62 protein-coding genes (2 of these 62 cut by a window edge) are annotated in these 53854 nt (G+C 63.1%); 30 read left to right on the forward strand and 32 right to left on the reverse strand.

Annotated features, from left to right (window positions below):
- Both NCHOL11_RS11240 and NCHOL11_RS11245 read left to right on the forward strand, forming a co-directional pair.
- Positions 1–782, forward strand: partial view of a hypothetical protein gene (locus tag NCHOL11_RS11240; protein WP_255254775.1) — the 3' portion only. The gene continues 58 nt to the left of window position 1, outside the view; only the last 782 of its 840 coding nucleotides appear in the window; the start codon falls outside the window, past its left edge; it ends in the stop codon at positions 780–782.
- 97 nt (positions 783–879) lie between these two features.
- Positions 880–2184 (forward strand): homoserine dehydrogenase, encoded by a 1305-nt coding sequence (locus NCHOL11_RS11245; protein WP_097092378.1) that lies wholly within the window; start codon positions 880–882, stop codon positions 2182–2184.
- A gap of 12 nt (positions 2185–2196) precedes the next feature.
- Here the strand turns inward: NCHOL11_RS11245 and NCHOL11_RS11250 are convergent, their stop codons facing one another.
- Complete coding sequence (locus NCHOL11_RS11250) at positions 2197–2511, reverse strand: hypothetical protein (RefSeq protein ID WP_141397853.1); 315 nt, start codon at positions 2509–2511, stop codon at positions 2197–2199.
- A gap of 152 nt (positions 2512–2663) precedes the next feature.
- On the opposite strand from NCHOL11_RS11250, the gene glpX reads away from it, so the two are divergent.
- Positions 2664–3647: a class II fructose-bisphosphatase gene (gene glpX, locus NCHOL11_RS11255; protein ID WP_097092380.1), complete on the forward strand. Its 984-nt coding sequence runs from the start codon at positions 2664–2666 to the stop codon at positions 3645–3647.
- A 147-nt stretch (positions 3648–3794) separates the two neighbouring features.
- Here the strand turns inward: glpX and NCHOL11_RS11260 are convergent, their stop codons facing one another.
- The 5 genes from NCHOL11_RS11260 to NCHOL11_RS11280 form a co-directional block, all read right to left on the reverse strand.
- Entirely contained in the window at positions 3795–4172 is a 378-nt protein-coding gene (locus NCHOL11_RS11260; RefSeq protein WP_097092381.1) for a MerC domain-containing protein, read from the reverse strand.
- A 99-nt stretch (positions 4173–4271) separates the two neighbouring features.
- Entirely contained in the window at positions 4272–6053 is a 1782-nt protein-coding gene (locus NCHOL11_RS11265; RefSeq protein WP_097092382.1) for a sensor domain-containing diguanylate cyclase, read from the reverse strand.
- Positions 6054–6165: 112 nt separating this feature from the next.
- Entirely contained in the window at positions 6166–6534 is a 369-nt protein-coding gene (gene clpS / locus NCHOL11_RS11270) for an ATP-dependent Clp protease adapter ClpS (RefSeq protein ID WP_176502233.1), read from the reverse strand.
- 144 nt (positions 6535–6678) lie between these two features.
- Entirely contained in the window at positions 6679–7524 is an 846-nt protein-coding gene (locus NCHOL11_RS11275; protein WP_097092384.1) for a phasin family protein, read from the reverse strand.
- A 130-nt stretch (positions 7525–7654) separates the two neighbouring features.
- Positions 7655–9394: a PHA/PHB synthase family protein gene (locus NCHOL11_RS11280; RefSeq protein WP_097092385.1), complete on the reverse strand. Its 1740-nt coding sequence runs from the start codon at positions 9392–9394 to the stop codon at positions 7655–7657.
- A 142-nt stretch (positions 9395–9536) separates the two neighbouring features.
- On the opposite strand from NCHOL11_RS11280, the gene NCHOL11_RS11285 reads away from it, so the two are divergent.
- Genes NCHOL11_RS11285 through NCHOL11_RS11300 form a run of 4 tightly spaced genes read left to right on the forward strand, consistent with a single transcriptional unit; the run spans position 9537 to position 11993 of the window.
- The gene (locus NCHOL11_RS11285) at positions 9537–10745 is read left to right on the forward strand and encodes an LL-diaminopimelate aminotransferase (protein ID WP_097092386.1); all 1209 of its coding nucleotides are present in this window, start codon (positions 9537–9539) and stop codon (positions 10743–10745) included.
- Positions 10746–10783: 38 nt separating this feature from the next.
- On the forward strand, positions 10784–10987 hold the full coding sequence (locus tag NCHOL11_RS18395) for a hypothetical protein (RefSeq protein ID WP_097092387.1): 204 nt from the start codon (positions 10784–10786) through the stop codon (positions 10985–10987).
- The gene (locus tag NCHOL11_RS11295; RefSeq protein ID WP_097092388.1) at positions 10984–11460 is read left to right on the forward strand and encodes a DUF2721 domain-containing protein; all 477 of its coding nucleotides are present in this window, start codon (positions 10984–10986) and stop codon (positions 11458–11460) included. The genes NCHOL11_RS18395 and NCHOL11_RS11295 overlap by 4 nt, the downstream gene beginning before the upstream one ends.
- Positions 11457–11993, forward strand: a complete 537-nt coding sequence (locus tag NCHOL11_RS11300) for a (2Fe-2S)-binding protein (RefSeq protein WP_097092389.1) — start codon at positions 11457–11459, stop codon at positions 11991–11993. The genes NCHOL11_RS11295 and NCHOL11_RS11300 overlap by 4 nt, the downstream gene beginning before the upstream one ends.
- 4 nt (positions 11994–11997) lie before the next feature.
- On the opposite strand, the gene NCHOL11_RS11305 is transcribed toward NCHOL11_RS11300, so the two are convergent.
- From NCHOL11_RS11305 to NCHOL11_RS11315, 3 genes are all read right to left on the reverse strand, one after another.
- Positions 11998–12807 carry a DODA-type extradiol aromatic ring-opening family dioxygenase gene (locus NCHOL11_RS11305; protein ID WP_097092904.1) on the reverse strand — a complete coding sequence of 270 codons (810 nt, stop codon included), beginning with the start codon at positions 12805–12807 and terminating at the stop codon, positions 11998–12000.
- A gap of 69 nt (positions 12808–12876) precedes the next feature.
- A complete protein-coding gene (locus NCHOL11_RS11310; protein WP_097092390.1) occupies positions 12877–15447 on the reverse strand; it encodes an HWE histidine kinase domain-containing protein in 2571 nt (856 codons plus the stop codon).
- Entirely contained in the window at positions 15440–15922 is a 483-nt protein-coding gene (locus NCHOL11_RS11315) for a biliverdin-producing heme oxygenase (protein ID WP_097092391.1), read from the reverse strand. The genes NCHOL11_RS11310 and NCHOL11_RS11315 overlap by 8 nt, the downstream gene beginning before the upstream one ends.
- Before the next feature lie 297 nt (positions 15923–16219).
- Here NCHOL11_RS11315 and NCHOL11_RS11320 point away from each other — a divergent pair, with 297 nt between their 5' ends.
- The 3 genes from NCHOL11_RS11320 (at position 16220) to NCHOL11_RS11330 (ending at position 18522) form a co-directional block, all read left to right on the forward strand.
- Complete coding sequence (locus NCHOL11_RS11320; RefSeq protein ID WP_255254776.1) at positions 16220–17086, forward strand: RcnB family protein; 867 nt, start codon at positions 16220–16222, stop codon at positions 17084–17086.
- A gap of 97 nt (positions 17087–17183) precedes the next feature.
- Positions 17184–17861, forward strand: coding sequence for a 2OG-Fe(II) oxygenase (locus NCHOL11_RS11325; protein ID WP_097092392.1), 678 nt, complete (start codon positions 17184–17186; stop codon positions 17859–17861).
- Positions 17862–18048: 187 nt separating this feature from the next.
- Positions 18049–18522: an RcnB family protein gene (locus tag NCHOL11_RS11330; RefSeq protein WP_097092393.1), complete on the forward strand. Its 474-nt coding sequence runs from the start codon at positions 18049–18051 to the stop codon at positions 18520–18522.
- A gap of 256 nt (positions 18523–18778) precedes the next feature.
- Here the strand turns inward: NCHOL11_RS11330 and NCHOL11_RS11335 are convergent, their stop codons facing one another.
- Positions 18779–20356 (reverse strand): lysine--tRNA ligase, encoded by a 1578-nt coding sequence (locus NCHOL11_RS11335; RefSeq protein WP_097092906.1) that lies wholly within the window; start codon positions 20354–20356, stop codon positions 18779–18781.
- Between the two features lie 152 nt (positions 20357–20508).
- On the opposite strand from NCHOL11_RS11335, the gene NCHOL11_RS11340 reads away from it, so the two are divergent.
- From NCHOL11_RS11340 to NCHOL11_RS11350, 3 genes are read left to right on the forward strand one after another with little or no spacing between them, the layout of a single operon-like run.
- Positions 20509–20886, forward strand: coding sequence for a PilZ domain-containing protein (locus NCHOL11_RS11340; RefSeq protein ID WP_097092394.1), 378 nt, complete (start codon positions 20509–20511; stop codon positions 20884–20886).
- A gap of 52 nt (positions 20887–20938) precedes the next feature.
- The gene (locus NCHOL11_RS11345; protein WP_097092395.1) at positions 20939–23689 is read left to right on the forward strand and encodes an ATP-dependent DNA helicase; all 2751 of its coding nucleotides are present in this window, start codon (positions 20939–20941) and stop codon (positions 23687–23689) included.
- A complete protein-coding gene (locus NCHOL11_RS11350; RefSeq protein WP_097092396.1) occupies positions 23686–24228 on the forward strand; it encodes a SixA phosphatase family protein in 543 nt (180 codons plus the stop codon). Before NCHOL11_RS11345 ends, NCHOL11_RS11350 begins: the two co-directional genes overlap by 4 nt.
- 180 nt (positions 24229–24408) lie before the next feature.
- On the opposite strand, the gene NCHOL11_RS11355 is transcribed toward NCHOL11_RS11350, so the two are convergent.
- The 5 genes from NCHOL11_RS11355 to rpmF form a co-directional block, all read right to left on the reverse strand.
- Complete coding sequence (locus tag NCHOL11_RS11355) at positions 24409–24771, reverse strand: MerR family transcriptional regulator (protein WP_097092397.1); 363 nt, start codon at positions 24769–24771, stop codon at positions 24409–24411.
- A gap of 70 nt (positions 24772–24841) precedes the next feature.
- Positions 24842–25138, reverse strand: coding sequence for an integration host factor subunit alpha (gene ihfA, locus NCHOL11_RS11360; RefSeq protein ID WP_097092398.1), 297 nt, complete (start codon positions 25136–25138; stop codon positions 24842–24844).
- A gap of 126 nt (positions 25139–25264) precedes the next feature.
- On the reverse strand, positions 25265–26233 hold the full coding sequence (locus NCHOL11_RS11365; RefSeq protein ID WP_097092399.1) for a beta-ketoacyl-ACP synthase III: 969 nt from the start codon (positions 26231–26233) through the stop codon (positions 25265–25267).
- Positions 26230–27255 (reverse strand): phosphate acyltransferase PlsX, encoded by a 1026-nt coding sequence (gene plsX / locus NCHOL11_RS11370; RefSeq protein ID WP_236575140.1) that lies wholly within the window; start codon positions 27253–27255, stop codon positions 26230–26232. The genes NCHOL11_RS11365 and plsX overlap by 4 nt, the downstream gene beginning before the upstream one ends.
- A 65-nt stretch (positions 27256–27320) precedes the next feature.
- Complete coding sequence (gene rpmF, locus NCHOL11_RS11375; RefSeq protein WP_022682012.1) at positions 27321–27500, reverse strand: 50S ribosomal protein L32; 180 nt, start codon at positions 27498–27500, stop codon at positions 27321–27323.
- Between the two features lie 209 nt (positions 27501–27709).
- Here rpmF and NCHOL11_RS11380 point away from each other — a divergent pair, with 209 nt between their 5' ends.
- Entirely contained in the window at positions 27710–28141 is a 432-nt protein-coding gene (locus NCHOL11_RS11380; RefSeq protein ID WP_097092401.1) for an MAPEG family protein, read from the forward strand.
- Between the two features lie 4 nt (positions 28142–28145).
- On the opposite strand, the gene NCHOL11_RS11385 is transcribed toward NCHOL11_RS11380, so the two are convergent.
- From NCHOL11_RS11385 to NCHOL11_RS11400, 4 genes are read right to left on the reverse strand one after another with little or no spacing between them, the layout of a single operon-like run.
- Entirely contained in the window at positions 28146–28802 is a 657-nt protein-coding gene (locus NCHOL11_RS11385) for an MBL fold metallo-hydrolase (RefSeq protein ID WP_097092402.1), read from the reverse strand.
- Between the two features lie 38 nt (positions 28803–28840).
- The gene (locus tag NCHOL11_RS11390) at positions 28841–29266 is read right to left on the reverse strand and encodes an RrF2 family transcriptional regulator (protein WP_097092403.1); all 426 of its coding nucleotides are present in this window, start codon (positions 29264–29266) and stop codon (positions 28841–28843) included.
- A gap of 51 nt (positions 29267–29317) precedes the next feature.
- The gene (locus NCHOL11_RS11395; protein WP_097092907.1) at positions 29318–29674 is read right to left on the reverse strand and encodes an ArsC family reductase; all 357 of its coding nucleotides are present in this window, start codon (positions 29672–29674) and stop codon (positions 29318–29320) included.
- A gap of 5 nt (positions 29675–29679) precedes the next feature.
- A complete protein-coding gene (locus tag NCHOL11_RS11400) occupies positions 29680–30060 on the reverse strand; it encodes a RidA family protein (RefSeq protein WP_097092404.1) in 381 nt (126 codons plus the stop codon).
- A 134-nt stretch (positions 30061–30194) separates the two neighbouring features.
- Between NCHOL11_RS11400 and NCHOL11_RS11405 the strand changes: the two genes are divergently transcribed.
- Complete coding sequence (locus NCHOL11_RS11405; RefSeq protein ID WP_097092405.1) at positions 30195–30548, forward strand: hypothetical protein; 354 nt, start codon at positions 30195–30197, stop codon at positions 30546–30548.
- A gap of 359 nt (positions 30549–30907) precedes the next feature.
- Complete coding sequence (locus NCHOL11_RS11410; RefSeq protein ID WP_369680240.1) at positions 30908–31225, forward strand: thermonuclease family protein; 318 nt, start codon at positions 30908–30910, stop codon at positions 31223–31225.
- A gap of 9 nt (positions 31226–31234) precedes the next feature.
- Here NCHOL11_RS11410 and NCHOL11_RS11415 read toward each other — a convergent pair whose 3' ends face one another.
- The 3 genes from NCHOL11_RS11415 to NCHOL11_RS11425 form a co-directional block, all read right to left on the reverse strand.
- Positions 31235–31828: a glycine zipper 2TM domain-containing protein gene (locus NCHOL11_RS11415; protein ID WP_255254777.1), complete on the reverse strand. Its 594-nt coding sequence runs from the start codon at positions 31826–31828 to the stop codon at positions 31235–31237.
- A 205-nt stretch (positions 31829–32033) separates the two neighbouring features.
- Complete coding sequence (locus NCHOL11_RS18815; protein WP_097092406.1) at positions 32034–32240, reverse strand: YegP family protein; 207 nt, start codon at positions 32238–32240, stop codon at positions 32034–32036.
- A gap of 156 nt (positions 32241–32396) precedes the next feature.
- Entirely contained in the window at positions 32397–33452 is a 1056-nt protein-coding gene (locus tag NCHOL11_RS11425; protein WP_097092407.1) for a ribonucleotide-diphosphate reductase subunit beta, read from the reverse strand.
- 89 nt (positions 33453–33541) lie between these two features.
- On the opposite strand from NCHOL11_RS11425, the gene NCHOL11_RS11430 reads away from it, so the two are divergent.
- The gene (locus NCHOL11_RS11430; protein ID WP_097092910.1) at positions 33542–33796 is read left to right on the forward strand and encodes a DUF2171 domain-containing protein; all 255 of its coding nucleotides are present in this window, start codon (positions 33542–33544) and stop codon (positions 33794–33796) included.
- A gap of 67 nt (positions 33797–33863) precedes the next feature.
- On the opposite strand, the gene NCHOL11_RS11435 is transcribed toward NCHOL11_RS11430, so the two are convergent.
- Entirely contained in the window at positions 33864–35798 is a 1935-nt protein-coding gene (locus tag NCHOL11_RS11435) for a ribonucleoside-diphosphate reductase subunit alpha (RefSeq protein WP_097092408.1), read from the reverse strand.
- A 534-nt stretch (positions 35799–36332) separates the two neighbouring features.
- Between NCHOL11_RS11435 and NCHOL11_RS11440 the strand changes: the two genes are divergently transcribed.
- The 5 genes from NCHOL11_RS11440 (at position 36333) to NCHOL11_RS11460 (ending at position 41500) form a co-directional block, all read left to right on the forward strand.
- Complete coding sequence (locus NCHOL11_RS11440; RefSeq protein WP_097092409.1) at positions 36333–36995, forward strand: glutathione S-transferase family protein; 663 nt, start codon at positions 36333–36335, stop codon at positions 36993–36995.
- Between the two features lie 89 nt (positions 36996–37084).
- Positions 37085–37444 (forward strand): DUF4440 domain-containing protein, encoded by a 360-nt coding sequence (locus NCHOL11_RS11445; RefSeq protein WP_097092410.1) that lies wholly within the window; start codon positions 37085–37087, stop codon positions 37442–37444.
- Positions 37445–37537: 93 nt separating this feature from the next.
- Positions 37538–39058 (forward strand): fumarate hydratase, encoded by a 1521-nt coding sequence (locus NCHOL11_RS11450; protein WP_097092411.1) that lies wholly within the window; start codon positions 37538–37540, stop codon positions 39056–39058.
- 239 nt (positions 39059–39297) lie between these two features.
- Entirely contained in the window at positions 39298–40317 is a 1020-nt protein-coding gene (locus NCHOL11_RS11455) for a fatty acid desaturase family protein (RefSeq protein WP_097092412.1), read from the forward strand.
- A 262-nt stretch (positions 40318–40579) separates the two neighbouring features.
- Positions 40580–41500, forward strand: a complete 921-nt coding sequence (locus NCHOL11_RS11460; protein ID WP_097092413.1) for an EamA family transporter — start codon at positions 40580–40582, stop codon at positions 41498–41500.
- 91 nt (positions 41501–41591) lie between these two features.
- On the opposite strand, the gene NCHOL11_RS11465 is transcribed toward NCHOL11_RS11460, so the two are convergent.
- Positions 41592–42110: an outer membrane protein gene (locus NCHOL11_RS11465; protein ID WP_097092414.1), complete on the reverse strand. Its 519-nt coding sequence runs from the start codon at positions 42108–42110 to the stop codon at positions 41592–41594.
- Positions 42111–42522: 412 nt separating this feature from the next.
- Between NCHOL11_RS11465 and NCHOL11_RS11470 the strand changes: the two genes are divergently transcribed.
- The 7 genes from NCHOL11_RS11470 to NCHOL11_RS11500 all read left to right on the forward strand — a co-directional run bounded on the left by NCHOL11_RS11470 (position 42523) and on the right by NCHOL11_RS11500 (position 47364).
- Positions 42523–43251 (forward strand): cytochrome b/b6 domain-containing protein, encoded by a 729-nt coding sequence (locus NCHOL11_RS11470; protein ID WP_097092415.1) that lies wholly within the window; start codon positions 42523–42525, stop codon positions 43249–43251.
- A 2-nt stretch (positions 43252–43253) separates the two neighbouring features.
- Complete coding sequence (locus NCHOL11_RS11475) at positions 43254–44000, forward strand: molybdopterin-dependent oxidoreductase (protein ID WP_097092911.1); 747 nt, start codon at positions 43254–43256, stop codon at positions 43998–44000.
- A gap of 33 nt (positions 44001–44033) precedes the next feature.
- Positions 44034–45275: an SAM-dependent methyltransferase gene (locus tag NCHOL11_RS11480; protein ID WP_097092416.1), complete on the forward strand. Its 1242-nt coding sequence runs from the start codon at positions 44034–44036 to the stop codon at positions 45273–45275.
- A gap of 121 nt (positions 45276–45396) precedes the next feature.
- Positions 45397–45693 (forward strand): hypothetical protein, encoded by a 297-nt coding sequence (locus tag NCHOL11_RS11485; RefSeq protein ID WP_097092417.1) that lies wholly within the window; start codon positions 45397–45399, stop codon positions 45691–45693.
- Positions 45694–45781: 88 nt separating this feature from the next.
- Positions 45782–46204: a DUF350 domain-containing protein gene (locus NCHOL11_RS11490; protein ID WP_097092418.1), complete on the forward strand. Its 423-nt coding sequence runs from the start codon at positions 45782–45784 to the stop codon at positions 46202–46204.
- A gap of 2 nt (positions 46205–46206) precedes the next feature.
- A complete protein-coding gene (locus NCHOL11_RS11495) occupies positions 46207–47061 on the forward strand; it encodes a S1 family peptidase (RefSeq protein WP_097092419.1) in 855 nt (284 codons plus the stop codon).
- A gap of 30 nt (positions 47062–47091) precedes the next feature.
- Positions 47092–47364 carry a DUF3297 family protein gene (locus NCHOL11_RS11500; protein ID WP_097092420.1) on the forward strand — a complete coding sequence of 91 codons (273 nt, stop codon included), beginning with the start codon at positions 47092–47094 and terminating at the stop codon, positions 47362–47364.
- A 54-nt stretch (positions 47365–47418) separates the two neighbouring features.
- Here NCHOL11_RS11500 and NCHOL11_RS11505 read toward each other — a convergent pair whose 3' ends face one another.
- The 4 genes from NCHOL11_RS11505 to NCHOL11_RS11520 form a co-directional block, all read right to left on the reverse strand.
- A complete protein-coding gene (locus NCHOL11_RS11505; protein WP_097092421.1) occupies positions 47419–48144 on the reverse strand; it encodes a CHAP domain-containing protein in 726 nt (241 codons plus the stop codon).
- A gap of 78 nt (positions 48145–48222) precedes the next feature.
- The gene (locus tag NCHOL11_RS11510; RefSeq protein ID WP_097092422.1) at positions 48223–48756 is read right to left on the reverse strand and encodes a CHAP domain-containing protein; all 534 of its coding nucleotides are present in this window, start codon (positions 48754–48756) and stop codon (positions 48223–48225) included.
- A gap of 108 nt (positions 48757–48864) precedes the next feature.
- Positions 48865–49935: a DNA replication/repair protein RecF gene (gene recF / locus NCHOL11_RS11515; RefSeq protein ID WP_097092423.1), complete on the reverse strand. Its 1071-nt coding sequence runs from the start codon at positions 49933–49935 to the stop codon at positions 48865–48867.
- Positions 49936–50013: 78 nt separating this feature from the next.
- Positions 50014–50670 (reverse strand): hypothetical protein, encoded by a 657-nt coding sequence (locus NCHOL11_RS11520; RefSeq protein WP_369680241.1) that lies wholly within the window; start codon positions 50668–50670, stop codon positions 50014–50016.
- Here NCHOL11_RS11520 and NCHOL11_RS11525 point away from each other — a divergent pair.
- Complete coding sequence (locus NCHOL11_RS11525) at positions 50648–51181, forward strand: peroxiredoxin (RefSeq protein ID WP_097092912.1); 534 nt, start codon at positions 50648–50650, stop codon at positions 51179–51181. The two genes, NCHOL11_RS11520 and NCHOL11_RS11525, sit on opposite strands and share 23 nt — an antisense overlap.
- 135 nt (positions 51182–51316) lie before the next feature.
- Here the strand turns inward: NCHOL11_RS11525 and NCHOL11_RS11530 are convergent, their stop codons facing one another.
- The 4 genes from NCHOL11_RS11530 to NCHOL11_RS11545 all read right to left on the reverse strand — a co-directional run.
- Complete coding sequence (locus tag NCHOL11_RS11530) at positions 51317–52231, reverse strand: dienelactone hydrolase family protein (RefSeq protein WP_097092425.1); 915 nt, start codon at positions 52229–52231, stop codon at positions 51317–51319.
- A 63-nt stretch (positions 52232–52294) separates the two neighbouring features.
- Positions 52295–52681 carry a gamma-glutamylcyclotransferase family protein gene (locus NCHOL11_RS11535; RefSeq protein ID WP_097092426.1) on the reverse strand — a complete coding sequence of 129 codons (387 nt, stop codon included), beginning with the start codon at positions 52679–52681 and terminating at the stop codon, positions 52295–52297.
- A 305-nt stretch (positions 52682–52986) separates the two neighbouring features.
- Entirely contained in the window at positions 52987–53730 is a 744-nt protein-coding gene (locus NCHOL11_RS11540; RefSeq protein ID WP_097092427.1) for a DUF72 domain-containing protein, read from the reverse strand.
- A gap of 58 nt (positions 53731–53788) precedes the next feature.
- Positions 53789–53854 carry the end of a peptidylprolyl isomerase gene (locus tag NCHOL11_RS11545; RefSeq protein ID WP_097092913.1) on the reverse strand. The gene runs 606 nt beyond the window's last position, so only the last 66 of its 672 coding nucleotides appear in the window; its start codon lies off the right edge, out of view; the stop codon is at positions 53789–53791.

Genomic DNA, 53854 nt, shown 5'->3' on the forward strand with positions numbered 1-53854 from the left:
CGGCGGCTCAAACGAGCCAGCCGACCGAATCCACCACTATATCCTATGCTGATCTTGCGGACTTGGCCGACGCTGCGCCGCTGGTGGCGGTGGCACGCATCCGAAGCATAATTGCACTACCCGAAAAAGCCGCTCAAAATGTCCCTACCGGTCAAAAACGAGTCTATGTCGAAGCCGAAATTCAGTCACTGATTCGCGGTGAAGGGGGAATCAGCCCGCGCGTTCGTTACCTTTATGATGCCACCCTCACCGCGCGCGGAAAGCTCCCCAAGCTCAAAAAAGCACAGGTCATCCTCTTTGCCCGGCCCGCGGCCCGGCCGGGCGAAATTCAGCTTGTGGCACGCGACGCCCAGATATTTGCAACGCCTTCGGACATTCAGCAGGTGAAGGCTATCCTGTCTGAACTTGTCGCCACGAAGGCTCCGCCCGGGATTCTCGGCATCGGCGACGCATTCCATGTTGCCGGGACCGTCGCCGGTGAGGGCGAGACACAGATTTTCCTGCGGACGGCCACTGGAGACCCCGTGTCGCTCTCGATTCTCCGGCGCCCGGGGCAGGATCCCAGATGGGCAGTCGCGCTTGGCGAAATCGTCGATGAAGCAGCGCGTCCCCCTGCTTCCGGTAGCCTGCTCTGGTATCGACTTGCATGCAGCTTGCCAGCGACATTGCCAATGTCATCGGTCAAGGCTCTCGCGCCGATCGACGCAGAGCAGGCGCGCGCGGACTACGCTTTCGTCATCCAGTCGCTAGGCAGTTGCGGGCGCACCAGAACAGCCGGTTGATGGTCGTCCCACGCGCGCTACATGTCCTTTTGCTTGGACAGCAGCGCGTTGGCGGCTATCAGCGCGGCTTCATATCACCCTGAGGACAGCCATCATCATGACCAATCTGCACCGCCATGCCCCGCTGCGCGTCGCGCTTGTCGGCCTCGGCACGGTGGGCGGTGGCGTGATCCGGCTGTTGCAGACGAACGCGGACCTGATTGCCCGCCGCGCGGGTTGCCCGATCCAGATCGTCGCCATTTCCGCCCGTGACCGCAACAAGGATCGAGGGGTGGACCTCTCGCCCTATGAGTGGGTGGACGACATGACCACCCTTCCGGGCCGCGAAGATGTCGACGTCGTAGTCGAACTGATCGGCGGCGCCGACGGCCCCGCCCTTACCCTCGCCCGCCAGTGCCTGGCTGCCGGGAAGCCCTTCGTCACCGCGAACAAGGCCATGCTGGCCCATCATGGGCTGGATTTGGCGGCTTTGGCGGAAAAGGCCGGGATAGCGCTCAAATATGAAGCAGCGGTCGCCGGCGGCATCCCGGTCATCAAGGGCTTGCGCGAAGGAGCGGCCGCCAACGAGATCAGCCGCGTCTATGGCATTCTCAACGGCACCTGCAACTACATCCTGACCACGATGGAAAAGGAAGGCCGCAGCTTCGACGACGTACTGAAGGAAGCGCAGGAACTGGGTTATGCCGAAGCCGACCCGAGCTTCGATATCGATGGCGTCGACGCCGCGCACAAGCTGACCATCCTTGCCAGCCTCGCCTTTGGTACTGAATTGGACTTTGGCAATGTAGCGGTGACGGGCATCCGCCACGTCATCGCCGCCGACATCGCCGAAGCAGCGGCGTTGGGCTATCGTATCCGCCTGGTCGGCATGGCTGAAAATGGCCCCGGGGGTTTGTTCCAGCGGGTTCATCCCATGCTGGTGCCGCTCGACCATCCGCTCGCCCATGTCGACGGATCACTCAACGCCGTTGTCGCGGAAGGCAATTTCGTCGGCCGCCTCTTCTTCCAGGGCCGGGGCGCAGGGGACGGCCCGACGGCTTCGGCAGTGGTGGCGGACCTCATCGACGTGGCACGCGATGAATATGGCGATGCGCTCGCCATGCCCGTCGCTGCACTGGCGCAACAGCCCGCGGCAGATGCAGGCGCCCGCATCGGCCGCAGCTATCTGCGGTTCAAGGTACAGGATCGGCCGGGCGTGCTCGCCGAAATCGCGGCGACAACGCGCGATGCAGGCGTATCGATAGAGAGCATGATCCAGCGCGGCGCCAGCCACGACGACAGCGTACTCATGGCGATCGTCACGCATGCGGGCGAAGAACGGTGCGTCCGCAGCACGCTGGAACGGCTCAAAGGGTCTGACAGCGTGCTTCAAACGCCGATGGTCATGCACATACTCGACTGAAGAGCCTGCGCGTCAACGCGGCCCGAAGCTGCGCATGAGCGTATCGCGCAAAGGTTCACCCAAGCGGAACAGCCGCAACCGCGCTTGTTTTGGGCAGCCCATGTTGCCGATTATCCGGCAGGGGCGCGCGTCAAAGCGGTAGGCGCTCATCTTGTTATCGGGCCCTGGAGCCATGGCGTCGCCCTTGAGCCGCGCCGATGGGGATGATCCCGAAGCGCACAGTTGCGGAGACGCCAGGCACGGTGCTGAACCATGTACCCTATGCTGCGCCGTGATGATTGCAGGTTGAACAAAGCTGGCGGCAAGCAGCGCGGCGATCATCATCACGACCCTTTATCCTGATTAGCCCGCCCAACGCCGCAGACGACCTTCCGTTGCATTGGCGCCGCGAAAAGCGGGATCATGTCCGCTGGATGGGTCGACAAGCCAAGGAGGACCTCCTATCGCGCTGATCACAAAGAGACAGCAGAGGGATTATCATGGTGCAGGCTAGCTCAGTTCTCGATCGTGTCCTGGTGCTTGAGATGGTGCGTGTCACCGAAGCGGCCGCCATCGCCGCCTCGAAGCTGATTGGACGCGGCGACGAAAAGGCGGCTGACGCTGCCGCTGTCGAAGCGATGCGCATGGCATTCAACGACCTCTACATGGATGGCACCGTGGTCATCGGCGAGGGCGAGCGCGACGAAGCGCCGATGCTCTACATCGGCGAGAAGGTCGGCAACGCGATCGGCTCCGGCCCGAAGATCGACATCGCCCTCGACCCGCTGGAAGGAACCACAATCACGGCGAAGGCCGGGCCCAATGCCCTTGCGGTGCTTGCCATCTCGGAAGAAGGGGGCCTGCTGAACGCTCCTGATGTTTACATGGAAAAGCTGGCGGTAGGTCCCGGCTATCCCGACGGCATCATAGACCTCAACAAGTCGGTGAAGGAAAATGTCGAGGCCGTGGCGAAGGCCAAGGGCGTCGATGCCCACGAGATCATCGTCTGCGTTCTCGACCGGCCCCGCCACGAGAAACTGATCGGGGAGCTGCGCGCGATCGGGTGCGGCATCATGTTGATCCCGGACGGCGACGTGGCCGGTGTGATCGCGACCACCAACCCTGAAACCAACATCGACATCTACATGGGATCGGGCGGCGCGCCCGAGGGCGTGCTCGCCTGCGCCGCGCTTCGCTGCGTCGGCGGGCAGTTCAAGGGCAAGCTCCTGTTCCGGAACGATGACGAGCGCGCGCGGGCGTTCAAATGGGGCATCACCGATCTCGACAAGGTCTATGACCTGAAGGAACTGGCGAAAGGCGACTGTATTTTCGCAGCGACCGGTGTGACCGATGGGTCATTGCTGGCAGGTGTGAAGCGGTTGCCGGGCGGCAAGCTGACCACGGACAGCGTCGTCATGCGCGCGAGCACGGGCACCGTCCGCTGGGTGAAGGGCGAGCATCATGTGGATCGCAAGCATTTCTGAGCGGAATGCATGAGTGAATGGAAAAAGGGGGCAGATCGCCCCCTTTTTTTCTGCCCGTCGATCAGGTCCTACTCAACCATATCCGAGCAGACCTGAATTTACGCATTTTTCGGGCCTGCAAGTGAGGCCATCTGCATTGAAAATGTTCTAGCGTCCGGCGCGGTGATTAAGATCGTGGCCGAGGGCGAGCGTCACAACGCCCAGCAATGTATAGGCGCTTTCCTGCCAGCCATGGTCGAGCGTCATCGCGCCGGCCATGATGCCAAGGCCCAGCGATCCGATCGCGGCGGGCATCATGAAACCATGCTTCATAGCGCCATGACCGAGCGCGATCGCGCCCAGCATGATCGCGAGCACGAGGCCGACCTCGTGGAACAGCGGATTTTCGAAAATGCCCCCCGCAGAAGCGAGAAGACCGAGCAACACGGCGGTGCCGATGCAATGCGCAACGCACAGGCCCGATAGCGCGATCGCGACGCGGTCTAGGCGGCCATTCAAAAGGCTGGAGCGGATGCTGATCGGCATGGTGGCCACTACATAGGCCAGACCAGATGAAGTTACAACATATCATCTGTATAAATATGAGCTTGTTTCAAGGCATGGCGGACGCGGGAATGGGGAAAGTCAGGCGGCAAGCCGCAGGCAATTGCGTCCGCTGTTCTTGGCGCGGTAGAGCGCCTTGTCCGCAGCGTCGAGCAGCTCCGCCCGGTCCGCCCTGCCCTTCAGTTCCACAAGCCCGGCGCTGAAGGTGACGATGACGGATTCGCAGCCGACCGTACTGATCCGCCGCTTCGAAACCATGTCCCGTAGCCGTTCGCACACCATGCTTGCCCGCTGGATGTCGGCGCCGGTCAGAAGGATGGCGAACTCTTCGCCCCCCAGCCTGCCGATACTGTCGCCGCCGCGCAGGCCCGGCCGCAGCCGTTCCACGAAGCTGGAAAGCACCTGATCCCCAACACCATGGCCATATCGATCGTTGATCGACTTGAAATGATCGATGTCGATCAGCAGCAGGCAAGCCTGGGCGCCGCGCGCGACCCGCTGGATTTCCTGGTCCAGCTTTTCCAGGAAGGCCCAGCGGCTGTCCGCCCCGGTCAGCGTATCCACCGCCGCAACCCGTTGCAGCGCCCGCTGACGCGCCTTGTGCCGCGACATGTCCCGAATCGTGCTGACGACGCCCGTGGGCAGCCCCTGTTCGTCCAGCATGGCGCGGGTCACCATTTCGCACCAGTCGGCCCCGTCGGTGAAAGCAGCAGGGCGGAATTCGACCGTCTGCACATCCCCCGGCCGCGCCAGCGCGCGCTGATGCGCCCCGTTCACCTCCGCCCGGTCCTGAGGATCCACGACGATTTCCGCCGCGCGGCCGACCAGCAAGGCAGGCGCACAGCCGATCTGCTCGGCAGCCGAGGGTGACGCATATTGGATGATGCCATCGACGCTGATGTTCAACACCACATCGCCGCTATGTTCGGCAATGGCGCGGTAACGCGCCTCGCTCGCCTGCAACGTTTGGAAAAGGCGGCGGCGGCCGTTCAGTTCGGCGGCGAGCGGCATGGCAAGCAGGAAGCTCAGGGCTAGGAACAGCTGGAACAGTTGCGTGCGGTCACCAATGTCGCTGCTGATCAGGGCGATCGGTCCATGGCCCGTCATGGTCGCCCCTCCGCCAATCAGCGCGAGCAGCACGATGGAGGCCGCGGCACCCAAAGAACCGATGCGAAAGGCGATCGTGACCAGCGGCAGCACCAGCAGAAACAGAAGCGGGTAACGGGCGAAGAAGAAGACATGAACGGCGACGAGCGAGAAGAGCAGGAGAAGGCATAGCACCTCCAACTTCTTCCGGCCGGACGTTTCGCCAAGCCATTCGCTCACCTGCCCCTGCAGGAGCATCGTCAGGATCGGCGTGCAGACCAGGCCGCCCAGAATATGCCCGCTATACCATTGCAGCCAGGACGCCCCGAACGAGACCGGGGTAAGCACCGACGCAACCAGAGCCGCCCCTGTCGCGGCGACGATGTTGGCGGGAATACAAAGCGCGAAGATGAAGACCAGAAGGGAGCGCCTGGACCCGTCACTCAGATGAACGGGAATGAAGCGGCGGCACAGGATGGCGACGATCAGCGATTCGGCTATGTTGATGATCGCCATCGGAGCGGCCGCCCACGGCCCCATGCCGAACAAGGCCGTCGAAAGGATGCTGGCGATGCCGCATGCCGTGATCGCACGCGGCCAGTAACGTGTCTCCGACGTCTGCAGTTCGGCCATCAACAAGGCGTTCGCAGCCCAAATGAACGCGATGCCGCCTTCGAAGCGGGAGCAAAGCAGGGCCACCGACGCGATCGTGAAATAAGCAACACCGGCAATCAGCGGCGCCAGTCTGGGAGATGGGGAACGAAGAGCGGCAGACATGACGATGCCTGCCTAGCGATCCATCCTTAAAATATGATAACCATGCCAGGCGCTGCGGGCCCCCGTAGCGCCACAGGACATAAGGCCGATCAGCCCCTGCCGAAGCGGAAGCTCAGGCCTTTTCCAGCGTGCATTGCAGCGGATGCTGGTTCTGCCGGGCGAAATCCATCACCTGGTTCACCTTCGTTTCCGCCACTTCATAGCTGAAGATGCCGCACACGCCGACGCCACGCTGGTGCACGTGAAGCATGACGCGGGTCGCTTCCTCCATATCCATGCGGAAGAATTGCTGGAGGACGTGCACGACGAATTCCATCGGCGTGTAATCGTCGTTCAGCATCAACACCTTGTAGAGAGACGGCTTTTTGGTGCGCGCGCGGGTGCGCGTGGCGATGCCGACATTGGGACCGCCCGGGCCTTCGCCCTGGTCGTCCTGGTCCCGGCCGGCCATCTTCTCCCTATATGTGCTGATGCTGCTCATGACGGGTGAGAATATGGCGATTCCGGACGTCAAGGCAAGGGGCGCAGATGGCGAGTCATCGCGCTACCGGACGCGGTAACCACGAAAAAAGGCTCCCGCCACAGCGGCGGGAGCCTGTTCTTCCTTTTGAAGTTCGATCGCAGATCAGACCGCGAGCGACTTCACCTTGTCGGTGACGACCGTGACGCGTGCGGTAAGCGGCTGGGCCACTTCACCTGCCAGCTTGATCAGCGCTTCGCTGTTCTTGGCGGCTTCCTTGGTCAGCTCGTCGAAGCTGCTCGACAGAAGCTGGCTTTGCAGCTGGAAGAATTCGGTCGGCGTCTTGACGGTGGAGAAGCTCTTGAGCGAGGCAGTCGCCTTTTCGAAGCTCTTGCGGCTGTAGTCGACCGCTTCCTGACCCATGGTCTCAATGCCCTTGGCCGCGATCTTGCCCGATTCGACGAGCGCTTCGACATTGCCCTTGGCGATATCGCTCAGTTCCTCGATCGCCTTGGTCGACTTTTCGACGCCAGCCTTGGCCTTCACGTTGAAGTCGGCATAGGCCGTTTCGAACTTGGCCTTGGTCTCTTCAGCGAACTTCTTACCGGTTTCAATCACGTCGTTCATCATCTTGGTTCCTTCTGTGGCAGGCAGCGTCTTGGGCTCTACCGGCCCGGCCTCGGACGAAAGGCTCTTGATTGGTTCAACTTGTGCAGCGGTTTCTTCAACCAGCGGCGCAGGCGCATCAGGCACGGGTTCGATCCGCGGCGGCGCAGCCGGTTCGGGCGCAGCATCGGCCGCCGTGGTGGCAGCGATGATCGCGACCGGATCAGCCGAGGCGCTGCTCTTGACCGCAGCTTTCCTTGGCGTTGCCGGCTTGCTTGCCGGAGCGGCCTTAGGTTCGGAGCCGACCGCGCTTTCCGCGGCCTTCAATGCTTCGGCCGCCGAAAGCGTCGAAGCGGATTTCTTAACCACGGCCTTTTGCCGAGAGGGCTTTGGAGTCACTGCCATTCGAACATTCTCCGTTGCTGCAGTGCACAATACACAGGACGCAGCTTTGACGCAAGAATATTTTGTGCAGTGCAGCAAAAGTCCGGAGGAGCTGGGAGGCAATGTCTCCACTCCCAGCAAATGCAGGGGCTTAACGCTCTCTGACGTAGCGTCCGGGCGCATCCTCTATGGCTTTGAGCGCGCCGTCGCCAGGGATGCGGGCACCCGTGGCGGGCACCGTCGAATCGCCAAGCGACCGAATCCATTCGATCCAGTCGGGCCACCAGCTGCCCTTCGTTTCCTTCGCGCCCGCCACGAAATCGGCAAGGCTGCCCGGCAACTCGTCGCAGGTCCAATATTGATATTTCTGCGCAGCCGGAGGGTTCACCACGCCTGCGATATGGCCTGATCCCGCGAGCAGGAAGCGTATCGGCCCCGAAAAGTGCGATGTGATTTTCCACACGCTTTCAGGCGGCGCGATATGGTCTTCCCGCCCCGCCTGCACATAAACCGGTGTCTGCACCTTGCTGAGATCGACGGGCGTGCCATCGACGGTCAGCGCCCCGGGCTTGATCAACTGATTGTCGCGGTAAAGCTGGGTCAGGTAATTTTTGTGCCAGCGCGCCGGAAGATTGGTGGTGTCGCCGTTCCAGTAGAGCAGGTCGAACGGCGGATAATCCTGCCCCAGCAGGTAATTGTTGACCACATAATTCCAGATGAGGTCACGGCCGCGCAGCAGGTTGAAGGTGGCGGCCATGTAGCGCCCGTCCAGAAAGCCCCCGGCCGAAAGCTGGTCGATCAGCTGCATCTGCTCATCATCGACGAACAGGCCGAGGTCGCCCGCTTCGGTAAAGTCGACCTGCGCGGTGAAGAAGGTCGCGCTCGCCACCTTCTCCGCTTCACCGCGCGCGGCGAGCAGGGCAAGCGTCGCTGCGAGCGTGGTGCCCGCCACACAATAGCCGATCGCATGGACGCTCGGCACGCCCAGCAGTTCCCGCACCGTGTCGATCGCGTCGATCTGTCCATGGACGATATAATCATCCCACAGCAGATCCTTCATCGACGCATCCGCCGACTTCCAGGACAGCAGGAAAACGCTGATCCCCTGATCCGTCGCCCATTTGACGAAGCTTTTTTCCGGCGAAAGATCGAGGATGTAAAAGCGGTTGATCCAGGCCGGGAAGATGACGAGCGGCGTTTCAAGCACCTGTTCGGTGGTCGGCGCATAATGGATCAGCTGGTAAAGCGGCGTTTCCTTGATGACCTTGCCAGGGGTCGCCGCGATGTTCCGGCCAAGCTCGAAAACCGTGCCGTCGGTTTGCGTCAACTGCCCCTTTTCCAGGTCGGCCAGCATATGTTGCAGGCCCTTGACCAGATTTTCGCCGCCGCTCTGCAGGGTCTTTTCCATCACGGTCGGATTGGTCAGCAGGAAGTTGCTGGGCGCGACTGCATCCAGCATGCCGCTGGCGGCAAAGCGCAGCTTCGCCTTCTGCTTGGGATCGACCCCGTCCACCGCATCGGTGAGCTTTAACAGATAATCCGACAGCAAGAGATAGCTCTGCCGGATGAGGTCGTAGAAAGGGTGCTTGGTCCAGGCCGGATCGGCGAAGCGGCGATCCTTGCGCGCGGCGGGGCTCTCGGGTGGAGGCGCGTCGGGCTCATCGCGCAGCACGCCGCCCGAATCGAGGAACCGCTGCCAGAGCGCCAGCCCTTCATTGGCAAAGCCGGTCTGGATGCGAGCGACGGCGTCAGGGTCGAACGGGAGCGCTCGGCCCGTGGCCCCGGCGGCCTGCTCCAGCAAGAGCTGCTGTGCCCGGCCCACCACTTGCGTCCATTGCTGCATCTGCTCCAGCGTCGGAAGATGCGGCTCGTTGAGGTCCTGCGCTTTCATGGCCACTCTCCTCCTCCTGGCATCCTTGACATCCGCCGCTTTCGCTGGCGCGAGGCCGCCTTGCGGGCTATAGCCAAGGCGCGCCGCACCGAAAGTGCAGGCCGCACTATCCCTCATGGAGACCTTTCAGGAAAGCCCTATAATGTCCGAAGAATTCTACCGCATGAAGCGCCTGCCGCCCTATGTCATCGCTGAAGTCAATGCGATGCGGGCCGCCGCGCGAGCCGCGGGAGAGGACATTATCGACCTTGGCATGGGCAATCCCGACCTGCCGCCGCCCGACCATGTCATCGCCAAGCTGGTCGAAGTCGCGCAGAAGCCGAGCGCGCACGGCTATTCCCAGTCGATGGGCATTCCGGGGCTCCGCAGGGCGCAGGCCAATTATTACGGCCGCCGCTTCGGCGTCGAACTCGATCCCGAAACCGAGGTCGTGGTCACGATGGGGTCGAAGGAAGGGCTCGCCAGCCTCGCGACCGCGATCACCGCGCCCGGCGATGTCGTGCTGGCGCCCAATCCCAGCTACCCGATCCACATGTTCGGCTTCATCATCGCGGGCGCGACCATCCGGTCGGTGCCGACAACGCCGGACGAACATTATTGGAAGTCGCTGGAGCGGGCGATGGCCTTCACGGTGCCGCGCCCCTCGATCCTGGTCGTCGGCTATCCGAGCAATCCGACGGCCGAGACGGTCGACCTCGCCTTTTACGAGCGGCTGGTCGCCTGGGCGAAGGAGAACAAGGTCTGGATCCTATCCGACCTTGCCTATTCCGAACTTTATTATGACGGCAATCCGACGCCCTCCATCCTTCAGGTGCCGGGCGCGAAGGATGTCGCGGTGGAGTTCACCTCGCTCAGCAAGACCTATTCCATGGCTGGCTGGCGGATCGGCTTCGCGGTCGGAAACCGGCAGTTGATCACTGCGCTTAAGCGGGTGAAATCCTATCTCGACTATGGCGCGTTCACGCCGATCCAGGCGGCGGCCTGTGCTGCGCTCAACGGACCGCAGGACATCGTCCAGAAGAACCGCGAACTCTACCACAAGCGCCGCGACGTGATGGTGGAGGCGTTTGGCCGCGCAGGATGGGAAATCCCCGCGCCCAGGGCGTCGATGTTCGCCTGGGCCCCGCTGCCGCCTGCTCTCAAGGAGATGGGCAGCCTGGAATTTTCCAAGCAGCTCCTGACCCATGCCAAGGTCGCTGTCGCTCCGGGTGTAGGCTATGGCGAGGATGGCGAAGGTTTCGTCCGCATCGCCATGGTGGAAAATGAGCAGCGGCTGCGGCAGGCAGCACGCAACATCAAACAATATCTGAAGTCGATGGGCATCAACACGCCCGCCAAGGGCGCCGCCTGAATCAGGACGGAGGCTATCGGCCGCGCATTCTTGGCGGAGTGTGCGGCTGCCTGGCGGGGATCGCATTTCTTGGCTTCTCCGCCATCGTATTCGTCGGTTCGGTGATCGGTGACTGCGGCGATGCGCAATCTTGTGGGCGCAAGGATGATGCGGCTCACATTTTGTGGATCGCGCCTCTTTCAGCCCTTGTCATTTTCCTGCTGGTGCGCTGGTTTGTCGACAGGATGACAGACAGACGATGAACTCCCTTCCGCAGGTTTCCCAGGTCGCGCAGACGATCCAACTGGCGCTCGCGCCGGTGTTCCTGCTGGCAGGCATCGGCGCCTTCCTCAACGTTTGCGTGGGTCGGCTCGCGCGCATCATCGACCGCGCGCGTTTGCTGGAAGGCAAAATCCTGATCAGCCGGGGCCGGGAACATGACCGGATGGTGGCGGAAATCCGGGTGCTCGACCGCAGGATGAGCGTCGTCAACAGCGCCATTTTCCTGACGGTAATATCCGCTGGCGCGGTCTGCCTGGTGGTCATCCTGCTGTTCGCGGGCAATCTGTTCGGCGCGCATCTCGGCACGCTGATCGCGATCCTTTTCAGTCTGTCGATGCTGCTGCAGGCTGCTGCCTTTGGCACTTTCATCCAGGAAATCCGTCTGGCATCGCGGATCATACATATCCGCAACGAAGTGCTGTACCATGAAGCGGAGGCGGAAGAGGCGTCATGACCAAGTTCACGGTGAACGACCGCCCGGTTCAATATCGCATGGACCCCGACACGCCCCTGCTATGGGCGCTGCGTGACGCGTCCAACCTGACCGGCACCAAATATGGATGCGGAACGGGCGACTGCGGGGCCTGCACCGTCGATATAGATGGCCAGGCCGTGCGGTCATGCCAGGTCACGATCAGGGAAACCGAAGGCCGTTTCGTCACCACGATAGAGGCGCTGTCCCCCGACCGGGGGCATCCATTGCAGCAGGTCTTCGCCGCCGACAATGTTTCACAGTGCGGCTATTGCATTCCGGGCGTGCTCATGACGGCGGCCGTGCTGCTGAAGCGCAACAGCGACCCGAGCGACGAGGAGATCGACGCCGCCATCACCAACATCTGCCGGTGCGGCATCTACCCCCGCCTGCGCGGCGCCATAAAGCGCGCCGGAAAGGTCATGCGAGGCGAGGAGCAGGTCGAAGCCGCCCCGCCGCCCGGCGTTTCGCCCGAGGACGCCGCCCGCGCGGTTCCCGCGCTCCGCCGTCCCTGAACGCTTATCCGAAGCGATAGGCCGACACCGGCCATCCGCGCACCGCATCGTCATAGTCCAGCCGGGCAGGGTCGCTGCCGCCCGCCCCGACCGCCACCATCAGGGGCAGCAGATGCTCCTCGCGCGGATGCGCGAAGCGCGCTTCGGGCAACTGGTCCCACGCTGCCACCCGAGCCGATCGCCGCTGCGGATCATCATCCATGACGGCATCGTTGAGCGCTGCGTGCCACAGGAGCGAGGGCGTTCTCGCCTGCGAATCCTGAACCCGCATATTGTGGAAGCTCATGCCCGAACCGATGATCACGACCCCTTCGTCACGCAATGGCTCAAGCGCGTGGCCCGCCGCGATATGGGCCGCAGGGTCGAGATCGTGCCGCAGCGAGAGTTGAACGACGGGAATGTCCGCCTGTGGCCGCGCGACCTTCATCGGGATGAAGACGCCATGGTCCCAACCCCGTTCGCGCTCCTCGGCGACGGGAAAACCGGCCTCCCGCAGCAGACCCGCAACGCGATCGGCAAGCTCTGGCGCTCCGGGCGCGTTCCAGCTCAGCGAGTAGGTGTGCGGCGGAAAGTTATAATAGTCGAACAGCAATTCTGGACGATCGCCCTTATGCACTGTGAAGTCCGGCTCCTCCCAATGGGCGGAGACGATCAGCATCGCGCGCGGCCGCTCCGGCAGGCGTTCGATCATCTGTGCGAGATAGTCCTGCATCGACTGCCACATCGGATCGCTCGCAGGCCGGTTCGGATCGGCTGGGTCCATGAAGAAGCAGGGACCGCCACCATGCGGTATGTAAAGGCTTGGCTGTTTCATGGCATGAAGATCGCGTGGCGCGCCCCGCCATGCAAGCATGGGGATTGAAACAGTGCGTTTCGCCCTACCTCAGGCGTTTTCCGCACCGATCATCGGAGCAATAGCCTGCGCCAGCGTGGCGCCGGAATAAGGCTTCTTGAGCAAGGTGAGCTGGCCAAAGCGATCGGGCAGGTCCAGCCCGTCGCCATAACCGGTGGCGAACAGAAAACTGATGCCATTTTCCGCGAGCAGATCGGCGACCGGCAGGCTCGTTTCGTTGCCGAGGTTGAAATCGAGCACCGCGAAATCGACACGATGCGAGGCTAACGCCTCGCGGGCGCGCCCGACGCTGGCGGCGGTGATCACCTCGGCACCCAAATCCCGCAGCGCATCTTCGCCGTCCATGGCGATGATCATATTATCTTCGACCAGCAGGACATTGCGGCCCTTCAGCAACCCGGGCGTCGGAGCATGCAGCGGCTTCGTCTTTTCGCTGCCGGTAACGTCAGGCAATATCGACACGACATGGGTCGAAGGAATGCAGAAATGCGCCTCCAGCCCAGCCAAGCGGTAGGCGATCTCGGCCTTCCCATCCAGGTCGTAGGGGATGGACCGTTCGATGACGGTCGAACCGAAGCCACGGCGGGTCGGCGCAACGACCGCCGGGCCGCCGCTTTCATTCCAGTCGATCAGCAGGCTGCCATCGGCATCGACGTGCCAGTCGATGCTGACCGTGCCACCATCCGACAATGCGCCATATTTCGCGGCGTTGGTCAGCATTTCGTGGATGACCAGCGCCAGGACGGTAAAGGCCGAAGGCGTCAGCAGGACATTGGGGCCCGTCTGCCTGACCCGGTCACGCTTCTCACCGAGATAAGCCCCGGCCTCGACATCGATCAGGTCCTGCAACCGCGCCGGTGCCCAGCGGTCGGCCGTGATCTGGTCATGCGCACGAGCCAGCGCGTGGACCCGGCTTTCCAACTTGTCGATGAACTCGTCCACCGACCGCGCATTGTCACGCGTCTGCGACAGCAGCCCTCGGATGAGCGACAGGATATTGCGCACCCGGTGGTTCAGTTCGGCGATCAGCAGTTCCTGCTTCTCATGCGCCTTTTGCCTTTCTTCATTGGCGGAGTCGGACAGGCGCAGCACCACTTCCAGCAAAGCCGTCCGCAGCGCCTCGGCAACCCGCAGTTCGGCCGGGGTGAAAGGCACGGAGGTGCCCTTCACCAGTTGCGACCATTCCTCGAAACTCTTGCGCGGTGAGAGACGCGGCCCGTTGGGGCCATATTCGATATGCTTTTCCTGATTGCCCGCCCAGCGCACGGAACGCATCTGTTCGGCACGGAACAACACGACATAGTCGCGCGGCCGCCGTGACAGCGGGATTGCCAGCAGGCCAGCGGCGCGATCGGCATAGGCCGCCGCCTCGGGCATGATCCCGCTGAGGCAATCGGTGGCGAAGACCTGGCTTGCCGCTGCGCGATTGAGCATCGACACGATGGCCGTGAAAGCGGACCGGTCGGGCGTCAGCCCGGCAAGCGTCATCTCCCCATCTATATACACGCCCACGCCGTCTGCGGGCACGGTGTCGAAGATGACGTCGCCGAGCCAACGGGCGTTGGACAGCAGATCATGATCCTGCGCCACGGCGGACATCAGGCGATCGGCCACTTGCCGCGCCTTGCCCTCATATTCCGCAGTTTCGGCCCGCTCCCGGCTTTCCAGCATCATGGAGAAGATCTGCCCGAACAACTCCGCCGCGCTGCGTTGGGCAAAGGTGGGGAGGCGCGGCCCATAATGGTGGCAGGCGAACAAGCCCCACAGGCGTCCCTCGACGATGATCGAGATGGAGAGCGAGGCGCCAACGCCCATATTGCCGAGATATTCGATATGGATCGGCGACACCGCGCGCAGCAGGCTGAGCGACATGTCGAGCGCGGCGCCGGACGGATCGAGCGTCGGGATGACAGGAACGGGCGCCGCTTTCACGTCCGCGATAACCCGGAAGATATTGCGCAGATAAAGCGCCCGGGCCTGGGTCGGGATGTCCGAGGCGGGATAGTGCAGCCCGAAAAAGCTGTCGATGCCTGATCGCAACGCTTCGGCCACGACCTCGCCATCTCCACCGTCGGCGAAGCGATAGACCATGACCCGGTCAAAGCCCGTAAGCGCCCTCACCTGTCGCGCGCCATCACGCAGGAAGGCCGCCATGCTGTCCGTCTGGGCCAGCCGCGAAACCATGGAGCGTACCATGCTGGTGGCCTCCATCTCATCCGCGAAGGCGGGCTCCGCCTCTATGACGACCAGCGAGCCGGAAAAATGCACCGCAATGTCGAACGGCTTGATGCCATCGATCAGGACCAGCGAAAATATCCGCTCGACCGCGTCGGGACCACGCAGCAACGTGATGCGGTTGCGTAACGAATGTATGGCGTCGGCGCTGAAAATATCGTTGATCGGCTTACCGAGCATCTGCTCAGGCGCGAGGCCGATGAACTTTTCACAATTTGCCGAAACGCGTGAGACAAGCCAGTCGGCCGTTACCGCGATCAGAAAGCCGAAAGGCTGTATGGTGCCGGGCACATGAATGGGTTCGCGATCGCAATTGTTGATGTCGACCGCGAAGCTCGCGTCATCCGCGTCCGTGCGCTCAGCCATTGTTCAGGCGCTCCGCCGCGGCGCCCGCGGCAAAGAGCGCGAAGGCAGTCTCTGCGCCCTGCACCGCACTGTCGATCCATTCCTGCCCGCCGCCATCGGCCGCCGCGTCCAGCGCCTGCTGAAATGCGATCCAGCTGCCGTTGCGGTGCCCGGCCTTCAGATAAGCGCGCGGCAGTCCGGGAGCCACCTGCCGCTCCAGCATGGCACCACCCAGGCGCGAACCTTCGAGGGCATAGAGAGCGCCCCAGCGAAAGGCTTCACTTACACCTGCTTCAGCAGCGAGCGGTTCGGGCAGCGCTTCGCCCAGGACCGCAAGATCCTCGACAAGCTGGGGCAAGCGTGGCGAATCCGGTTGAGCCAGCTTTTCGAGCGGCATGAGGGCACGGGCATGCGCCTTCAGGAAAGCGGCATATTCAGCCGGTGAACCAAGCGAGAAGTCTGAATAAATTTCGTCCACGCGCTGGTGATTCGCCATGGTGGCATCACGGAGGGCCTGTCGGACACGGCCGGCACTGGACGTTCTCTTCACTCGTCGTTCCTAAAAGCTGTTAACAAGCCGCGCACTGATCTAGATCAGCTTTTAAGGCCAACGACAGCAGTTGATCTATTTTCTAGCTGCATAACGGATTTTTGCCCGCCTGGCTCCATTATCCATCTTCATGATAGAAGATTCTTTCTGATCGCTGACGAACAAGTTCAGCCTCGCGACATGGCGGGGGACATAAAAGGGCAACATGCGGGGCATGGCGCCCCTTTTGGAAAGTCAAAGATCATGTTGAGGAAGATGATGCTGGCGGGCCTGATGACCGCCACGGTGCTGGGCGGCGTTGCTCCGGCATATGCCCAACGCTGGCAGGATGGCGGCCGCGATCGCGGCGGCGAACAATCGGGCCGCGCCGATGGCCGGGCATCCCGGGATGGCGGGCAATATGGCCAGCGCGGGGACGGCGGCATGCGCGGCGACCGGGCGGCAACGCAGCGCTGGCAGGACCGTGGCGGCGATCGGGCCAATGATCGTGTTCGCGCTCAAGCCGTTCCGCAGCAGACCGATCGCCAATGGAGGGGCAGCGGCGACGTCCGCACCGATGCGGCCCGCGATGCATGGCGCAACGATGCCCGCATCAGGGAAAGATCTGTCGGCGAGCGTCCGCAATGGCGGGATGATCGGCGCGGGGACCGGCCCGACTGGCGCGACAATCGCGTCGAGCGGCGCCCCGACTGGAACGGCTACCGGCCGAGCGGAAGGCTCGACAGCGGCAACAACTGGCGCGGCACCCTGGCCGGCCCGCGTCGCTTCGACGATCGCACCCGCTGGAGCAGCCAGCGGCGCTGGGACAATGGCTGGCGGCAGGACCGCCGCTATGACTGGCGCGGCTACCGGGCGCGTTATGGCGACCGCTATCGCATCGGCCGCTATTATGCCCCGCGCGGTTGGGATTATGGCTACAGCCGCGTGTCGGTGGGCATATTCCTGAACAGCCTGCTGTTCGCGAACAATTATTGGATCGATGATCCATGGTCGTACCGCCTGCCCCCCGCTTATGGGACGCTGCGCTGGATCCGCTATTATGACGATGCCCTGCTCGTCGATATTCGGGACGGCTATGTCGTGGACGTGATCCCGGAATTCTTCTGGTAAGCTGGAGATCGTCCGGCGGACATCATCTGGGCCCGGCGCCAGGCGCGCCGGGCCGTTTTCATTTGCACCCGCTCATCAGCGGCGGCAGGAAGCAGGCATGACGGACATGATCGATGATGGCGGCACCGCCTCCACCATAAGGGCGAAGATCGGCGACACCGTGCGGGCGAAGCTGGACCGCAATCCCATGGTCAGCCGGATCGATGCGCCCGATCTGGAGATTTACGGGCGGCACGGCTTTCTGAGCGCCGAGGAGTGCGAGGCCCTGCGCACGCTGATCGATGCGGATGCGCAGCCTTCGACCCTCTTCTCCGGCAGCGCGAACGCGGATTACCGCACCAGCCACAGCTGCAATCTGAGCCCGTATGATCCGCTCGTCAAAAGCATCAGCGACCGGATCTGCGCACTGACCGGACTGCCGCCCGAAAATGGCGAAACCCTGCAGGGTCAGCGCTATGCAACGGGCCAGGAATATAAGGCGCATTGCGACTATTTCCCGGTCACCGCCAGCTACTGGCCCGCAATGATGAAGACAGGGGGACAGCGCAGTTGGACGGCGATGATCTATCTTTCCCCCGTCGCGGCTGGCGGAGAGACGCATTTTCCCCATTGCGAATTCATGGTGCCGCCGGTGGAAGGCATAATCCTCATCTGGAACAACATGAAGGCTGACGGCGCTCCCAACCCGATGAGCCTGCACGCCGCGCGGCCCGTCGAAAGCGGCATCAAATATGTCGTCACCAAATGGTTTCGCGAGCGCCGCTGGACGGCCTGAAGCCGAAGCCGCGGTTCATAGCGGTGATACAAGTTGCGACATAAATGTCTGATTCCTGACTACCTCATTCCCTGAAGGTTCAGCGGACGGGGCGCATAAGCAGCCTGTTGGTGGCGGAACCGGTCATCGGGGAAAGAAGTTTGATCCCTCACCGGTTCAGGGCCGCCAAGCTGATGGGAGAAGATATATGCGTAAGTTGATCATCCTCGGCCTTATCGCAGCGACCGCAATGCCAGGCGCCGTCATGGCCCAGTCGCGCGGCGAGGTACGCGACAGTGCGCGGGAACTGCGTCAGGAACAGCGCGAGCTGCGTGATGCACGCCGCTACGGCTCACGCCACGACGTGCGCGAACAACGCCGCGATGTCCGCGACGCGCGACAGGAATTGCGCGAAGATTGGCGCGACTATCGCCGTTCGCACCGCGACGTCTATCGCGGCGGCAACTGGCGCGCGCCGTTCCGCTACAATCGCTGGGAAGTCGGATCGCAGCTGCGCCCGAGCTACTATAATTCCCGCTACTATATCAGCGACCCCTATCGTTATCGCCTGTCGCGGCCGGGCAACCCCAATCTTCGCTGGGTAAGGCACTATAATGACGTGCTGCTGGTCAATGTCCGCAGCGGCCGCGTGATGGAGGTCCATCGGGGCTTCTTCTGGTAATCGGCAGTATCACGCATGACGAGCGGCTCCGGGCGAAAGTCCGGAGCCGTTTTCATGTGAGCGACGAGCGTCCAGAGACGAAGATAGGCCAGGACGCGCAGCGCCTACACAGGTCAGCCAAATTGTGGAAAAGCCCCTTGGCCGCGCCGCCCGTCTCCGAGCGGGCGCGGCCGATGACGCGCGCAGGGCACGCCATCAGTCCGAAAGGGGGTGGACCAGAATAGGAACGCTCACCTGCTGTTAATGTTCCCGTAGGTCAGCTCAGCGCTTCGGCGATCAGGCGACGGCTGTTGCCGATGCCATAGAGCGCAATGAAGCTTCCCATCCGTGGCCCCTGATCAGCACCCAGCAATGTCTGGTACAGCGCCTTGAACCAGTCGCGCAGTTCGGCAAAGCCGAAGGCTTCGTCCTTGCCGATGGCATAGACGATATTCTGGATGTCCTCCGCCGTCGCGCCATCACCCAAAGCCGCCAGTTCTTCGTCCAGCCTGCGCAGGGCGGCCGCTTCATTGGCTTCGGGAGCGCGGCGCTTCAGCGTCGGCGCGACGAAATCGCGATGATAGGCCAGCGCATGCCCGATCAGCGCATCCAGTTCAGGGTAGGTCTCCGCACTGGCGCCGGGAACATAATTTTGCAGATATCCCCACACCTGCTCGCGGCTGGCATCCCCCATCACGCCGACCAGATTGAGCAGCAGCCCGAAGGTCACGGGCAGCTTTCCTTGCGGCAGCTTGCCGTCATGGATGTGGTGCACCGGATTGCCGAGTTGCTGCTCTACCGGCTGGTTGGGATAATTACCGCGGAACTGCCAATATTCGTCCACCGCGCGCGGGATCACGCCCATGTGAAGCTGCTTGGCCTTCTTCGGTTCGCGATAGGCGTAAAAGGCCAGGCTTTCCTGCGGCCCGTAGGTCAGCCATTGTTCGAGGCTGAGGCCATTGCCCTTGGACTTGGAGATTTTCTCTCCCTTTTCATCCAGGAACATTTCGTAGTTGAAGCCCTCGGGCGGACGAGCGCCGAGCGCGCGGCAGATCCGCGAGGACTGTGTGACGGAATCGATCAGATCCTTGCCCGCCATTTCATAGTCGACGCCCAGCGCGACCCAGCGCATCGCCCAATCGACCTTCCATTGCAGCTTCGCGCCGCCAGAGAGGATCGACTGTTCGACGATCTCGCCCTCATCCTCGAAGCGGACGAGGCCGGCGTCGGCATCCAGCACCTCGACCGGCACCTGAAGAACGATGCCGCTCTTGGCGGAAATCGGCAGCACGGGCGAATAGGTCGCCTGCCGTTCCTTGCGCAGGGTCGGCAACATGATGTCCATGATGTTCTGATAATGACGCAGGACATTCCTGAGCGCATCGTCGAACGCACCGGACGTGTAGCGATCCGTGGCCGAGACGAACTCATAGTCGAAGCCGAAGCGGTCGAGAAAGTCGCGCAACATCGCATTATTATGGTGCGCAAAGCTTTCGAACTTTTCGAACGGGTCGGGCACCTGCGTCAGCGGCTTGCCGAGATGTTCGGCCAGCATCGCCTGGTTCGGCACATTGTCCGGCACCTTGCGCAGCCCGTCCATATCGTCGCTGAACGCGATCAGGCGCGTGGGTATGTCCGACAGCGCATGATAGGCGTTGCGGACCATCGTCGTGCGCAACACTTCGTTGAAGGTCCCGATATGCGGCAAGCCCGACGGGCCATAGCCGGTTTCGAACAGGATATGGCCTTTTTCAGGCGCGCCATTCTGGTAGCGCTTCAGCAGCTTGCGCGCTTCTTCATAGGGCCAGGCCTTGGACGCCTGAGCGGCGGTGCGGACGATATCGGACACAGTCATGATGCAGATGCCCCTAGCCTTGGCAGCCGCGAAATGGAACGGCTTTCCGCGATCCCTGTTTGCCGCCCGCGCTTCGACGACGGCAGTCATGTTTAACCTTGATTAACTATGATGCGGCATATTCCCCCGATCGAAGGGGGATTACAGGCACCATGCATATCGCGCGCAGTCGCCAACGCATAATGGTCGACATCGACATCGTCGTGACAACGGTGCTCGACAGCCTGGAGGGCAGCATCGTCGACCTGAGCGAAGGCGGCGCCTTGATCCGTGGATGCAGCTTGGCGGCTCGCAGCCAATGCCAGATCGGCTTTGAAGGGCAGATCGTCTTCGCCACGGTGCAGTGGTCCGAACCCGATCGCATGGGCGTCCGCTTCCCCTATGAGCTGGTGGACGGCCCGCTGTTCGACATGCTGGAGATGGCGCGGACCCGCCTGCGATCGCCGCTCGCACATAAGCGTGGCGAAGGCGCATTCATGGTCCGTCCCTTCCTCTCGCAACCAAATGGATTTGGCCGCCGCGCAAGCTGAATCGCGCCTTTTTCCGGTTTCCCTTTTGTTCCCGCTCGCCTAAGCGACGGGAGTGATCGACGCGACTGCCCTGCCCGCCCTTCATGCCAGCCATGGTGGGATCTGGCTGCGCGAGGGCGGAAACACGCAGGCGGTCGCCAAGGGAGCGGCCATCGCCTGCGCTGCCGAAACCCCGACCTTGCTGCTCAACGCACCGCTCACCGGCCAAAGGCTCGGCTATCCCGAACTCAATGGCCTCGACCTGCTGGAGCTGTGGGCTTTCGTTCATCCGGCCCGCTTCCTCGTGCCAACGCCCAAGGGTCTGGCCGAATCGCTTGGTCTGGAGCGGCCGGGCAGCGAAGCGGACATTCCGCAACTGCTGCAAGCCGCGACCGCAGCGCTGCTCGACATTCTCGGCTCGCCGGCATGGGCTGAGCGCGATGGCGGCTGGACCTCCGCCCAGACGCTTCTCCGTCTCCGCTGGCCGTGGGCGCCGCTGGTCACGCCCCGGATAAACCGGCCGCCCGAAGCGGAACGCTGGCTATTCTCCCGCTTGCCCGAATGGGAGGAAACACCCCCGCGTCCAGCGCCGCGCACCATCTCGCTGGATGAAGACGCGGTACTGGCGCGGCTGGCCCATCTGACCGGCAGTGCGGCGGAAGCCCGGCCCGGCCAGCGCGCCTATGCCGCAGCCGCCGTGGAAAGCTTCCGCCCGCGCCAGCATCGGGATCAACCCAACATGCTGCTGGCGGAGGCGGGCACCGGTATCGGCAAGACATTGGGTTATCTCGCCCCGGCGTCGCTCTGGGCATCGGAGGCGCAGGGCACAGTATGGATATCGACCTATACCAAGGCGCTCCAACGGCAGCTTGACCGGGAAAGCCTGCGCCTTTTCCCCGATCCGGCGACGGCGGCGCGCCGCGTGGTGGTGCGCAAGGGGCGGGAAAATTATCTCTGCCTGCTGAACCTGGAAGATGCGCTCCAAGGCGGTTTTTCCGGCCGGGCGGCGATCCTTGCCCAACTCGTCGCGCGCTGGGCGGCGTTCAGCAAGGATGGCGACATGGTCGGGGGCGACCTGCCGGGCTGGCTGCCCACGCTGTTCCGCCGCAACGGATCGACGGCGCTGACCGACCGCCGGGGCGAATGCATCTACGCAGGCTGCCCGCACTACCGCAAATGCTTCATCGAACGGTCAGCCCGCGCTTCGGCGGACGCGGACATCGTCATCGCCAATCATGCGCTCGTCATGATCAACGCGGCGCGTGGGCGAGAAACCGGTCAGCGGCCCCAGCGCATCATCTTCGACGAAGGCCATCATCTTTTCGACGCGGCCGATTCTACCTTTTCCGTCGCTCTGTCAGGGCAGGAAGCGATCGAGTTGCGCCGCTGGGTCATGGGTCCGGAAGGCAATTCGCGGGGCCGCAGGCGCGGCCTTGCCGCCCGCCTGTCGGACCTCGCCAGCTATGATGCGGAAGGCGGCGAGGCGATCCGCGCGGCGGCGGATGCGGCGCGCGCCCTGCCCGCCGACGAGTGGCTGAAGCGGATCGTCGCTGGCGAGCCTTTCGGGCCGTTGGAACAGTTGCTCGCCGCAGTGCGCGGCACCGTCTATGCCCGCGCGGCCGACGTGGGGGAGGCGGATGCAGGCTATGGCCTGGAAACCGAAGTTGCCGAGCCCGATGGCCCGCTGGTGGAAGCGGCTCAGGAAGCCGCGCTTGCGCTCGACGCTTTGCTGCGGCCGCTGAACCGGCTGGGCAAGCGGATGGAAGCAGTCATCGAGGATGCGCCCGATTGGCTGGACGGCGCGGCCCGGGCACGGATCGAAGGCGCGATCGCCTCGCTTGGCTGGCGGCGCGACCTGATCGCTGCATGGCTGGCGCTGCTCGCCCGGATCGGCGGCCCGGCTGACGCGGATTTCGTCGACTGGATGACGGTCGACCGGATCGAAGGGCGGGAATATGACATCGGCATCCATCGCCACTGGCTGGACCCGACCCGCCCCCTTGCCGAAGCCGTGCTGAAACCGGCGCAAGGCGTGCTGGTCACATCGGCAACGCTGAAGGGCGGCGGCGATTGGGACAATGCGGAAAGCCGCAGCGGGGCCAGCCATCTTCCACGCGGCGCGCAGCGGTTCGAGGCGGCCAGCCCGTTCGACTATCCCGGCCGGGCCGAAGTGCTGATCGTTACCGATATCAAGCGCGGGGACATTGCCGCCTTGTCGGGCGCCTATGGGCGGCTGATCGAGGCGGCGGGCGGCGGCACGCTGGGCCTGTTCACCGCGATACGGCGTCTGCGCGCGGTCCATGCGCGCATCGCCGACCGCCTCGCGCGGGCAGGCCTGCCACTCTACGCCCAGCATGTCGATCCGATGGACACCGGCACGCTGATCGACATCTTCCGCGATGATCCGCGCGCATCGCTGCTCGGCACCGACGCCTTGCGCGACGGGGTCGATGTGCCCGGTCACTCGCTGCGGCTCGTCGTGATGGAGGGGGTTCCCTGGTCGAAGCCGACGGTGCTCCACGCCGCCCGCCGTCTCGCCGGAGGTGGCGCGGCCTATGACGACCGGCTGATTCGCGCGCGTCTGGCCCAGGCCTTTGGCCGCCTCATCCGCCGCGCCGAGGATCGCGGCAGCTTCGTCATATTGTCCGCCGCCATGCCCAGCCGGTTGCTAAGCGCCTTTCCGCCAGGCACCCCCATTCGCCGCGTTACCCTGGATGAAGCGATCATTGCGGTGAGCGCCCATTCCCGCGCTGGCCATGGCCACGGCATGTCGCTAGGGCAGCAGGAAGACGAATCCGGCACCCACGACCTGGAGCAAAGATGAAGCGGTTGACCCTGTTGCGCCACGCCAAGTCCGACTGGGACGATCCGGTAGAGCGGGATTTCGACCGGCCGCTCAATCGGCGCGGGGAAAGGGCGGCGCTGCTGATCGGTCAGTTTGCGCGCAGCCGGAAGATGCAGTTCGACCATCTTGCCGCGTCCCCCGCCGTCCGGGTGGTGCTGACGCTCGACACCTTTCTGGAAGGCTATGGCCAGCCGCTCGATCCCCATTGGGATCGGCGCATCTACCTGGCGTCCGTCGCGACATTGCTCGACGTGTTGCGCGATCTGCCCGACACAGCCACCAGCGTCATCCTTGCGGGCCACAATCCGGGGTTGGAGGAACTGATCCTTGAACTGGTGCCGGACGATGGCGCCAGCCCGCTCCGCGACGATGTCGAAGTCAAGTTCCCCACGGCCAGCCTTGCGGTGCTGGACCTGGAGATCGACACTTGGGCTGACGTTGCGCCAAATGCGGCGACGCTGGTGAGCTTCACCCGGCCCCGTGATCTGGACCCCGCGCTCGGCCCGGAATCGCGTTAAGATTAACTGTTCTGATGCGACCCAAGGCCTCTGCTAGGGCGGAATGTGTTCCCTCTGAACACTCGACCCGTTCGGGCTGAGCTTGTCGAAGCTCTCTTCTTCAGTAAGGAGTAAAGGCCCTTCCAGAGGCTCAGGGCGGACGGTTCGGGAGATAGCGCCTTTTTAAAGCACAAGCTCCTCTTAGTCTCCAATGGCCTTTGCCAAGGCTGCGCGAATTGCCAGCAGCCGATCCAGCACATCCGCCCCCTGCTCCCCCTTGGTGAGGACAGCAGCAACCGGAGCAGCGACGGGACTTGGCGAAGCCAGCCCATCGGCCAGCGCCTTCTGCGCGCCCCGCACGGTAAAGCCTTCCACATTCAACAGTTGGTTGATGCGCCGGACAAGTGCGACATCGGCGGGCCGGTAATAGCGGCGATTACCCGAGCGCTGGAGCGGACGCAGTTGGGGGAAGCGGGTTTCCCAATAGCGCAAGATATGCTGCGGCAGCCCCAGTTCCCCGGACAGCTCACTGATTGTCAGGAATGCACCTTCTGCCTTTTCCATAGGCCGATGTTGCACCTATCGCGGCGCAAAGGTCAACCGTGGGAAAAGCGTGTCGGCCCCGCCGCCTGCGTCAGGATGCAGCGACGCGGTCGCGCATGGTCTGGCTGGCGCGGAAAGTCAGCACGCGGCGTGGCTCGATCGGCACCTCGACCCCGGTTTTCGGGTTGCGCCCCATCCGCTCGGTCTTGTCGCGCAGGACGAAGGTGCCAAAGCTCGATATCTTCACATTTTCGCCGCGTTCGAGCGCGGACGTCATATGCTCCAATATGGACTCGATAAGCGCCGCCGCTTCGGATCGGGAGAGGCCGATGTGCCGGTTGACGCTTTCCGCCAGATCCGCGCGTGTCAGGGTGCCATTGCCAGTCATCGAAAGTCCCCACCTTCATCCGCCGGTCAAATGCCGACGCCAATGGTAAATCCTGCGATAACATAAGCGATTCGGCAAGATGGTCAGCCGAAGAAATCTAAAGAATTCCGGGGTATATACCTTGGGTTAGACCCGCAGGACGCAGGCGCCCCAGGTGAAGCCGCCACCCATCGCCTCCAGCACCAGCAGGTCACCCGGCTTGATCCGTCCGTCCCGCATCGCCAAGTCAAGCGCCAATGGCACCGAAGCGGCAGAAGTATTGGCATGACGATCGACCGTCATCACCACACGGTCCGGCGACAATTTCAGCTTCCGCGCAGTGGCGTCCAGGATGCGGGCGTTCGCCTGATGCGGAATCAGCCAGTCGATCTGGTCCGTGCCGAGGCCAGCGACTTCCATCACTTCGGTCAACACGGACGCCAGGTTGACCACGGCATGGCGGAACACTTCCTGCCCCTTCATGCGCAGCTTGCCGACCGTCTTCGTCGTCGAGGGGCCGCCATCGACGTAGAGCAGTTGGTTGTGCCGCCCATCGGCATGCAGCTTGGCCGCCAATATGCCGCGCGCACCATCCGCGCTTTCCTCGGCACCAAGTACGATCGCACCCGCGCCGTCGCCGAACAGGACACAAGTCGTCCGGTCTTCCCAGTCGAGGATGCGGCTGAACGTCTCGGAACCGATGACAAGCGCACGTTGCGCTGCGCCAGAGCGGATCATGCTGTCCGCAACCGTGACGGCGTAGAGAAAGCCCGAGCACACAGCCGCCACATCGAACGCCACGCAATCATCGATGCCGAGCGCTGCCTGAACGATGGTCGCGCTGGCGGGAAAAGTCTGGTCCGGGGTGGCCGTCGCAAGGATGATGAGGTCGATGTCCTGGGCGGCAAGGCCTGCTGCCTCCAGCGCCGCCTTGGCCGCATCGGTGGCGAGGGTTGAGGTCGTCTCGCCATCGCCCGCTATATGGCGGTTCCGAATGCCTGTGCGTTCGACGATCCATTCGTCGCTCGTATCCACGGTTTCCGCCAGTTCAGCATTGCTGACGGCGCGCACCGGGAGAGCTGACCCCGTACCCAGAAGAACGGACCTGCGAATCACTTTGCGGCGAGCTCCTGCTTGGACGCCACGCCCGAAAGCGCGCTGACACCCGCCATGTCGGCGGCGATGCGTCGCGTGATATCTTCTTCCAACAGCCGGGCGGCGACATGGACAGCATTGGCGACGCCCTTGTCATTGGCGCTGCCGTGACTCTTCACCACCACGCCATTCAGCCCCAGGAAGACCGCGCCATTATGATTGTTGGGGTCCAGATGGTGCTTCAGCAGATGCATGGCGGGCTTGGAAATCAGGAAGCCGATCTTGGACCGGATCGAACTGGTAAAGGCCGTACGCAGCAGGTCCGTGACGAAGCGTGCCGTGCCCTCCGCCGTCTTGAGCGCCACATTGCCGGAAAAACCATCGCTGACGATCACGTCAGCCTCGCCACGGCCGATCTTGTCGCCTTCGGTAAAGCCGTCGAATGACAGGGGAAGGCTGGTGGCGGCGCGCAAGATGGCGGCGGCGTCACGGATTTCCTCCGTGCCCTTCATGTCTTCCGTGCCGATGTTCATGATGCGGACGCGGGGGCGTTCCAGATCGAACGCGATGCGCGCATAGGCCGCGCCCATCACGGCGAATTGCACGAGGTTGCGGGCGTCGCACTCGGTATTGGCGCCTAGGTCCAGCATGACCACGTCATTGTCGCCCAGCGTCGGCAGCAACGCCGCCAGGGCAGGCCGGTCGATGCCAGGCATGGTGCGCAGAGCGAGCTTGGCCATCGCCATCAATGCGCCCGTGTTGCCGGACGACACGGCAGCGCCCGCCTCGCCTGCCTTTACGGCGGCGATGGCCATGCTCATGGAGCTGGCCTTCTTGCGGATCGCGACGCTGGGCTTGTCCCCGGCCGACACGACATCGCTGGCGTGCACGACTTCGGACGCGGCCCGTAGATTGGGATGATTGTCGAGGGCGGCCTTGATCCGCGCCTCGTCTCCGAAAAGGGTGAAGCGCAGCCCTTCGTGGCGGTGACGGGCGAGCGCAACACCCGCCATCATCACGCGCACGCCTTCATCCCCGCCCATCGCGTCGATTGCGATTCGCGGTTGGCTGGACACTTCAGGACACCTTTGCAGGAGAGAGGGTGTCGTCAGGCCCCGACGGCAACGACTTCGCGGCCGTTATAGTGGCCACAGCCCTCGCACAGATTGTGCGGGCGCTTCAGTTCACCGCAGTTCGAGCATTCCTGATAGGCTTCGACGCGCAGCGCATCGTGGCTGCGGCGCATGCCACGGCGGGACGGGGAAGTTTTCCTCTTTGGGACAGCCATGTCGGCACCTTATTCCATAATTAAATCTGGTTGAGCGACTGGCCGATATCCGAGGAATGCCGACGCCACAGGCGCCGCAGACCATGCGGCCCGGGTGATCGCGAAGCCCTGCGCCTATAGCGCTTTTTGATCCCGGCGCAAGTCCTTCCTTGCCCTTGGCGGCATCCCGGTTACCCTGCTCATCAGAGAGAGAAGGGGAGAAGACCATCATGCTGTTGCCGATCACGCTGACACTGGCGGCCGCCTGCGCTTTTGTGAACCTGTGGCTGGCGACGCGATGCGTACGGATTCGCATGTCAGCCAAGACGCTCCACGGCGATGGCGGAAACCCTTTGCTCGCCCGCCGCATGCGTGCCCACGCCAATTTCACCGAATATGCGCCGATGGTCCTCATCCTGTTCGCGCTTGTCGAACTGGCGCTTGGCTCGCCGCTATGGCTTTGGATCGCGGCATGCGCCTTCATCATCGCGCGTGTCGCTCATCCGATCGGCATGGATGGTGACAGCCCTTCCCCTGCCCGCGCCGTCGGCCCGCTTTTGACTTGGGTCGTCATGGCGGGACTGGCGGTCGCAGCGCTCTATGCCGCATACAGCGCCACCCGTGCGGTTCCGGCCCCGCCAGCTCTTGCCGCCCAGGTCTGAGCGGTCAGGCCAGCACGGCGTCCCCGACAAAGGGGTTGGTGCGGCGTTCATGGGCGAAATTGCTCATCGGGCCATGGCCGGGCACAAAGGCCGTATCGCCACCCAGCGGCCACAGCTTGCCCGTGATCGCGTCGATCAGATCCTGATGATTGCCCATCGGGAAGTCGGTGCGGCCGATCGATCCCTGGAACAGCACGTCGCCCACAATGGCGAGCTTGCTGGGAGCGTGATGGAAGACCACATGGCCGGGCGTGTGGCCGGGGCAGTGATAGACATCCAGCACCAGCTCACCCACCGTCACATGGTCGCCGTCGGCCAGCCAGCGGTCGGGCTCGAAAATCTTGCCGTTGACGCCATAGTTGCGGCCATCTTCCTCCAGGCGGCTGATCCAGAAGCGGTCCGCCTCATGCGGTCCTTCGATCGGCACGCCGAGTTCCTTGGCCAGAGTCCCCGCCTCGCCACAATGGTCGATATGGCCGTGCGTCACCAATATCTTTTCGATCGTGACGCCCTGCTGCTCCGCGGCGGCTTTCAGCCGTGGCAGGTCGCCGCCCGGATCGACGAACGCGCCGCGATTGGTGGCTGTGCACCAGAAGAGCGTGCAATTCTGCTGCAAGGGCGTGACAGGGATGAGCGCGGCTTTGAGCGGAGGCGTAGTCATGGCGGAGATGTGGCGAAGCCGCGCGCCAGGCGCAAGGGCTACTCGGCCTCTTCCATCGCCAGCGGCTCGGCCAGGCTGATGCTGTCGAGCACCCGCGCCGTCTCGTCCCGCACGCGCAGCATCACGCGGTGCAGCCTGCATTCCGATTCGGGCAGGCAGTTGGTGCAGGTTTCATGCGCGAATCGGCTCGCGCAAGGGGTGAGCGCCAGCGATCCCCGCGTCAGCCGCACGATGTCGCCATAGCTGATGTCGACGGGCGCCAGCGCAAGCCAATAGCCGCCGTCGCGTCCCCGCTGCGTCGCGACCAGCCCCTCGCGCGACAGTTCCGAGAGGATCACCGTCAGGAACTTGGCCGGGATATTCTGCCGCGTCGCGATCTCGTTCAGCGGCACGGGCCCCTGGCGGTAGCGGTCGGCAAGATGCTGGAGAGCGCGGATGGCGTAACGGGTCTTCTGCGAAAGCATGATCCCGTTATTCGCCCCCGCGCCTCATTTGACAAGCCGCCGCGCAGCCGGTCAGGCCTTTACGCCGCTCAGCGCCTCTTCATAGGTCGTCGCCTTGAAGCCCACGATGGTCCGGCCGCCCACGTCCAGGATCGGCCGCTTGATCATGGAGGGGTTGGCGCTCATCAGCAGGATAGCCTTGTCCGCATCGATATGCGCCTTGTCGCCCGCGTCCAGCGCCTTGAAGGTGGTGCCGGATCGATTGAGGATGGTTTCCCACCCATGTTCCATCACCCATTCCTCCAGCTTGCCCTTGTCCACGCCCGACACCTTGTAGTCGTGGAAGCTGTAGGAAACGCGCTCATTGTCCAGGAAATTGCGCGCCTTCTTGATCGTGTCGCAATTCTTGATGCCATACATGGTGATCATGGCCATCACCCCTTGAACGCGGTGACTTCGACTTCGACCTTCATCTCCGGCTTGATAAGGCCGGTGACGATGCAACTGGCCGCCGGGCGGATCTCGCCGAACACCGGCGCCGTCGCCTTGCCCAGCTCGTCCCAATAAGCCGGGTCGGTGATGTAATAGGTCACGCGCACCACGTCGGCGAAGGAAAAGCCCGCCTCCTCCAGCGCCTTGCCGATCACCTTCAGCGCGTTGCTCGTCTGGTCGACGACGCTTTCGGGCATCGCCTTGGTTTCGGGATCAGTGCCGGTGGTGCCGGCGACGAAGCACCAGTCGCCCTGGACGACAGCGCGGGAATAGCCGACCTGCGCCTCGAAAGGCGAGCCCGAGGAAATGAGCGTGCGGGACATGGGGGAGTTCCTTCGACGGAAACGGAGGGGGATTGGGGCGGCTCTTGCCCCATGCCGCCGCTCGCGTCCAGCGGCTTTTGGGCGGCGAGGAACGGCGGCGGGACTGATCCGTTGAGGGAGCAAGGAGACATGCCATGGACGCAAATGAGAAAGACCGCTTCCCCGACATCATCGAGGAAAATGACGAGCAGCGCGACGAAGGATCACAGGCGCAGACCGTCACCGACGACACCCGCGTCCGCAGCACCGACCTGTCCGAAGACAGCGAGCGCGGCGGCAGCACCAACCCGGCCCAGATCATCCCCGACGACACCCCCGACCTTGTCGAACGAATGGAGGAAATGAACCGGTCCGGACATATGGATTTCGACGCCTTCTCCGGCGAACCCCAGATGGATGACGAGGAAAGCGCCCTTGGCCAGGTCGATACCGAGAATATGGACGATGAAGACGATATGATGGGCGACGGCACGGAAGAGGAAGGCTAAGGCCCTCCCCCGTTCGCGCCGGAACGGAGGGAAAGCGGATCAGCTTCACGGCGCGGCAATGATGTGCGGCGGGCTAGGTGGACAGCATGTCCTACCAGCCCCGCAGGCCCGTCCGCCACAGGCATCTCCGCCTCGTCCACGCAAGCGCTCGGCCTCGGCACAGCGCGCAACCATCGCGCACCCGCTCCAACGGCTTTCTGGCCGCGTTCCTGATCATCGCATCAGGACTTTGGGCCGGAGGCGACCTTCTTCCGTCGCTGCCTGACGCCAGATTCAGCCCGTCACCGAGTTCCATACCGCAAGAACGGTCGCAAGCTGCATCCTTTGCCATGTGCGATGACAGCTATGGCAGCGACTGCGTGATCGACGGGGATACCTTTCGCCTGGGGGGCGAAACCATTCGGATCGCTGACATCGATACGCCGGAAACCCATCCGGCCCGCTGCCCGGAAGAAGCCTCGCTCGGCGCCCAAGCAACCGAGCGGTTGCGGCAGCTGCTCAACGCCGGCCCCTTCATGCTCCAATCCATCGATCGCGACCAGGATCGCTATGGGCGATCATTGCGGATGGTCATGCGAGGGGACCAGTCGATCGGAGCGATGCTGGTCGCAGAAGGGCTGGCGCGGCCCTGGATGGGGTCACGCCAGCCCTGGTGCCCCAATGACAGCAGGGGTTAACGGCAAGCGTTAGCGGCAGCTCACGCCACCGCGATCGATTTCCCGCCCGAGCAGAGCGCCCGCGCCGCCGCCGATCAGCGTCGTCAGCAGGCTGGAACCGCCGCGATCCAGCTGGTTACCCAGCACACCGCCCAGCGCCGCGCCCACGATCAGGCCGGTGGTGCCGTCCGAGCGGCGGCAATAATAGCGGTCGTCATAGCCGCGATAGATACGCGTGTTGCGCGTCACCCGGATCGGCTCATAGCCGCTGCGATAATAGCGATCGGGACGATAGCGGGTGCCATAGCGGCGATCCGGGCGGTTCCAGTCATAATTATAGACGGTCCTGCCGGGACGCTTCCAGCCATTGTGGCGGCCATTGTCGTGACGGCGGTCGTTCCGCCAGTCGCGCCGGGCGTCGCGCCGATCCGCGCGATAGTCGCGGCGAGCGTCGCGGATGTCCCTGCGCCGATCATTGCGCGCGTCCCGCTGCTCCCGCGCAAAATCCTTCGCGTCGATCCGCACATCGCGGCCTTGTGCCAAAGCAGGGGTCGCAGCAACGCCAGTCAACGTCATCGCACCCAGCGAAAAAGCGGCAATGGCGCGCTTGATCGAGAAGTTCATCTGATGCTCCTTGCCATATTTATCAGGCTGTGGAGCTAAACCCATGGGCTGGGCGGATGTTGCATGAACGGAATAAAACGGGGTGTTCAGTGGCGGGACAGGCGAGACGAGGTCGGTTGCCCGCCCCTTTTTCGCTAATCACACATTTGCGCGACAGTGGTGAGCTGCAGTTTTGGCAGAACTGTAACACAGCTCTGCCAAACCTTCATGCCGCGTGAGCGTCTACATCAGGTATCCATACCGGTGCCGTGAACGAGCCTTTCATGATGTCGATCCCGCGTTGGCAGTCGGATCGATTGAAGTAGCTCTCGCTGCTGACCGCGATGGTCCGACCATTGATAGCGTCATAACGCCATCGCCACAGGCCAGCCGTGTCCCGATAAATGAAATATGAAGGGTATTGTCGTTGCATGTTTAGTCTCCCGCCGCCTGGTTGCTAAGGGAGGCGGATGACTATAGAACCAACGTGTCGGGTGTGGTCCTAGACTTCGCCCTGTCGATAGGGGCAGCGTTTCCTATCGACCGAAAGGCGGCACCGCAGCAACGGTGTCGCCTTTCGCTTATTCTTTTACTCCGCAGCGATCCCCGCAGCCTTGAACATGTCCGGATCGCTCGGCTCATCCACATTGGCGGCACTGCCGGCCTTGAGCGTCTTGCGCCGGTCGAACGCGTCCCACACCTCATTCCACTGACCGCGCGTGGCGCCCTTCGAATATTCCGTCGCGCGGGTTTCGAAGAAGTTGGCGTGCTCTACCCCGTTCAGCAGCGGGGTCAGCCACGGCAGCGGATGCTCGTCGATCATGTAGATGGGCTTCAAACCCAGCTGGCCCAGGCGCCAATCGGCGATGTAGCGGACATATTTCTTGATGTCCTTGGGCGTCATGCCGGGGACCGGGCCCATTTCGAAGACGAGGTCGATGAACGCGTCCTCGATCCGCACCGTCTTCTGGCACATGTCCATGATGTCGTCCTTGACGGACGGGGTCAGGCAGTCGCGCTCCTTCACGAAGGCGTGGAACAGCTTGATGATGCCTTCGCAGTGCAGCGTCTCATCGCGCACTGACCAGGTGACGATCTGGCCCATGCCCTTCATCTTGTTGAAGCGCGGGAAGTTCATCAGCATCGCGAAGGACGCGAAGAGCTGGAGCCCTTCGGTAAAGCCGCCGAACATCGCCAGCGTCTTGGCGATATCCTCGTCCGTGTCGACGCCGAACTGGCTCAGATAGTCATGCTTATCCTTCATCTCCTTATACTGCATGAAGGCCGAATATTCGGTTTCGGGCATGCCGATCGTGTCGAGCAGATGGCTGTAGGCGGCGATGTGGACCGTTTCCATGTTGCTGAACGCGGTCAGCATCATCTTCACTTCGGTCGGCTTGAACACGCGGCCATATTTTTCGTGGTAGCAATCCTGCACTTCCACGTCCGCCTGGGTGAAGAAGCGGAAGATTTGCGTGAGCAGATTGCGCTCATGGTCCGACAGCTTCTGCGCCCAGTCGCGGCAATCCTCGCCCAGCGGCACTTCCTCGGGCAACCAGTGCAGCTGCTGCTGGCGCTTCCAGAACTCATAGGCCCAGGGATATTCGAAAGGCTTGTAGACCTTGCTGGCTTGAAGAAGGGGCATCGGGTCGGCTCCGCGAATTAATGGATGTGCGCAACCTGTGCGGGCGCGGGACGTTTGGTCCCCGTCATTCCCGGCACAGGAGCAATATGATGGTTGATCTTACCAGCATCAAGGAACATGCTGAGGTTATCGGCGCTGATGGCGTCCATGTCGGCACTGTCGATCACGTCGAGGGCGATCGTATCAAGCTGATCAAGGCGGATAGCGGCCAGGGAAGTCACTCCGGGCATCATCATTATATCAGTCAGGGACTGATCGCCGGGGTTGATGAGGATGGCACTGTGCGGCTCTCTGCGACCGGTGCCAACGCCGTTCTCTTTGAAGAAGAACAAGACGAGGGGTGACGGCTCCGGGGGCGATTGTGTGGGCGCGGCCGGTGTCGCCACCGCCGCGCCCATCCCCCCCATTAGCTCATTGGCACGCCAGGCATTCGTCATAGTCTGTGCTTCCCCCAGCCAGCTCGAATTTCGGTGCGTCGATCGTGTTGTCGGCTTCCACCCCGCCCGCGAAGCCCGCGCGCTGCACCGACTTTGACCGCAGATAGTAAAGCGACTTGATGCCCAGTTCCCAGGCGCGGAAGTGGAGCATCATCAGGTCCCACTTTTCCACGTCCGCCGGGATGAACAGGTTCAGCGACTGCGCCTGATCGATGAAGGGCGTACGATCCGCCGCAAGTTCGAGCAACCAGCGCTGGTCGATTTCGAAGCTGGTCTTGAACGTGTCCTTTTCTTCCTGGCTCAGGAAATCGAGATGCTGGACCGAGCCGCCGCGTTCGAGGATCGAGTTCCAGACATTGGTCGAATCCTTCGCCTTGTCGCGCAGGATCTTTTCCAGATAGGGGTTTTTCACCACGAAGCTGCCGGACAGCGTCTTGTGCGTGTAGATGTTCGCCGGGATCGGCTCGATACAGGCCGAAGTGCCGCCGCAGATGATGCTGATGGACGCGGTGGGCGCGATCGCCATCTTGCAGGAAAAGCGCTCCATGACGCCCATGTCGGCAGCATCCGGGCACGGGCCACGTTCGACCGCCAGCTGCATCGAGGCGTCGTTCACCTTCTCGCTGATATGCTTGAAGATGCGCAGGTTCCAGCTCTTGGCCATGGCCCCTTCGAACGGAAGGCCCCGGGCCTGGAGGAAGGAGTGATACCCCATCACCCCCAGGCCCACTGACCGTTCACGCGCCGCCGAATATTTCGCCCGCGCCATTTCGTCCGGCGCACGGTCGATATAGTCCTGCAGCACATTGTCGAGGAAGCGCATGACATCCTCGACGAAGACGGGGTCCTTGTTCCATTCGTCCCAAGTTTCCAGGTTCAGGGACGAAAGGCAGCAGACTGCCGTCCGGTCATTGCCGAGATGGTCGCGACCCGTCGGCAGTGTGATTTCTGAACAGAGATTCGACGTCGAAACTTTAAGGCCGAGATCGCGATGATGCTTGGGCATCATGTTGTTCACGGTGTCGGAGAAGACGATATAGGGCTCGCCCGTCGCAAGCCTGGTTTCCACCAGCTTCTGGAACAGGCTGCGCGCATCGACCGAACCACGGACGGAGCCGTCCTTGGGCGATTTCAGCTGGAACTCAGCTCCGTTGCGCACCGCCTCCATGAACTCGTCGGTCAACAGCACGCCATGGTGCAGGTTGAGCGCCTTGCGGTTGAAGTCGCCGCTCGGCTTGCGGATTTCCAGGAACTCCTCGATCTCCGGATGGGAGATGTCGAGATAGCAGGCGGCCGAACCGCGGCGCAGGCTGCCCTGGCTGATCGCGAGGGTGAGGCTGTCCATCACCCGGACGAACGGGATGATGCCGCTGGTCTTGCCGTTGAGGCCCACCGGCTCGCCGATGCCGCGCACGCTGCCCCAATAGGTGCCGATGCCGCCGCCGCGCGAGGCGAGCCACACATTCTCGTTCCAGGTGTTGACGATGCCTTCCAGGCTGTCGTCGACGCTGTTGAGATAGCAGCTGATAGGCAGGCCACGGCCTGTGCCGCCATTGGACAGCACCGGCGTCGCGGGCATGAACCACAGGCGCGAGATATAGTCATAGACCCGCTGGGCATGCGCCTGGTCGTCGGCATAGGCCGCCGCAACGCGGGCGAACAGATCCTGATAGGATTCGCCGGGAAGCAAATAGCGGTCCTTCAGCGTGTCCTTGCCGAACTCCGTCAGCAACGCGTCGCGGCTGTCGTCGGTCACGACATCGAACCGGCGCGCCTGGATGGACGAAGAGGAAGGCGCAGCCACCTTGGCCGGCGCAGCCTTCTTCTTTTCCGCCACCGTTTCCATAACTTCGTCGATTACCGTCGCCACGTCGCTTGCACCTGTTTGTTCGCTGTCACGAAAATCCATTCGAGCCCCCGAATGTTCCTGTTTCGTTCGATTCGGTCAAGCTTCTTGTCGAGAGCTTGCCCTGCCAGCAGGGGGCCAACCAACTATGGACCGCATGAGGCAAAACGCCTCTCGCCTGGAAAATGGTCCAGCCGGAGCAATCACAATCTGTTGGGTAACCCCCGTTAACCCGATACAAGGGATAGTGCCACAGCTTCCTATGCTTGCAAGAGGGTAAATGACGATTGGAGGACTGCGCGCGGCGGTTCACATGGCAAACATATGACAATGGACCGATCCTGCATCGCAGCGACGCGCGGACTTCCGGCCATCTCGCAAAAGGCAAGGGAAACAATTTGAGAACGAAAATAATTTTGCCCGATCATCGAATTTGCCGGGATCAGGTCAGCGCCCTTGTCCCGTTTCGCTAAGGATGGTGGTTCATCCACAACTTATCCACAAGCTGATGTGGATTAACCGTGAATGGGCCAACGCCGAAAAAGCGTGATAAAAGCAGCCATTCCCCAAGGACGATGCAGCGCAGAGGCACAGCCGATGATTCTCTACTATCACCCCCTTTCCTCCTATTGCTGGAAGGTGCTGATCGCCCTTTACGAGCAGGGCATTCCGTTCGATCGCCGGATGATGGAGGAGCCGGGCGTCGTCGAAGCATGGCTTGCGCTATGGCCGCTCGGCAAGTTCCCGGTGCTGCGCGACGAGGCCCGTGACCAGACGGTGGCGGAAGCGAGCATCATCATCGAATATCTGGGGCAGCACTGCTCCGGCTCCTTCCGTCCGATCCCAGCCGATGCCGAGGAAGCATTGGAGGTGCGGATGATGGACCGGCTGTTCGACAATTATGTGATGACCCCGATGCAAAGGATCGTTGCCGACCGATTGCGGCCGGAGGAAGCGCGCGACCCGCATGGCGTTGGCGAGGCGCGCATTCTGCTGGGCAAGGCCTATGCGCTGCTGGAAGAGCGGATCGGCGCGCGATATTGGGCTGCGGGTGACGCCTTCACACTGGCCGACTGCGCCGCTGCCCCTGCCCTTTTCTATGCCGACAAGGTCGAGCCGATGCGCGGCGGTTTCCCGGTGCTGGCTGCTTATCTCGATCGTTTGGAGGCGCGGTCGAGCTTTGCCCGGGTGCTGGAGGAGAAAGAGCCCTGGTGGCACATGTTTCCTTATGCGCAGGACGCGGCCGAACGGGAGCGATAGGCGGGCCGCCCCATCGCTGCGACCAAGCCGGGGAGCCTTCGCGCTCGCCGGGCGCTTCTTTGACCCGACCCGGCAGAAAGGCGCGATAGATGGACGACCAGCGTGTGTGGCAGTTTGAGGAACGGCTCTGGACTGGCGACGCCAGCGATTATGAGCAGTGCATCGATGATGAAGGCCTGATGGTCGTGCCCGCGCCGCCCTTCATCTACAAGGGCCGCGACGCCGCGCAGGCGATGGCGCAGACGCCGCGCTGGGACAGCGTCGAACTGACCGAACGGCAGGTGATGCGCCCGCAGGAGGGGCTGATCGTGATCGCCTACATGGCCAAGGCGCATCGGGGCGAGGGTGAGGATTATGAAGCCCATTGCACATCGACATATCGGCGGCTGGCGCATGAAGAGTGGCGCGTCATCCAGCACCAGCAGACCCCACCGCTGATCGCCAGCTAGGCGCCCAATTCGGCCTACCCTTCCTCTGGACAGCGTCCGCCAAAACCCTATAGCCGGGCGCAAATCGCTATAATGGCCAGAGGACCAGGGTAGATGACCGTCATCAAGACCGCCGATCTGATCGAGAGCGTCGCCGACGCGCTCCAGTTCATCAGTTACTATCACCCGATGGATTACATCCGCGCGCTCGGCAAAGCCTATGAGGCCGAAGCCAACCCTGCGGCGAAGGACGCCATTGCCCAGATCCTGACCAACAGCCGCATGTGCGCCGAAGGGCATCGCCCGATCTGCCAGGATACCGGCATCGTCAACGTCTTCATCAAATGGGGCATGGATTGCCGCCTGGACGACAACAGCCGCTCGATGCAGGACGTGGTCGATGAAGGCGTGCGCCGCGCCTACCTTAACCCCGAAAATCGCCTGCGCGCCTCGATCCTGCGCGACCCGGCCTTCTCGCGCCAGAATACGAAGGACAACACGCCCTGCGTGCTGAACGTCGAAATGGTGCCGGGCAACAAGGTGACGGTAGATGTCGCGGCCAAGGGTGGCGGCAGCGAGAACAAGACCAAGTTCAAGATGATGAACCCGAGCGATTCGATCGTCGATTGGGTGCTGGAGATGATCCCGCAGATGGGCGCTGGCTGGTGCCCGCCGGGCATGCTCGGCATCGGCATCGGCGGCACGGCGGAAAAGGCTGTGGCGCTTGCCAAGGAATCGCTGATGGAGCCCATCGACATGGGCGAGCTCAAGGCGCGCGGGCCGCAAAACGACATCGAACGCCTGCGCATCGAGATTTTCGACAAGGTCAATGCACTCGGCATCGGCGCGCAGGGCCTGGGCGGGCTTTCGACCATCCTCGACGTCAAGATCTACGACTATCCCTGCCATGCGGCGGGCAAGCCGGTCGCGATGATCCCCAACTGCGCAGCGACCCGCCACGCGCACTTCACGCTCGACGGCTCCGGCCCTGCCTATCTGGAAGCACCCAAGCTTTCCGAATGGCCGCAGGTCGATTGGAAGCCGAGCAAGGAAGCGATCCGCGTCGACCTCGATGCGCTGACGCCGGAAGTCGTGCAGAGCTGGAAGCATGGCGACCGCCTGCTGCTGAACGGCAAGATGCTCACCGGCCGCGACGCCGCGCATAAGCGTATCCAGGACATGCTGGCCAAGGGCGAGCAGCTGCCGGTCGATTTCAAGGGCCGCGTCATCTATTATGTCGGCCCGGTCGATCCGGTGCGCGACGAGGTGGTCGGTCCCGCCGGTCCCACGACCGCGACCCGCATGGACAAGTTCATGGACATGATGCTGGAACAGGGCCTCGCCGCCTGCGTCGGCAAGGCCGAGCGCGGCCCAGCCGCAACGGACAGCATCGCCAGGCACAAGAGCGCCTATCTGATGGCGGTTGGCGGCGCGGCTTATCTCGTCGCCCGCGCGATCAAGGGCGCGAAGGTCGTCGGCTTCGAAGATCTCGGCATGGAAGCGATCTACGAATTCGAGGTGCAGGACATGCCTGTGACGGTGGCCGTCGATAGCGAAGGCCAGAATGTCCATCGCCTCGCGCCGCTCGTCTGGCAGGAAAAGATCCGTAAGGAAGGCTTGCTGGAACAGGCCTGATCCCAGTCCCGCGATAAGGAAGAACAGCGACCGCGCCAGACCCGGCGCTGTTCTTCCTCCCGCCGCTTCCACCCACATTGGACAGCGCGAAGCACCTTACCCCCGTTCGCCCTGAGCCTGTCGAAGGGCCTCAGCGTCCTGCCGCCATGCCTTCTCCCAAGCCCCCGCCGTTGACGCAGCGCTGCTCCCCTCATAACGTCGCCGCGCCAAGCTGACGCCGCGCTCGGAGACGCATTCCCGTGGAAGATAACGCCAACCTCTATCCGCCCGGCTATCGCTATGCCCGGCGCGACATGCTGGCGACCGTGCGCAAGCTGTCCGTCATCGACGACCGCCGCAACGCGGTGCTGCTGTGCCTGCAATGGGCTGTCGCGATCGCCGCCGGCGCCGTCGCGATCCGTCTCGACAGCATACCCGTCTATATAGTGGCGGGCTTCATCATTGGATCGCGCATCCAATGCCTGGCGGTGATGATGCATGATGCCTGCCACTCGATGCTGTTCAGCAACCGCCGCATCAATGATTTTATAGGGGACATTTTCGTCGCCTATCCGCTTGGCTTCAGCATTCACCTGTACCGCGCCAACCACATGCATCATCATCGCTACACGAACACGATGCGCGACCGCGACTATCGGGTGCAGCAGCGTGATCCCGATCAGCATTTCCCGAAACGGCCTCTCGCCATGCTGTGGCTGCTGGTGCGCAGCGTGACCGGCCTCAATTTCTATCGCATGGCCCGCGACAGCCGCATCTGGGCGCCCTTCGCCAATTTCCATAATCCGGGGCGCTTCGGCTACGACTTCCCGCTCGCCTTGCGCATCCGCTACGTCGTCTGGGCCGTGCTTTTCTATGGCCTGATCCTGATTTCGCCCTGGCGCTGGCAGATATTGGGCCTTCTGTTGATCCCGCAATTCATCTGGGCCAATGTCTTCAACCGGATCAGGGCGATCGCGGAGCATAATGGCGTTGCGAACGAACGAGAACTCAACGGCACGCGGACGATCATCCCGACGCTTCTCGACCGGTTCCTGATCGCGCCGCTCAATGTCAGCTACCATCTGGAACATCATCTGTTTCCATCCGTGCCCTGGCAAAATCTGCGCCAGCTGCATGCGCATTTGATGACCGACCCCAATTTCGCCGCCAACGCCCATATCACGCGCAGCTATTGGGGCGTGATGCGGGAGTTGATGCCGCCTTCTACCAAGGATGCGGGCGAACCGCAGGCCACGGCCAGCGCCAATCCGCAGGGCTGAACGGCGCGGCGCGGTACAAGGGCATCTGTGGCCCGGCCACTACCGCATGCGCAAAATCCATCCTATTTCCGCTGCACCGATCAATAATCGCCTGTCCTATTTCGGCAGGGATGCGTATCCCGTCGCTCTACGCGACGTGCCTCGCATCCGCACACGCGCGCTGGGGCACGCGCGCGCATACACTGTGAACTTCGGGGCAAGAATGGCTGTTTTCCGCCGATCCTCCTCATGACAGCGCCGGGCAAGCCGCTATAGGACCAGCATGATATCTTCGCCCATCTGGCTCCCCGCCACCTTGCTCGCAGGCGCCACCCAGGCCTGGCGCACGGCAGTGCAGCGGCGCGTCAGCAAGAGCCTGTCGGTCAACGCTGCCGGGCTGGTCCGCTACCTTTACGGCTTGCCCTTCGCCCTGCTGCTGCTTGGTGGATATCATTGGGCCTTCTCGACGGCCCTGCCCTCGCCCGAGCCCAAATTCCTGCTCTTCTGCGCTGCGGGCGGCCTCGCGCAGATCATCGCGACCAACCTGCTCATCATGGCCTTTGCCCACCGCAACTTCGTCGTCGGCACCGCTTATTCCAAGACGGAGGCGGTGCAGGGCGCGATCCTCTCCTTCCTGCTGATGGGGGAGCGGCTTCATCCCCTTGCCTGGGCGGGGATAGGCTGCGGCGTCGCTGGCGTGATGCTGCTGTCCGCGGGCGGCAAACGCATGGGGCCAGCCGATTTCCTGAGGGCGCTCGGCCAACCTGCGGCGCTCACCGGCATCGCTTCGGGCTTCTTCTTCGCACTGACTGCCATTGGCATCCGCCGCGCCACGCAGGAAGTGGGCGGCGGCGACCCGATCCTCGCCGCGCTCATCGTTCTGGTGGTGACGGTGGCGCTCCAGACTTCGATGCAGGGCGGCTATCTGCTGCTGCGCGAACCGGACGAGATGCGCAAGCTCTGGGGAAGCTGGCGCATTTCCGGCCAGGTCGGCCTGCTCTCTGCCATGGGGTCAGCCTGCTGGTTTACCGGCTTTGCCACAGCGCCCGTCGCGCTCGTCCGCATCGTTGGTCAGGTGGAAATCGCGTTCACGCTCGGCTTCGGCCATTTCTACCTTGGCGAGCGGATGACGCGCAGCGAGGTTCTGGGGCTGCTGTTGGTTGTCAGTGGCGTCGTGCTTGCGCTGGCCGGTTCGCTCTCGTGACGTTGCGAGGCGCGCGAAACTGAATCATGCACGCAAACAAAAAGGGCGGCCCCAGTGGGACCGCCCTTCTGTGTTTCAGATCCGAAAAGGATTAGAAACGGAAACCGATGCTGACGACGCCAGCGTCACGGCTGCCTTCGTTTTCATATTCGGTGCGCTGATATTCAGCCGAGATGTAGGCGTTGCCGTTGAAGGCATATTCCAGACCGCCACCGAAGCGAACGCCTTCGAGCGAAGCGCCGTTGTTGGTGTTCGAACCTTCGAAACGGGTGTTGGCGTAGCCAACCTTGCCGAACAGCAGAACCTGCGGGTTCAGGATGTAGCCCAGACGAACCGAAGCGGCCAGATCACGGCTGACTTCCGCGCCAACGACATCGGCGTCAGCCGTGCTGTCGCCCAGGGTCACTTCCGGACCGAAGGTGATGGAGGGGGTCAGGGCTACGTCGTAGCCAGCGCTCACGCCATAGCTCACGCCGTCCTTGAAGTCTTCGACGCTGTCATAGCCAACAGTCACGCCAGCGCGGGGGCCGGTGAAGGGAGCAGCGTCCTGCGCGAACGCGGGAGCCGAGAAAGCGGCAGCAGCAGCGGCTGCGAAAATCACAGTCTTCATAAAGTCCTCATGCAATAAGAAGTGCGTTGCTCGGGAAATGAGCCACACTCTTGATAATAACAGGCATGGTATCGAAGCATTTCAGCCCCAAGCGCCGCTATGAAGTGACCCCTTTTACGCCATCCCTGCTTGCCCCGATCTTGCGTCGTGAGCTGAAGCGCATATGGTGATCTTTGATCAATGTTGCAATATCGATATGAAGATTGTTGATTAATGATGCTATTTCGCAACAGTCATTCGTCTTCATCTTCCACATTCGACACGCATGCCGTCCGTGCCTGCCAGCCCCGGACGATGATCGTCCCTATCCACGGCGAATATGGCCAGAAGATGAACCGGCCAATCATTTCGGATACGTTCTGACCAGAGGCCGACTTTTGACGCGACTGATGCAAAAGGGTAACAGCATCTCATGGACAGCAGCCCCGCCTCCCCCAGCATCACGGCGCCGCTGGTGTTGCGCCACCGCTGGCAGGTTCGGCTGTGGCACTGGCTGAATGCCGGACTGCTCTACATTCTCTTCACCAGTGGCCTTGGCATCTTCAACGCCCATCCACGCCTCTATTGGGGCCATTATGGCGCCAATTTCGACAAGCCGTGGCTGACGCTGGAGCGCTTTGGCGGGTGGATCACCCTGCCTGCCCATTATGATCTCGCGATGTCCCGCCACTGGCACTTGGCGGCGGCTCCTCTCTTCGCCTTCGCCCTGCTCGCCTATATGCTCTGGGCGTGGTTCAGCCGTCATATCGGCCGCGACCTCGCCTTTCGCAGGGGTGAGCTGGCGCCGCGCCATGTGTGGCAGGACATCGCCGATCACGCCCGGCTGCGCTTTCCCACCGGCCAAGCCGCGCTGCGCTACAATGTCCTGCAAAAGGCGAGCTATGTCCTGGTCATCTTCATCGCCCTGCCGCTGCTGATTTTCACCGGCCTCACCATGTCGCCGGGCATGAATGCCGCCTGGCCGTGGCTGGTCGACCTGTTCGGCGGCAGGCAGTCGGCGCGCTCGATCCATTTCATCGCCGCCTTCCTGCTGGCGGCTTTCTTTCTGGTGCACCTCAGCATGGTGCTGCTTGCCGGTCCTGCGAACGAGTTGCGCTCGATCATCACCGGCCGCTACCGCTTGCCAGAGGCGCGGCCGTGACCCTGATCCTGAACCGCCGCACATTATTGTTCGGCGCGGCTGCGACTCTGTCAGGATGCGACGGCTTGGCCCGCAATGAGCAAGCGCGAGAGCTGCTGTTCTCGGCGGAGAATTTTCACAAATGGGCGCAGCGCAGCCTGATGGCGCGCGGCGCACTGGCGCGGGAGTTCAGGCCCGACCAGATCTCGCCCTTCTTCCGGCCCAACGGCACTGCCAATCCGAACACGCCGGAATACCGCGCGCTGTGGCGGTCGGGCTTTGCCGACTGGCGGCTCAAGCTTTCGGGTCTGGTCGGCCGCCCCCTCTCCCTCTCCCTTGCCCAATTGCACAGCCTGCCCCACCGCGAACAGATCACCCGCCACGATTGCGTTGAGGGATGGAGCGCCATCGGCAAATGGCGGGGCGTGCCGCTCAGCCTCGTCCTCGATGCCGCGCGGATGAGCGACAAGGCGCGCTATCTCGTCTTCAAATGCGCGGACTTCATGGGCGACGGGCGGCCATATTATGAAAGCATCGACATGGTCGACGCCTTTCACCCCCAGACCATCCTGGCCTTCGCGCTCAATGATCAGCCGCTGCGCGTCGCCAACGGCGCGCCCTTGCGCCTTCGTGTCGAGCGGCAATTGGGCTACAAACATGCCAAATATCTGATGGAGATAGAGGCGGTCGACACGTTGTCCGGGATCGGCGGCGGCAAGGGCGGCTATTGGGAGGACCGCGCCAATTATGATTGGTATGCAGGCATTTGACGGCGACGTAATGACCTGACAGGTTGCCGCCCCATGAAACTGTTCGATCGCGTCATCAAGCGGCTGGTCACACGGGGACAGCTGACCATCATCTATCATGACGGCACGAAAGTGACCGCAGGCGCCCCCGATCCGGCTTTCCCTTCGCTGGCCCTCAAGTTCCGGGACGCACGTGTCCCCTTCGACATCATCAAGGACCCGCGCCTCGGCATGGCGGAAGCCTATATCGACGGCCGCGTCGCGATCGAGGGCGGCGGCATCATGGAGCTGGTCTCGCTCATCCGCGCCAACAACAGCTGGGAAAGCGGCAAGTCGATCAGCGCCAAGGGGCGGCTGAAACGCGGCATCAAGTCGATCCGCCAAACGCTCTGGCGCGCCAACCACCGCGCGCGGTCAAAGGCCAATGTCGCCCATCATTATGACCTGTCAGGCGCGCTATATGCGTTGTTCCTCGATCGTGACCGCCAATATAGCTGCGCCTATTTCCCGGATGCGGACAATGAGGCCGGCATCAGCCTGGAGCAGGCGCAGGAAGACAAGAAGGCGCATATCGCCGCGAAGCTGCACCTGAAGCCAGGCATGAAGGTGCTGGACATAGGCTGCGGCTGGGGCGGCATGGCGCTTTATCTGCACCGCACCTGCGGCGTGGACGTTACCGGCATCACCCTCTCGGAAGAACAGCTGAAGGTCGCGCGGCAACGGGCCGAGGAGGCAGGCGTCGCCGATCATGTCCGCTTCGAACTGATCGACTATCGCGATGTAGAGGGTCCGTTCGATCGCATCGTGTCGGTCGGCATGTTCGAACATGTCGGCACCGCCCATTACCGCACCTTCTTCGACAAGTGCCGGCAGTTGCTGAAGCCCGACGGCGTGATGCTGGTGCACACGATCGGGCGCGTGGACGGGCCGGGCATCACCGACGCCTTCACCCAGAAATATATCTTTCCCGGCGGCTATATCCCGGCGTTGTCCGAAATGATTCAGGGCAGCGAGGGCACGCGGCTGATGGTCACGGACGTCGAAGTGCTGCGGCTCCATTACGGCCTCACAATCCGCCAATGGTATGCCCGGGCGATGGCACGGCGGGCTGACATCATCGCTCTCTATGACGAGCGTTTCTTCCGCCTGTGGACCTTTTATCTCGCGGGCGCGGCGACCGTGTTCGAACATGGCGGCATGGTGAATTACCAGGTCCAATATGCGCGTGATCGCCGCGCGCTGCCGATCACACGCGATTACATGACCGCAGCAGAAGACGAACTGCGCGGCAAATAGCCTCCCTTAATGATGGCTGACAGTGCCGTTCCCGGACGGTTCAGTGAAGCTTGTGCATCCTCTCTCCCATAGGCCCCGTCCAACGCTCTGCGTCCGGGGATGCATGTTGAGGAGAGAGGATATGAATATCTTCGTGAAGGGCGCGGCCGCGCTCGGGCTGGCGGTCACGGCCCTCGGCGCGACGGCGATGCCAGCCCAGGCGCAATATCGCGGCGGCTATTATGGCTATGGCGACCGCGAGTGGCGGGGCGACCGTGACTGGGACCGGCGCTGGGATAATCGCCGCTGGCGCGATGGCGACCGGCGCTACTGGCGGGACGGCAGGCGGCATCATTATCGCTACCGCCAACGCTGCTGGACCGAATGGCGCTATGACTATTATCGCGATCGCGACGTGCGGGTGCGCATCTGCCGCTGACGCATAACTGTCTGGCTTAGGGACAGAAACACTTCCGCAACCCGATCCCTGATTGAAGCGGGGATCAGGTTGCGGCATCCTTGGCGGCATGAGCGATCCCATGCCCGTCATTCAGAGCCTGCTGTCCGGGCTCCCCATCTTCCTGCTGCACCTTGCCTGCGCGACGCTGGCGTGGCTCGCGGCACTGGCGCTTTATATGTGGATCACGCCGCACGATGAATTCGCCCTGATTCGCGCCGGGAATGAGGCTGCGGCGATCTCGCTCGGCGGCGCGGCGATAGGCCTTGCCGTTCCGCTGGCGCTGTGCCTCGCCGGATCGGTCAACGTCTGGGACATCATCATCTGGGGCAGCGTCACGCTTGTGCTGCAACTGATCGCCTTCCGCTTCGTCGATTTCCTGCTCGGCTCCCTTTCCGCCCGGATCGAGGCGAATGAGCGATCCGCCGCTACCTTCCTGGCGATGATGAAGGTTGCGATCGCCTGCCTGACGGCCGCGGCCGTGGCGGGCTGAATATGGCGCGGCGGAGCATAGGATGCCTGCCGCTGATGCTTGGCGGCATATTGGCGCTCGCCTGGATCGGCGAGGTGACGCAGCCCACGCCCTTGCAGGTCGAAACCTTCGACCCGCGCTCCCCCCGCCGCCCAATGCCGCAATGGAGCGATGAGGCTTTCGTGATCGAAGACCGCCCGGGCGCGCCATCGGACAGCATGGGCACAGCCTTCGCCGTGGACCGCGACGGCGCCTGGCTGACGGCGGAACATGTCACCCACGACTGCGCCCGCATCGGGCTGGAGGAAGGCGGCGTCGCGCGCGCCGTGTCCCGCGTGGTGGAAAGCCGGGAGGCGGACGCCGCCCTAGTGCGTGACGGCCTGCCCAGCGATCATGCCTTGCCTTTGTCGGGCCGGGTTCCCGCGCCCGGCTCAGTCGGCTTCCATATGGGCTTTCCCGCAGGACGCGCCGCGCTCGTCGTCTCCGAACTGATCGGCGCTGCAAGCGCCCGGCGTGGGCGGACGGAGGAAACCCAGCCAGTTCTCGCCTGGGCGGAAGTCGCTCGCCTGCCCGAAAGCGACGACACTTTGTCCGGCATCAGCGGCGGCCCCGTATTTGCCGAAGATGGCCATGTGGTCGCAGTCAACAGCGCGGCGACCGACCGGCGGGGGCGCATCCTGACCACTGCGCCGGATGCGATGATCCGGCTGGTTCAGGCCAGCCGCGCCGTCAACGATCAACCCGTGGCCTATCCCTTCGCCGGGCTTGCCGATGCGGAAGTTCGCTTCGCCTCCTGGCTGGAGCAGGGCGTGATCCGCCGCATCTTCTGCGATGTGGACGATGCGCCCCGGTTGACGGCGGCGCAGCCGAAAGGCTAGGCGGCGCGAAACGAAGGATCTGAAACAGCCATGAGCGACACGCCTCCCGACCGCCTCTCGACCAATCCGCGCAGCCCCCATTTCGACATGGACGTGCTGCAACGGGGGATCGGCATCCGCTTCAAGGACCGCGTCCGCAACGATGTCGAGGAATATTGCATTTCCGAAGGGTGGATCCGTGTCGCCGCCGGCAAGACCAAGGATCGCCACGGCCAGCCGCTGACCATCAAGCTGTCAGGCCCGGTGGAAGCCTGGTTCGAGCGTGCAGCCGAAGGCGGCGAAGAGCCGTCGCAGCCCGAGTGAATAAATTATTCGGGCCGAGCCTGTCGAATGGCTCGGCCCGAATGGCATTTGTCTTTAGCGCAGCCGCGCATCCCGCTTCACATCGGCGATGATGTCCCGCAGCGATCGCCCCGACGGCATGGCGTCCGCAAACTGCACCGCCCGCATGTCGACCTCCAGCTTCGGCTCACGCGCCGCCTTGCGCAAGGACCGGCCCAGGCTCGCAAGACGCGCCGGCGCCTCTTCCCCATCCACCTTGACCGCTGCCTTCGACAGCTTCCCCATATCAGCGTCCACCTTGGCGAAGCGCACGCTGGTGCCGAGCGCCGGATCGGCCTCGAATGCGCGCAGCTGCGCCTTGTCGGGATAGATGAAGCCGAAAGTCGGGTTGGTCCGCGCACCCATCTGCCCGGTCGGACTGTGCCAGACACGGACCTGGCTCCAATCGCCCGCTTCGGACACGTCGAGCGCCAGTACATCTTCCTCGATCGCGCCGGGCACCGACCAGTTGGCGTGCCGGATCAGCACGCGCCGGTCGTCCAGCACCTTGCTCACCACTGCGACATGACCAAGCACCATCGGGCCATAGGGGCGGAAGGCCATGACGGCGCCGCGCCGAGGCACATGGCCGCGCGCATAGCGGCTCTCCGCCTGATCCCACCAGGTCAGCGCGTCGCCCCGGATATTCACGCCGGACACGATCCGCGCATAGGGTACGCACTGCAAAGCCGTCGCGCCCCATAGCGGGGTCGCGGCCAGCGAAGCCAGCACCAATGCTGCTCCGCGAAGATATCGAAACATTTTTGCGACCTCAAAATATTGAGAATCGCCCCACCGCCGGTCAAACTAGCCAGCGGCGCTTAGAAAATAGTTAATGCCTTAGAAAGCAGTGCCAGCGGCGGCTGCGGCCGGGCTCACGCGGTCGGCCATGGCGATCTGGACCGGCGCAGCTTCACGGGCATGACCGGGATAGATGAAGCCCTTGGCGGCGTTCGAGCGGAGGCCCAAGCCGCCGATCGGGCCGTACCATACGCGCACATCGGTCCAGTCATTGTTGGGCGACACGTCGATCGCGCGCACGTTGCGCTCGATACCACCGCGATAGGACCAGTTGGCGTGGGTCAGCAGCACTTCGCGATCGCTGACCACCTTGCTCACCATGGCGACATGGCCCACGGGCATGGAGCGGCTGGCGGAGAAGGCCAGCACGGCGCCTTCGCGCGGCTCATGGCCACGGTCATAGCGGCCCTCGGCCTGTCCCCACCATGTGTTAGCGTTGCCGTAGATTTCGATGCCGGAAACTTGCCGCGCATAGGGCGCGCACTGGAGAACGCCGGCAGCGGCAGGGGTCACGATCAAGGCGCCGAGCGCAAGCATGGCAGTCGCGATAAATGCGCGAAAAGCACCGATCATGTGTGGAACGACCCCCGACTTGTTGTGCGTTATCAACCCCGTGCCGCCCTTAGGGCAGAGCAAGGATGAATTGAGAAGCGTCGAGCGGTGAGTTGTTGTGGGGGCGCGTTATTCTGCGGAACGAAAAACACGGCCCGAAGTTACGGTTAACCGTGTCGCGGAACTCAAGTCATTGAAAAGGCTATCTTCCGTCCCCGTCATCCAGACCTGACCGCCGGTTTCCGTTAACCTGTCGAACAACGCGGCCCGCCGCGACGGGTCGAGATGAGCCGCCACCTCATCAAGCAGCAGCACGGGCGGTTGCCCCCGATGTCCCGCGACCAGAGCGGCATGCGCAAGCAGGATGGACAGCAACAGCGCCTTCTGCTCCCCCGTCGAACAGAGCGCCGCCGCCTGCCTCTTGGCCGCGTGGTTTACCGCGAGATCCTGCCGGTGCGGCCCGGACAGGGTGCGCCCAGCCGCCGCATCCCGCCGCCGCTCGCGCGCGAGCCGCTGGGCAAGCGGCGCGCCGCCCCCGTCCTCACCCTCGATCGCCAGCAATGGACGGGCGAAGGGCTCGTCAGCCTGCCCCTCCAGTTCACCGCCAAGCCGCGCGACCAGGTCGGCGCGGGCCACCGAAAGCTGCTCGCCATGTTCCTCCATCTGCGTTTCCAGCGCCGCCAGCCAGGATGGATCGGCACGCGGCAGGTCGGACAGCAGCCGGTTGCGCGCCCGCATCGCCGCCTCGTAGCGCGCGCTACGGACGGCATGCTCGGGATGCAGCGCGAGCGTCAGCCGGTCGAGAAAGCGCCGCCGCCCGCCGGGGCTGTCCATGAACAGCCGGTCCATCGCGGGCGTCAGCCAGACGATCGCCAGATGATCGGCAAGGGCGTTCGCCGAAGAGGCAACGCCGCCGACCCGCACTTGCCGCCGGTCCGGCGCTTGCGGGGAGGTGCCGGTGCCCAGCACCACGCCGTCCACCTCCGCCGCGATGCCGAAGCTGCCTGTCCCGCCCTGCCGCGCCATGTCGCGCAGCGCCGCGCCGCGCAGGCCGCGTCCAGGCGCCAGCATCGACACCGCCTCCAATATGTTGGTCTTGCCCGCGCCATTCTCCCCCGTCAGCACGATGAAGGCATGATCAGGAAGGATCAGCGCATCCGCATGGTTGCGGAAATCGCTCAAGGTCAGGCGGCCGATCATCGCCCCGCTCTAGAGCATCGCGCGTGAAAGAGGGAACCGGTTTTGCGCAAAAAGCAACGACGCGACAAAGGCGGAGTATCAGCAGCGCTTGCGGGTCACCGCCGCCCCGTCATTGATGATGGTCAGTTCGCGGCCACTGGCTGACGGACGCAGTTCCAGCCTCTTGGTCCAACTGTCGCCCTCGCCGGTAAAAGCGGCGTCGACCCGCAGCTTGCCGCCGGTGCCGGTGACGACCCCCTTCACCGTGCCGACGCTTTCGTGAAAGATCAGGCTGTCGGGCGTGACCTTCAATTCCAGCTCGGCCGACCGGTCGCCGCAGCGATCGTTGAGGCCCGTCCAATTGCCCTGCAGGGCGGCAGGGATTCCACCTGCAGGCGTCGAAGAAGCCGACTTTCCCGCTCTGTCCGGCGACGCGGCGTTGACGGGCGGCGAAGCCTCCGCCTCATTGCTCGCGGTCAGCGCTTCATCCTCTGCGGGCGTTTCGTTGCTGACATCATAGCTTGCCTGCTCGTCGACGATGTTGGTCGACATGCGGGGCGTGTCCCCGCCCTTGTCGTCACAGGCGGAAAGCAGCAGCAAAGGCATGGCGAAAAGCAGGCGCATCCGTAATGAACCGGTTGGGCGCAGATGGGTTCCGCTACAGGCTTGCCAGCCGCCCGGAGAGGGGCCATCACCTTTGGCGCAGCCGCCAAAGGATGGAGTGAAGGTGATGATGAAGCGCATGATGATCGCCATGGGCCTTGCCGCCAGCGTGCTTGGATCGACCGGTGCCATGGCGGCGCTGTCCGCCGGTGCCAAGGCGCCCGATTTCACCACGCGCGGCGCGCTTGCGGGAAAGACCTTCACCCTCACCTTGTCCCACCAGCTGAAACGCGGGCCAGTCGTCCTCTATTTCTTCCCCAAGGCTTTTACCCCCGGCTGCTCGGCGGAAGCGCGCGAGTTCGCGACGCATATCGATGATTTCAAGAAGGCGGGCGCCACCGTGATCGGCATGTCGGCCGATCCGGTGGACGATCTTGTCGCCTTTTCGACCAAGGAGTGCGCCGGCAAGTTCGCAATCGCCTCGGCCGGTCCCGACATCATCTCCGGCTATGACGTAGCGCTCAAGATGCGGCCCGGGATGACCGACCGCACCTCCTATGTCATCGCGCCCAACGGCCGGGTCGTCTTCGTCCATAGCGAGATGAACTATAGCGGCCATGTGAAAAGCACGCTGGCCGCGGTGCAATCGATGAAGGCGAAATAAGGCGTCCGCAGCAGCCATCGCCGTTCGGCCTGAGCTTCGTCGAAGCCTGTCTTGAGCGCCTTTCTGCCCTTCAAGAGAAAAAGAAGAGGCTCGACAAGCTCAAACCGAACGGAAAGACTGGTCAGCGATGGCGCTTTATTTCCTGCCCTTCACATAACGCCCGAACCATTCCAGCGTAGCGGCCCAGGCTTCCTTCGCCGCCGCCTCATTATAGCTCGGCCGGTAATCGGCCATGAAGCCATGATCCGCCTGCGGATAGACGGTAATCTCGTCCGGCGGCGACTTGCCCGACGCCTTTAACGCGGTTCGCATCGCGTCGACATCGGTGACGGGAATGCCCTTGTCCAACGCGCCATATTGTCCCAGCACCGGGGCTCTCAACGCCGCCGCCTGCTCGACCACGCTCAGCGGCTGCAATGCCGTCTTGTCGCTCACCAGCCTGCCATAGAAGGCGACACCCGCGTCCAGCTGCGCGCTATGTGCGGCGTAGAGCCACACGACACGACCGCCCCAGCAAAAGCCCGTAATGCCGCGCCGCGTCGCGTCGCCGCCATGCTTGCCCGCCCAGGCATAGGCCGCGTCGATATCGGACATCACCTGCGCATCGGGCGCCTTCGACACGATGCTGCCGATCAGCTGCTTGATATCGGCGATCTTGGTGGCATCGCCATGGCGCGCGAACAGATCGGGCGCGATCGCATAATAGCCTTGGCCCGCGAAGCGGCGGCACATGTCGCGAATCCATTCATGGACACCGAAAATCTCGTGCACGACGACGATGACCGGAGCGTTCTTCGCCTTTTCCGGCCGCGCCACATAGGCTGGCATGGAAAAGCCGTCACTCGCCGGGATGGACACTGTTTCCTGGGTCAATCCTTCGCCCGATGTCTGAACGGCGCTGCTCGACACCGGGCGGCAGGCGGCGGCGAAACCGGCGGCAAAGGCTCCGGTCATCAGCAGCTTGCGCCGGTCCAGCCCCGTGCTGTCGATCCAGCTGCGGTCTTCGGGCAGGCGATCCGTCACCCGCTGTGGTTCATCGTCATGGCTCATGTCGCGTCCTCTCCGCTTCCCCCGCGCCGCAGACTATCGGCTCAGCGGCCGGGCGCAAGCGGGTCAGGCAAGGAAGTCACCGCTCGCGATCCGCTCCAGCCCCGTCACATCGCGGGCAAAGACATAGGTCCATGCATCGGTCAGCCCGGCGGCGCTGCGCACCTTTATCCGTTCACGCCGGAATTCATGGGGCTGAGGAAAATGCGCCGTGCACTCCTCATGCTCATCAAGCACCGAAAGCATGGCCTCCGCATTCGGCAACTGAAACAGCTCACCTGTGACAATTCCGTCAGGTCCGGGGACAAAACCGGGATAATAATCCACTCGGTAGAGCACGCCGCTCGCAAGGGCAGCGCACTCGAAACGCGCCACGGATGCAAGCCATCGGGCCATTTCTCCGTCAAATCCGGGACGGAGAGATCCGTACACAAAGAGCAGAGCCTGGCTCATTGCCAAGAACCGCTAGCAATAAAAAAGCCGCCCTGGCAATAGCCGGGCGGCCTTTTTGAAATTCCCCAAGACGAGGAATGAATAAGAGCGATCAATCGCTCAAGCGTAAAGTACCGAGTAGAAGGTCAGCATCTGCGCACCGACCGCAACCATCAGCGCAACGCCCTGCAAAGTGTGCCGCATGTTTCGTTTCCTGCAATTTTTGTTTTGCGCCCTGTTTGGACAAGCGCGCATATGATGGAAGACGCCCTCCGCCTCAATCGCAAAGGGCGCGTTCGCAGTTGCAGCAAACGCAACGGTCGCTGTTACTTCAATGCAACAAGCATCGCCTGAGCGGCGGCGGGCGCACGAACTTTGGCCCCGCTGATGAAGAAGACGAAGACGTCTCCCTTATCCGCCATGCCTTTCGCACTTTTTTTCCAGCCCTCGATATCCGAAGGCGGATAGCCGGTGGCCTCCTCTTCTCGCGATCGCATCAGGCGAAGGTAGGAAAACCCCACATCACGGCCCTTGATCGCGGGATATTCATCATGGTCGGCAAGCACGACCGCCGCCCCCGCATCATGGGCCAGTTGCAGAAAAGCGGGATCATCGAAGCTTTCGTGCCGCACCTCCAGGGCGTGGCGCAGCGGCACGCCGCCTATGCTGTCGGGCAGCAGTTTCAGGAACCCGCCAAAATCTTCAGCGTCGAACGTCTTGGTCGGCATGAACTGCCAGAGGATCGGGCCGAGCCTGTCGCCCAGTTCGGCGATGCCCTGCCCCACGAACTTGGCGATGGATTCCCCGGCTTCCGCCAGCACGCGGCGGTTGGTGCAGAAGCGGGAAGCCTTCACCGCGAATTGGAACCCATCGGGCACCACCTTCGCCCAGTTCGCGAAGGTCGCGGGTTTTTGCGTACCATAATAGGTGGCGTTGATCTCGGTCGCGGTCAGATGCTGGCCGACATAGGCCAGTTCGTCCTTCTGGCGCAGGCCCTCGGGATAAAAGGTGCCGCGCCATGGCTCGAACGTCCATCCGCCTATGCCTACCCTGATCCGTCCCGCCGCCATGGCCGTCTCCTTCCACGCCCATCCTGACGGCTGAAGCGCATGAGGAACAGAGGAAATGTCAGGATGCGCCCTTGCGCCGCAATCCGATCAGCCACGGCTTCACACCGCGCGTCGGCCGCGCCGT

The sequence above is a fragment of the Novosphingobium sp. Chol11 genome (genome assembly GCF_900218065.1).
In the GTDB taxonomy this organism is placed as follows: Bacteria; Pseudomonadota; Alphaproteobacteria; order Sphingomonadales; family Sphingomonadaceae; genus Sphingobium; species Sphingobium agri.

Coding starts and splice junctions, on each gene's coding strand:
- NCHOL11_RS11435 (WP_097092408.1), bottom strand. CDS start 35,798: ATGGATTTTCGTGACAGCGAACAAACAGGTGCAAGCGACGTGGCGACG.
- clpS (WP_176502233.1), bottom strand. CDS start 6,534: ATGAGCAGCATCAGCACATATAGGGAGAAGATGGCCGGCCGGGACCAG.
- NCHOL11_RS11335 (WP_097092906.1), bottom strand. CDS start 20,356: ATGACTGTGTCCGATATCGTCCGCACCGCCGCTCAGGCGTCCAAGGCC.
- NCHOL11_RS11390 (WP_097092403.1), bottom strand. CDS start 29,266: ATGCTTTCGCAGAAGACCCGTTACGCCATCCGCGCTCTCCAGCATCTT.
- NCHOL11_RS11535 (WP_097092426.1), bottom strand. CDS start 52,681: ATGAGCCAGGCTCTGCTCTTTGTGTACGGATCTCTCCGTCCCGGATTT.
- NCHOL11_RS18815 (WP_097092406.1), bottom strand. CDS start 32,240: ATGCAACGACAATACCCTTCATATTTCATTTATCGGGACACGGCTGGC.
- NCHOL11_RS11470 (WP_097092415.1), top strand. CDS start 42,523: ATGGACAGCAGCCCCGCCTCCCCCAGCATCACGGCGCCGCTGGTGTTG.
- NCHOL11_RS11295 (WP_097092388.1), top strand. CDS start 10,984: ATGAACTCCCTTCCGCAGGTTTCCCAGGTCGCGCAGACGATCCAACTG.
- NCHOL11_RS11325 (WP_097092392.1), top strand. CDS start 17,184: ATGACGGACATGATCGATGATGGCGGCACCGCCTCCACCATAAGGGCG.
- NCHOL11_RS11415 (WP_255254777.1), bottom strand. CDS start 31,828: ATGAACTTCTCGATCAAGCGCGCCATTGCCGCTTTTTCGCTGGGTGCG.
- NCHOL11_RS11465 (WP_097092414.1), bottom strand. CDS start 42,110: ATGAAGACTGTGATTTTCGCAGCCGCTGCTGCTGCCGCTTTCTCGGCT.
- NCHOL11_RS11275 (WP_097092384.1), bottom strand. CDS start 7,524: ATGGCAGTGACTCCAAAGCCCTCTCGGCAAAAGGCCGTGGTTAAGAAA.
- NCHOL11_RS11505 (WP_097092421.1), bottom strand. CDS start 48,144: ATGTTTCGATATCTTCGCGGAGCAGCATTGGTGCTGGCTTCGCTGGCC.
- NCHOL11_RS11320 (WP_255254776.1), top strand. CDS start 16,220: ATGTTGAGGAAGATGATGCTGGCGGGCCTGATGACCGCCACGGTGCTG.
- rpmF (WP_022682012.1), bottom strand. CDS start 27,500: ATGGCTGTCCCAAAGAGGAAAACTTCCCCGTCCCGCCGTGGCATGCGC.
- NCHOL11_RS11500 (WP_097092420.1), top strand. CDS start 47,092: ATGAGCGACACGCCTCCCGACCGCCTCTCGACCAATCCGCGCAGCCCC.
- NCHOL11_RS11525 (WP_097092912.1), top strand. CDS start 50,648: ATGAAGCGCATGATGATCGCCATGGGCCTTGCCGCCAGCGTGCTTGGA.
- NCHOL11_RS11540 (WP_097092427.1), bottom strand. CDS start 53,730: ATGGCGGCGGGACGGATCAGGGTAGGCATAGGCGGATGGACGTTCGAG.
- NCHOL11_RS11510 (WP_097092422.1), bottom strand. CDS start 48,756: ATGATCGGTGCTTTTCGCGCATTTATCGCGACTGCCATGCTTGCGCTC.
- NCHOL11_RS11300 (WP_097092389.1), top strand. CDS start 11,457: ATGACCAAGTTCACGGTGAACGACCGCCCGGTTCAATATCGCATGGAC.
- NCHOL11_RS11430 (WP_097092910.1), top strand. CDS start 33,542: ATGGTTGATCTTACCAGCATCAAGGAACATGCTGAGGTTATCGGCGCT.
- NCHOL11_RS11355 (WP_097092397.1), bottom strand. CDS start 24,771: ATGGAAAAGGCAGAAGGTGCATTCCTGACAATCAGTGAGCTGTCCGGG.
- NCHOL11_RS11460 (WP_097092413.1), top strand. CDS start 40,580: ATGATATCTTCGCCCATCTGGCTCCCCGCCACCTTGCTCGCAGGCGCC.
- NCHOL11_RS11385 (WP_097092402.1), bottom strand. CDS start 28,802: ATGACTACGCCTCCGCTCAAAGCCGCGCTCATCCCTGTCACGCCCTTG.
- NCHOL11_RS11530 (WP_097092425.1), bottom strand. CDS start 52,231: ATGAGCCATGACGATGAACCACAGCGGGTGACGGATCGCCTGCCCGAA.
- NCHOL11_RS11305 (WP_097092904.1), bottom strand. CDS start 12,807: ATGAAACAGCCAAGCCTTTACATACCGCATGGTGGCGGTCCCTGCTTC.
- NCHOL11_RS11490 (WP_097092418.1), top strand. CDS start 45,782: ATGAGCGATCCCATGCCCGTCATTCAGAGCCTGCTGTCCGGGCTCCCC.
- NCHOL11_RS11520 (WP_369680241.1), bottom strand. CDS start 50,670: ATGGCGATCATCATGCGCTTCATCATCACCTTCACTCCATCCTTTGGC.
- NCHOL11_RS11480 (WP_097092416.1), top strand. CDS start 44,034: ATGAAACTGTTCGATCGCGTCATCAAGCGGCTGGTCACACGGGGACAG.
- NCHOL11_RS11310 (WP_097092390.1), bottom strand. CDS start 15,447: ATGGCTGAGCGCACGGACGCGGATGACGCGAGCTTCGCGGTCGACATC.
- NCHOL11_RS11400 (WP_097092404.1), bottom strand. CDS start 30,060: ATGTCCCGCACGCTCATTTCCTCGGGCTCGCCTTTCGAGGCGCAGGTC.
- glpX (WP_097092380.1), top strand. CDS start 2,664: ATGGTGCAGGCTAGCTCAGTTCTCGATCGTGTCCTGGTGCTTGAGATG.
- plsX (WP_236575140.1), bottom strand. CDS start 27,255: ATGGGCGGGGATGAAGGCGTGCGCGTGATGATGGCGGGTGTTGCGCTC.
- NCHOL11_RS11260 (WP_097092381.1), bottom strand. CDS start 4,172: ATGCCGATCAGCATCCGCTCCAGCCTTTTGAATGGCCGCCTAGACCGC.
- NCHOL11_RS11450 (WP_097092411.1), top strand. CDS start 37,538: ATGACCGTCATCAAGACCGCCGATCTGATCGAGAGCGTCGCCGACGCG.
- NCHOL11_RS11350 (WP_097092396.1), top strand. CDS start 23,686: ATGAAGCGGTTGACCCTGTTGCGCCACGCCAAGTCCGACTGGGACGAT.
- NCHOL11_RS11340 (WP_097092394.1), top strand. CDS start 20,509: ATGCATATCGCGCGCAGTCGCCAACGCATAATGGTCGACATCGACATC.
- NCHOL11_RS11495 (WP_097092419.1), top strand. CDS start 46,207: ATGGCGCGGCGGAGCATAGGATGCCTGCCGCTGATGCTTGGCGGCATA.
- recF (WP_097092423.1), bottom strand. CDS start 49,935: ATGATCGGCCGCCTGACCTTGAGCGATTTCCGCAACCATGCGGATGCG.
- NCHOL11_RS11440 (WP_097092409.1), top strand. CDS start 36,333: ATGATTCTCTACTATCACCCCCTTTCCTCCTATTGCTGGAAGGTGCTG.
- NCHOL11_RS11280 (WP_097092385.1), bottom strand. CDS start 9,394: ATGAAAGCGCAGGACCTCAACGAGCCGCATCTTCCGACGCTGGAGCAG.
- NCHOL11_RS11245 (WP_097092378.1), top strand. CDS start 880: ATGACCAATCTGCACCGCCATGCCCCGCTGCGCGTCGCGCTTGTCGGC.
- NCHOL11_RS11395 (WP_097092907.1), bottom strand. CDS start 29,674: ATGATCACCATGTATGGCATCAAGAATTGCGACACGATCAAGAAGGCG.
- NCHOL11_RS11425 (WP_097092407.1), bottom strand. CDS start 33,452: ATGCCCCTTCTTCAAGCCAGCAAGGTCTACAAGCCTTTCGAATATCCC.
- ihfA (WP_097092398.1), bottom strand. CDS start 25,138: ATGACTGGCAATGGCACCCTGACACGCGCGGATCTGGCGGAAAGCGTC.
- NCHOL11_RS11330 (WP_097092393.1), top strand. CDS start 18,049: ATGCGTAAGTTGATCATCCTCGGCCTTATCGCAGCGACCGCAATGCCA.
- NCHOL11_RS11265 (WP_097092382.1), bottom strand. CDS start 6,053: ATGTCTGCCGCTCTTCGTTCCCCATCTCCCAGACTGGCGCCGCTGATT.
- NCHOL11_RS11380 (WP_097092401.1), top strand. CDS start 27,710: ATGCTGTTGCCGATCACGCTGACACTGGCGGCCGCCTGCGCTTTTGTG.
- NCHOL11_RS11405 (WP_097092405.1), top strand. CDS start 30,195: ATGGACGCAAATGAGAAAGACCGCTTCCCCGACATCATCGAGGAAAAT.
- NCHOL11_RS11485 (WP_097092417.1), top strand. CDS start 45,397: ATGAATATCTTCGTGAAGGGCGCGGCCGCGCTCGGGCTGGCGGTCACG.
- NCHOL11_RS11445 (WP_097092410.1), top strand. CDS start 37,085: ATGGACGACCAGCGTGTGTGGCAGTTTGAGGAACGGCTCTGGACTGGC.
- NCHOL11_RS11315 (WP_097092391.1), bottom strand. CDS start 15,922: ATGGCGAATCACCAGCGCGTGGACGAAATTTATTCAGACTTCTCGCTT.
- NCHOL11_RS11285 (WP_097092386.1), top strand. CDS start 9,537: ATGTCCGAAGAATTCTACCGCATGAAGCGCCTGCCGCCCTATGTCATC.